Source organism: Chryseobacterium pyrolae, from assembly GCF_025153485.1.
GTDB classification, from domain to species: domain Bacteria; phylum Bacteroidota; class Bacteroidia; order Flavobacteriales; family Weeksellaceae; genus Chryseobacterium; species Chryseobacterium antibioticum.
The window spans coordinates 173014-230041 of record NZ_JANZQH010000006.1 but is presented as its reverse complement, the minus strand read 5'-3'; the positions used below and the strand labels follow the sequence as shown (position 1 = coordinate 230041).

61 protein-coding genes (2 of these 61 running past the window's edge) are annotated in these 57028 nt (G+C 37.9%); 33 read left to right on the top strand and 28 right to left on the bottom strand.

Annotated features, from left to right (window positions below; genetic code table 11):
• The 5 genes in view from NZD88_RS14155 to NZD88_RS14135 are tightly spaced (at most 33 nt apart) and all read left to right on the top strand, a layout consistent with a single transcriptional unit that may run on beyond the window.
• A protein-coding gene (locus NZD88_RS14155; RefSeq protein ID WP_259830002.1) for a TolC family protein crosses the window boundary here: on the top strand, positions 1–922 show its 3' portion. Its footprint begins 425 nt before the window's first position; only the last 922 of its 1347 coding nucleotides appear in the window; its start codon lies off the left edge, out of view; the stop codon is at positions 920–922.
• Position 923: 1 nt separating this feature from the next.
• Positions 924–1523: a SprT-like domain-containing protein gene (locus tag NZD88_RS14150; protein WP_259830001.1), complete on the top strand. Its 600-nt coding sequence runs from the start codon at positions 924–926 to the stop codon at positions 1521–1523.
• On the top strand, positions 1517–2599 hold the full coding sequence (locus tag NZD88_RS14145) for a mannose-1-phosphate guanylyltransferase (protein ID WP_228464602.1): 1083 nt from the start codon (positions 1517–1519) through the stop codon (positions 2597–2599). The genes NZD88_RS14150 and NZD88_RS14145 overlap by 7 nt, the downstream gene beginning before the upstream one ends.
• A 33-nt stretch (positions 2600–2632) precedes the next feature.
• Positions 2633–3295: a hypothetical protein gene (locus NZD88_RS14140; RefSeq protein WP_259829999.1), complete on the top strand. Its 663-nt coding sequence runs from the start codon at positions 2633–2635 to the stop codon at positions 3293–3295.
• Positions 3264–3797, top strand: a complete 534-nt coding sequence (locus NZD88_RS14135; protein WP_259829998.1) for a GNAT family N-acetyltransferase — start codon at positions 3264–3266, stop codon at positions 3795–3797. The genes NZD88_RS14140 and NZD88_RS14135 overlap by 32 nt, the downstream gene beginning before the upstream one ends.
• Before the next feature lie 175 nt (positions 3798–3972).
• Here NZD88_RS14135 and bcp read toward each other — a convergent pair whose 3' ends face one another.
• A complete protein-coding gene (gene bcp, locus NZD88_RS14130; protein ID WP_259829996.1) occupies positions 3973–4422 on the bottom strand; it encodes a thioredoxin-dependent thiol peroxidase in 450 nt (149 codons plus the stop codon).
• Between the two features lie 33 nt (positions 4423–4455).
• Between bcp and nth the strand changes: the two genes are divergently transcribed.
• Complete coding sequence (gene nth / locus NZD88_RS14125) at positions 4456–5076, top strand: endonuclease III (RefSeq protein ID WP_169233495.1); 621 nt, start codon at positions 4456–4458, stop codon at positions 5074–5076.
• 94 nt (positions 5077–5170) lie between these two features.
• On the opposite strand, the gene NZD88_RS14120 is transcribed toward nth, so the two are convergent.
• The 3 genes from NZD88_RS14120 to NZD88_RS14110 all read right to left on the bottom strand — a co-directional run bounded on the left by NZD88_RS14120 (position 5171) and on the right by NZD88_RS14110 (position 8474).
• Positions 5171–5956: a DUF6438 domain-containing protein gene (locus NZD88_RS14120; protein WP_259829994.1), complete on the bottom strand. Its 786-nt coding sequence runs from the start codon at positions 5954–5956 to the stop codon at positions 5171–5173.
• Between the two features lie 142 nt (positions 5957–6098).
• The gene (locus NZD88_RS14115; protein WP_259829992.1) at positions 6099–6545 is read right to left on the bottom strand and encodes a DinB family protein; all 447 of its coding nucleotides are present in this window, start codon (positions 6543–6545) and stop codon (positions 6099–6101) included.
• Between the two features lie 132 nt (positions 6546–6677).
• The gene (locus NZD88_RS14110) at positions 6678–8474 is read right to left on the bottom strand and encodes a DUF885 domain-containing protein (RefSeq protein ID WP_259829990.1); all 1797 of its coding nucleotides are present in this window, start codon (positions 8472–8474) and stop codon (positions 6678–6680) included.
• Positions 8475–8642: 168 nt separating this feature from the next.
• Between NZD88_RS14110 and NZD88_RS14105 the strand changes: the two genes are divergently transcribed.
• From NZD88_RS14105 to NZD88_RS14090, 4 genes are all read left to right on the top strand, one after another.
• On the top strand, positions 8643–9104 hold the full coding sequence (locus tag NZD88_RS14105; protein WP_259829989.1) for a hypothetical protein: 462 nt from the start codon (positions 8643–8645) through the stop codon (positions 9102–9104).
• A 171-nt stretch (positions 9105–9275) separates the two neighbouring features.
• On the top strand, positions 9276–9980 hold the full coding sequence (locus NZD88_RS14100) for a MotA/TolQ/ExbB proton channel family protein (protein ID WP_259829988.1): 705 nt from the start codon (positions 9276–9278) through the stop codon (positions 9978–9980).
• Between the two features lie 5 nt (positions 9981–9985).
• The gene (locus NZD88_RS14095) at positions 9986–10384 is read left to right on the top strand and encodes an ExbD/TolR family protein (protein WP_259829986.1); all 399 of its coding nucleotides are present in this window, start codon (positions 9986–9988) and stop codon (positions 10382–10384) included.
• Between the two features lie 33 nt (positions 10385–10417).
• A complete protein-coding gene (locus NZD88_RS14090; protein WP_259829985.1) occupies positions 10418–11305 on the top strand; it encodes a ferric siderophore ABC transporter substrate-binding protein in 888 nt (295 codons plus the stop codon).
• Positions 11306–11319: 14 nt separating this feature from the next.
• Here NZD88_RS14090 and NZD88_RS14085 read toward each other — a convergent pair whose 3' ends face one another.
• The 9 genes from NZD88_RS14085 to NZD88_RS14045 all read right to left on the bottom strand — a co-directional run bounded on the left by NZD88_RS14085 (position 11320) and on the right by NZD88_RS14045 (position 18984).
• The gene (locus NZD88_RS14085) at positions 11320–11712 is read right to left on the bottom strand and encodes a hypothetical protein (protein WP_259829984.1); all 393 of its coding nucleotides are present in this window, start codon (positions 11710–11712) and stop codon (positions 11320–11322) included.
• 133 nt (positions 11713–11845) lie between these two features.
• Positions 11846–13249, bottom strand: coding sequence for a nucleoside recognition domain-containing protein (locus NZD88_RS14080; RefSeq protein WP_259829983.1), 1404 nt, complete (start codon positions 13247–13249; stop codon positions 11846–11848).
• Between the two features lie 209 nt (positions 13250–13458).
• Complete coding sequence (locus NZD88_RS14075) at positions 13459–13971, bottom strand: DUF6973 domain-containing protein (RefSeq protein ID WP_259829982.1); 513 nt, start codon at positions 13969–13971, stop codon at positions 13459–13461.
• A 54-nt stretch (positions 13972–14025) separates the two neighbouring features.
• Positions 14026–14880 (bottom strand): acetyl-CoA carboxylase, carboxyltransferase subunit beta, encoded by an 855-nt coding sequence (gene accD, locus NZD88_RS14070; protein WP_034739627.1) that lies wholly within the window; start codon positions 14878–14880, stop codon positions 14026–14028.
• A gap of 99 nt (positions 14881–14979) precedes the next feature.
• On the bottom strand, positions 14980–16050 hold the full coding sequence (gene fbaA / locus NZD88_RS14065) for a class II fructose-bisphosphate aldolase (protein WP_169233505.1): 1071 nt from the start codon (positions 16048–16050) through the stop codon (positions 14980–14982).
• A 71-nt stretch (positions 16051–16121) separates the two neighbouring features.
• The gene (locus NZD88_RS14060; protein ID WP_169233506.1) at positions 16122–16988 is read right to left on the bottom strand and encodes an NAD kinase; all 867 of its coding nucleotides are present in this window, start codon (positions 16986–16988) and stop codon (positions 16122–16124) included.
• Between the two features lies 1 nt (position 16989).
• Complete coding sequence (locus NZD88_RS14055; RefSeq protein WP_169233507.1) at positions 16990–17640, bottom strand: CBS domain-containing protein; 651 nt, start codon at positions 17638–17640, stop codon at positions 16990–16992.
• A gap of 187 nt (positions 17641–17827) precedes the next feature.
• A complete protein-coding gene (locus tag NZD88_RS14050) occupies positions 17828–18358 on the bottom strand; it encodes an RNA methyltransferase (RefSeq protein ID WP_259829980.1) in 531 nt (176 codons plus the stop codon).
• A gap of 5 nt (positions 18359–18363) precedes the next feature.
• Positions 18364–18984 carry a toxin-antitoxin system YwqK family antitoxin gene (locus tag NZD88_RS14045; RefSeq protein ID WP_259829979.1) on the bottom strand — a complete coding sequence of 207 codons (621 nt, stop codon included), beginning with the start codon at positions 18982–18984 and terminating at the stop codon, positions 18364–18366.
• 55 nt (positions 18985–19039) lie between these two features.
• Here NZD88_RS14045 and NZD88_RS14040 point away from each other — a divergent pair, with 55 nt between their 5' ends.
• The gene (locus NZD88_RS14040) at positions 19040–19639 is read left to right on the top strand and encodes a hypothetical protein (protein WP_259829978.1); all 600 of its coding nucleotides are present in this window, start codon (positions 19040–19042) and stop codon (positions 19637–19639) included.
• A gap of 10 nt (positions 19640–19649) precedes the next feature.
• Here the strand turns inward: NZD88_RS14040 and NZD88_RS14035 are convergent, their stop codons facing one another.
• Positions 19650–20531: a bestrophin family protein gene (locus tag NZD88_RS14035; protein WP_259829977.1), complete on the bottom strand. Its 882-nt coding sequence runs from the start codon at positions 20529–20531 to the stop codon at positions 19650–19652.
• 540 nt (positions 20532–21071) lie between these two features.
• Here NZD88_RS14035 and NZD88_RS14030 point away from each other — a divergent pair.
• Positions 21072–21941: a cupin-like domain-containing protein gene (locus tag NZD88_RS14030; RefSeq protein WP_259829976.1), complete on the top strand. Its 870-nt coding sequence runs from the start codon at positions 21072–21074 to the stop codon at positions 21939–21941.
• A gap of 150 nt (positions 21942–22091) precedes the next feature.
• On the opposite strand, the gene NZD88_RS14025 is transcribed toward NZD88_RS14030, so the two are convergent.
• Complete coding sequence (locus NZD88_RS14025; protein ID WP_259829974.1) at positions 22092–22622, bottom strand: GNAT family N-acetyltransferase; 531 nt, start codon at positions 22620–22622, stop codon at positions 22092–22094.
• A 143-nt stretch (positions 22623–22765) separates the two neighbouring features.
• Between NZD88_RS14025 and mutS the strand changes: the two genes are divergently transcribed.
• Positions 22766–25354, top strand: a complete 2589-nt coding sequence (mutS, locus tag NZD88_RS14020) for a DNA mismatch repair protein MutS (RefSeq protein ID WP_259829973.1) — start codon at positions 22766–22768, stop codon at positions 25352–25354.
• Positions 25355–25390: 36 nt separating this feature from the next.
• On the opposite strand, the gene NZD88_RS14015 is transcribed toward mutS, so the two are convergent.
• Together NZD88_RS14015 and NZD88_RS14010 are read right to left on the bottom strand one after the other, a co-directional pair.
• Positions 25391–25549: a bacteriocin gene (locus NZD88_RS14015; protein ID WP_259829971.1), complete on the bottom strand. Its 159-nt coding sequence runs from the start codon at positions 25547–25549 to the stop codon at positions 25391–25393.
• 30 nt (positions 25550–25579) lie between these two features.
• Complete coding sequence (locus tag NZD88_RS14010) at positions 25580–25744, bottom strand: bacteriocin (RefSeq protein WP_259829969.1); 165 nt, start codon at positions 25742–25744, stop codon at positions 25580–25582.
• Positions 25745–26157: 413 nt separating this feature from the next.
• On the opposite strand from NZD88_RS14010, the gene NZD88_RS14005 reads away from it, so the two are divergent.
• Positions 26158–26553 carry a ribosomal maturation YjgA family protein gene (locus tag NZD88_RS14005; RefSeq protein ID WP_259829968.1) on the top strand — a complete coding sequence of 132 codons (396 nt, stop codon included), beginning with the start codon at positions 26158–26160 and terminating at the stop codon, positions 26551–26553.
• Between the two features lie 26 nt (positions 26554–26579).
• Here NZD88_RS14005 and NZD88_RS14000 read toward each other — a convergent pair whose 3' ends face one another.
• Genes NZD88_RS14000 through NZD88_RS13985 form a run of 4 tightly spaced genes read right to left on the bottom strand, consistent with a single transcriptional unit; the run spans position 26580 to position 29744 of the window.
• Positions 26580–27497 (bottom strand): YARHG domain-containing protein, encoded by a 918-nt coding sequence (locus tag NZD88_RS14000; RefSeq protein ID WP_259829967.1) that lies wholly within the window; start codon positions 27495–27497, stop codon positions 26580–26582.
• The gene (locus tag NZD88_RS13995) at positions 27494–28132 is read right to left on the bottom strand and encodes a DUF2306 domain-containing protein (protein WP_259829966.1); all 639 of its coding nucleotides are present in this window, start codon (positions 28130–28132) and stop codon (positions 27494–27496) included. The genes NZD88_RS14000 and NZD88_RS13995 overlap by 4 nt, the downstream gene beginning before the upstream one ends.
• A 5-nt stretch (positions 28133–28137) precedes the next feature.
• Positions 28138–28539: an energy transducer TonB gene (locus NZD88_RS13990; RefSeq protein ID WP_259829965.1), complete on the bottom strand. Its 402-nt coding sequence runs from the start codon at positions 28537–28539 to the stop codon at positions 28138–28140.
• A complete protein-coding gene (locus NZD88_RS13985) occupies positions 28536–29744 on the bottom strand; it encodes a BaiN/RdsA family NAD(P)/FAD-dependent oxidoreductase (protein WP_259829964.1) in 1209 nt (402 codons plus the stop codon). Before NZD88_RS13985 ends, NZD88_RS13990 begins: the two co-directional genes overlap by 4 nt.
• A 113-nt stretch (positions 29745–29857) precedes the next feature.
• Between NZD88_RS13985 and NZD88_RS13980 the strand changes: the two genes are divergently transcribed.
• The 8 genes from NZD88_RS13980 to NZD88_RS13945 all read left to right on the top strand — a co-directional run bounded on the left by NZD88_RS13980 (position 29858) and on the right by NZD88_RS13945 (position 37458).
• Entirely contained in the window at positions 29858–30349 is a 492-nt protein-coding gene (locus NZD88_RS13980; RefSeq protein ID WP_169236891.1) for an acyl-CoA thioesterase, read from the top strand.
• A 90-nt stretch (positions 30350–30439) separates the two neighbouring features.
• Entirely contained in the window at positions 30440–31504 is a 1065-nt protein-coding gene (gene thiL / locus NZD88_RS13975; protein WP_259829963.1) for a thiamine-phosphate kinase, read from the top strand.
• Positions 31505–31519: 15 nt separating this feature from the next.
• Positions 31520–32557: an RHS repeat domain-containing protein gene (locus tag NZD88_RS13970; protein ID WP_259829962.1), complete on the top strand. Its 1038-nt coding sequence runs from the start codon at positions 31520–31522 to the stop codon at positions 32555–32557.
• A 34-nt stretch (positions 32558–32591) separates the two neighbouring features.
• A complete protein-coding gene (locus NZD88_RS13965) occupies positions 32592–33272 on the top strand; it encodes a hypothetical protein (RefSeq protein ID WP_259829961.1) in 681 nt (226 codons plus the stop codon).
• 530 nt (positions 33273–33802) lie between these two features.
• Positions 33803–34300 (top strand): hypothetical protein, encoded by a 498-nt coding sequence (locus NZD88_RS13960; protein ID WP_259829959.1) that lies wholly within the window; start codon positions 33803–33805, stop codon positions 34298–34300.
• A 368-nt stretch (positions 34301–34668) separates the two neighbouring features.
• Positions 34669–35223, top strand: a complete 555-nt coding sequence (locus tag NZD88_RS13955; protein ID WP_259829958.1) for a hypothetical protein — start codon at positions 34669–34671, stop codon at positions 35221–35223.
• A 45-nt stretch (positions 35224–35268) separates the two neighbouring features.
• Positions 35269–36087 carry a helix-turn-helix domain-containing protein gene (locus NZD88_RS13950; protein WP_259829957.1) on the top strand — a complete coding sequence of 273 codons (819 nt, stop codon included), beginning with the start codon at positions 35269–35271 and terminating at the stop codon, positions 36085–36087.
• A gap of 180 nt (positions 36088–36267) precedes the next feature.
• Positions 36268–37458, top strand: a complete 1191-nt coding sequence (locus tag NZD88_RS13945; protein WP_259829955.1) for a multidrug effflux MFS transporter — start codon at positions 36268–36270, stop codon at positions 37456–37458.
• 31 nt (positions 37459–37489) lie between these two features.
• On the opposite strand, the gene NZD88_RS13940 is transcribed toward NZD88_RS13945, so the two are convergent.
• Positions 37490–39322: an acyltransferase family protein gene (locus NZD88_RS13940; RefSeq protein WP_259829954.1), complete on the bottom strand. Its 1833-nt coding sequence runs from the start codon at positions 39320–39322 to the stop codon at positions 37490–37492.
• A gap of 235 nt (positions 39323–39557) precedes the next feature.
• Here NZD88_RS13940 and NZD88_RS13935 point away from each other — a divergent pair, with 235 nt between their 5' ends.
• Positions 39558–40460, top strand: coding sequence for a DUF6268 family outer membrane beta-barrel protein (locus NZD88_RS13935; RefSeq protein WP_259829952.1), 903 nt, complete (start codon positions 39558–39560; stop codon positions 40458–40460).
• A 154-nt stretch (positions 40461–40614) separates the two neighbouring features.
• On the opposite strand, the gene NZD88_RS13930 is transcribed toward NZD88_RS13935, so the two are convergent.
• From NZD88_RS13930 to pepT, 6 genes are all read right to left on the bottom strand, one after another.
• Positions 40615–41349 (bottom strand): LytR/AlgR family response regulator transcription factor, encoded by a 735-nt coding sequence (locus tag NZD88_RS13930; protein ID WP_169234330.1) that lies wholly within the window; start codon positions 41347–41349, stop codon positions 40615–40617.
• On the bottom strand, positions 41339–42400 hold the full coding sequence (locus NZD88_RS13925) for a sensor histidine kinase (protein WP_259829951.1): 1062 nt from the start codon (positions 42398–42400) through the stop codon (positions 41339–41341). Before NZD88_RS13925 ends, NZD88_RS13930 begins: the two co-directional genes overlap by 11 nt.
• Before the next feature lie 78 nt (positions 42401–42478).
• The gene (locus tag NZD88_RS13920; RefSeq protein WP_259829950.1) at positions 42479–43075 is read right to left on the bottom strand and encodes a porin family protein; all 597 of its coding nucleotides are present in this window, start codon (positions 43073–43075) and stop codon (positions 42479–42481) included.
• Between the two features lie 148 nt (positions 43076–43223).
• Positions 43224–43457, bottom strand: a complete 234-nt coding sequence (locus NZD88_RS13915; protein WP_169234333.1) for a hypothetical protein — start codon at positions 43455–43457, stop codon at positions 43224–43226.
• Between the two features lie 158 nt (positions 43458–43615).
• Positions 43616–44185 carry a hypothetical protein gene (locus tag NZD88_RS13910; RefSeq protein WP_259829949.1) on the bottom strand — a complete coding sequence of 190 codons (570 nt, stop codon included), beginning with the start codon at positions 44183–44185 and terminating at the stop codon, positions 43616–43618.
• 5 nt (positions 44186–44190) lie between these two features.
• Positions 44191–45438: a peptidase T gene (gene pepT, locus NZD88_RS13905; protein ID WP_259829948.1), complete on the bottom strand. Its 1248-nt coding sequence runs from the start codon at positions 45436–45438 to the stop codon at positions 44191–44193.
• A gap of 146 nt (positions 45439–45584) precedes the next feature.
• Between pepT and NZD88_RS13900 the strand changes: the two genes are divergently transcribed.
• From NZD88_RS13900 to NZD88_RS13855, 10 genes are all read left to right on the top strand, one after another.
• Positions 45585–46001, top strand: a complete 417-nt coding sequence (locus tag NZD88_RS13900; RefSeq protein ID WP_169234336.1) for an RrF2 family transcriptional regulator — start codon at positions 45585–45587, stop codon at positions 45999–46001.
• 84 nt (positions 46002–46085) lie between these two features.
• Positions 46086–46799 carry a phosphoadenylyl-sulfate reductase gene (locus tag NZD88_RS13895; RefSeq protein ID WP_259829947.1) on the top strand — a complete coding sequence of 238 codons (714 nt, stop codon included), beginning with the start codon at positions 46086–46088 and terminating at the stop codon, positions 46797–46799.
• Between the two features lie 11 nt (positions 46800–46810).
• Positions 46811–47719 carry a sulfate adenylyltransferase subunit CysD gene (gene cysD, locus NZD88_RS13890; RefSeq protein WP_259829946.1) on the top strand — a complete coding sequence of 303 codons (909 nt, stop codon included), beginning with the start codon at positions 46811–46813 and terminating at the stop codon, positions 47717–47719.
• Between the two features lie 116 nt (positions 47720–47835).
• On the top strand, positions 47836–49074 hold the full coding sequence (locus NZD88_RS13885) for a sulfate adenylyltransferase subunit 1 (RefSeq protein ID WP_259829945.1): 1239 nt from the start codon (positions 47836–47838) through the stop codon (positions 49072–49074).
• Between the two features lie 3 nt (positions 49075–49077).
• Entirely contained in the window at positions 49078–49908 is an 831-nt protein-coding gene (gene epsC / locus NZD88_RS13880) for a serine O-acetyltransferase EpsC (protein ID WP_259829943.1), read from the top strand.
• 32 nt (positions 49909–49940) lie between these two features.
• A complete protein-coding gene (gene cysK, locus NZD88_RS13875) occupies positions 49941–50852 on the top strand; it encodes a cysteine synthase A (protein WP_259829941.1) in 912 nt (303 codons plus the stop codon).
• A gap of 24 nt (positions 50853–50876) precedes the next feature.
• Positions 50877–51722 carry a uroporphyrinogen-III C-methyltransferase gene (cobA, locus tag NZD88_RS13870; protein WP_259829940.1) on the top strand — a complete coding sequence of 282 codons (846 nt, stop codon included), beginning with the start codon at positions 50877–50879 and terminating at the stop codon, positions 51720–51722.
• A complete protein-coding gene (locus tag NZD88_RS13865) occupies positions 51712–53418 on the top strand; it encodes a diflavin oxidoreductase (protein ID WP_259829939.1) in 1707 nt (568 codons plus the stop codon). Before cobA ends, NZD88_RS13865 begins: the two co-directional genes overlap by 11 nt.
• Positions 53419–53436: 18 nt before the next feature.
• Positions 53437–55110: an NADPH-dependent assimilatory sulfite reductase hemoprotein subunit gene (locus tag NZD88_RS13860; RefSeq protein WP_259829938.1), complete on the top strand. Its 1674-nt coding sequence runs from the start codon at positions 53437–53439 to the stop codon at positions 55108–55110.
• A 125-nt stretch (positions 55111–55235) separates the two neighbouring features.
• Positions 55236–57028, top strand: partial view of a TonB-dependent receptor gene (locus NZD88_RS13855; RefSeq protein ID WP_259829937.1) — the 5' portion only. The gene runs 1081 nt beyond the window's last position; the window shows 1793 of its 2874 coding nt (coding positions 1–1793); it begins with the start codon at positions 55236–55238; its stop codon lies off the right edge, out of view.

The following is a 57028-nucleotide window of genomic DNA, read 5'->3' as shown; positions in this document are numbered from 1 at the left end:
CCTTCTAAATAAAGAAATCGTAAAAATCTCGGAGAGTGCTGTTGAAAATGCCCAAAAGCAATACGACAGGGCTAAAATAACCACCCAGGTTGGGACTACGGCTCAAACTATCTTGGCGGAAGCAGAAGCCGCATTGGCGAGAGAAAAGCAAAACCGTAAGACCGCTGAAATTAACGTTGGCAGAAGTCTTTTTGCCATGGCACAGCTCTTACAGCTTCCCGATTATAAGGATTTTGACGTTGAATATGTAGAGGTTCCTGACCAGCTGGAACAACCATTAAAATCAGTAGATGAAGTTCTTACTACTGCTTTTGAAAATCAGCCTCAGGTAAAAGCTGCAGAAAGCAGAATCAATTCTGCTGTAGCGCAAACAGAAGTGAGTAAAACGGCTTTCTGGCCGACCCTTACAGGAAGTGTGGGAGTAGGAAGTTTTTACAATAATCTTTTAACCACCAATACAACGGGAGTTGATGCGACAGGTAATCTTGTGATGGAAAGGAATTTTTTCGGTCAGTATAAAGATAACTTTGGACAGCAGGCCAGTATTTCACTGAATGTACCAATTTTCAATAAAGGAAACACCAAGTTGCAGGTAGAACAGTCTAAAATCAATGAAAGTGTGGCCAAGATCACTCTGGAACAACAAAAACAGACGGTAAGACAGAACGTACAGAAGGCACAGTTCGATGTAGATGCCAATTATGAGACTTTCCTTTCAGCAGTAGAAACAGAGAAGAGTACCAAACTGGCTTTAGAATTTGCTGATAAAAGTTATGCAGCAGGAAGAACGACGATTTATGACGTGAATGTGGCCAGAAATAATTATGCAAACGCACAGGGATCAGTGGCACAGGCGAAATACAATTATCTTTTCAGTCTTAAATTACTGAATTTCTATGCAGGAATTCCATTAGCTTTGTAAAATGCCTATCCAGTCTTTAGAAAAATATTTACCTCAAAATACACTGAAATACTTAAGAGTTTGGTTTGCAGATCATTTTATTCACATAAAAGTTACACGCAGTCGAAATTCTAAACTGGGAGATTACAGAAAACTACCTGATGGGTCCCATGAAATAACGGTGAATTCAACATTGACACCGCCGCTTTTTTTCTTTGTTCTGACGCATGAACTAGCCCATCTGATCGCTTTTGAAAAATATGGGCGCAGAATATCGCCGCACGGGAATGAATGGAAGGAAACATTTAGAAACATGCTTCTCGAAAGTCTGGAGGTCTACGATGAGGATCTGAAGCCCATTATCATCAGATTTTCAAAATCTCCAAAAGCCAATTTTATGGCAAGTCCGGATCTTGTAAGATATTTTCATACTGAGAAACAAGATGATACGCTGCACTTTATTGAAGAACTAAAAAAAGGAGAATTTTTTATGTATCGGAACGAAAAGTATTTATTAGAAGGTCTGATTAAAAAAAACTATCTTTGTAAGAACCTGGCTACGGGAAGGAAGTATTCTTTCAAGCCTTTGGCAAGGGTTGAAAAATGTAGGCAAGAATGTTAAAATCAGATAGATACTGTGTCATCATGGCGGGAGGAATCGGGAGTCGGTTCTGGCCAATGAGTACACAGAAATTTCCAAAACAGTTTCAGGATATTTTAGGGACAGGGCGTACAATGATTCAGCAGACTTATGACAGAATCAGCCGGATTATTCCTAAAGAACAAATATTCGTGATCACGAATAAAGAATACGTCGCGCTTTCGCACCAGCAGCTTCCGGAAATTCCTGAAGAGAATATTGTGGGGGAACCTCTGATGAAAAATACAGCGGCCTGTAATCTGTACATGGCCAACAAGATTGCTGAAATTAATCCGAATGCAACAATGATCGTCCTTCCGGCAGATCATTTGATACTAAAAGAAGATATTTTCCTTGAAAAAGTAGAGCTGGCTTTTGATCTGGCGGCAAAACATGATTATCTGGTAACTCTGGGAATTACACCTACTAGACCTGATACAGGATACGGATATATCCAGTTTGTAGAAAAGAAAGGTTCAGATTTTTTTAAAGTAAAAACCTTTACGGAAAAACCTATTCTGGAGATTGCCCAGAGCTTTTTGGAAAGTGGGGATTTCCTTTGGAATGCAGGAATATTTATCTGGAATGTGAAAAGCATTCATCACGCATTTGAGCTATATCTTCCCGAGATGATGCAACACTTCATGGCCTGCGAATACAATTCTGAAAAGGAAGATAGCTGTATTGAGACCATTTACCCGAAGGTTCAGAAGATCTCTATTGATAATGGGATTCTTGAAAAAGCAAAAAATGTATATGTAATTCCTTCAGATCTGGGTTGGAGTGACCTGGGAACCTGGACTTCCGTATACGAAAATACAGAAAAAGATAATGACGGAAATGCGGTTAAACTCAAGCATTTCCTAAACTATAATTCTAAAGGAAATATTATCCGCCTGAAGAATAATAATAAAGCGGTGATCATTGACGGGCTTGAAGATTTTATTGTGGTAGATACAGATAAAGCATTGCTGATCTGTCCCAGAAACAATGACCAGCTGATCAAAGACTATGTTCTTGACCTGAAAAGTTTCAAGAAAGGAGATAAATTCATGTAAAATAATTGGTATCTTTCTGCTGATTTTTGAATTATGATAAAAACTGCAATACGATTAACCATTCTTCTGTTTCTGCTTTGGGGATTCCTCGGATATTCTCAGGACAAGAAGAATTTTTCCAATATCCCGAACATTTTACAGCAGATCATCCCAAATGACAGGATAGATTCTTGGGTGCTGGTTTATAACAGCTACGGAAAAAACCAAGAGATCAGAACTTCAGGGGACAAAAAAGACTACACCCCGCAATTTTCCGGCTTTAATTTATTTCCTGACGAGGATAGCTTTTATTATATCGTTTATGCTACCGGAGGGAAGATGAATTATATTACAGATCTTGAAGGTCTGAAGAAATTCGTTGGAAAAATCGACAACGCAGAAGAAGCAGCTATTATTTTGACTACAGATGGATACATGGTCGATGAGGAATTCAAGGATGTTGCTGGCAATTATTATGAAGATTCTGCCAACTATTATCTGGATCTGGGAAAACTCACCTCAAAAGAATGTCCTTACCAGAAAACACATTATACCCTGACGGTAAGCAAGTCTTCAGGGGTTGTTTCCAAGGTGAAAGATAACGGAACTTACATAGAACTTTACAATAAAAAGTGCGCCAATAATCCAAGGCTTTTAAAAATCCAGAAAAAAGTAGAACCCAAAGATGAGCCTAAAAAATCTACCCAACGAAAATAACATTTACGAAACCGAAAGGCTGATTATCCAAAAAATATCAGTGGATGATAAAGAATTTGTATTTGAACTTTACAACAGACCAAAGTTTATTAAATACATAGGCAATCGTGGTGTAAATAATATTTCTGACGCAGAAAACTATATCAAAAACAGGTTTCTTCCCCAATTTGACAGACTAGGTTTTGGAAACTATTTAGTGGTTGCAAAAGATAAAGGTGAAAAAATTGGAGCAGTAGGCATCTTTGAAAGAGAAGGCCTTGATGTAGCGGATATAGGATTTTCCTTGCTGGAAGAATATGAAGGGAAAGGATATGCTTTTGAAGCTGCTCAGAAGGTGAAATCTATCGGGATGGACCTTTTTGGTTTAACAAAGATCTCTGCCATTACTTCAAAAGATAACTTCTCGTCTCAGAATCTTATTGAAAAACTGGGACTTTCATTCAAAAATTATGTGACGCTTCCGGATGATGATGAAGAGCTGATGTACTACGAAACCGAATAGATTTTAATGTCAGGAAGTCTGAAGCTGGAAGAGGGAAGTTATTGAGATCTGAAGCATAACTGCATCACAAGCTTTATTAATTTTTTTAAGTGATGTCATCAAATTCTACGATGACTTTTTAAATAGGGTCCAATAATACTTCCATCATCCCTCTTCCAGCTTCCAAACCCTTCAGCTATTCTTCCAGAATCTGGTCAGCGGCCGTTTTTGAAGTAACTTTCTCTATGACTCTTGTACAGATTCCGTGCTCGTCAAAAATAAACGTGGTCCGTACAATTCCCATATACGTTTTTCCGAATGTTTTCTTTTCCTGCCAAACTCCAAATTTTTCGATGACATCGTGGCTTTCATCAGCAATAAGGTCATACGGAAAAGCAAATTTACTGTGGAAATTTTTCTGCTTCTTTACTCCGTCTCCACTTACGCCAAGCAGCTGAAACCCTTCTTTCTTAAGTTTCGAATAATTATCGCTCAGGTTGCAGGCTTCTACAGTACACGTAGGCGTATTGGCTTGAGGATAAAAGAAAACGACGAGTTTCTTTCCGATCAACTTTGATGAGGCTATTGTTTCGCCGTCCTGATTGGTTCCTTCAAATTCAGGTAATTTATCTCCAACTTTCAGCATAATGAATTAATTTTGTTCAAATTTAATGGTTAAATGACAAAAAAGCAAAGAGCTGAGCTCGTTCAGAAAGAACTGGAGAAATTATACCCTACCACACCTATCCCGTTAGATCATACAGATCCATATACTTTAATGGTTGCAGTAGCCCTTTCTGCCCAGACGACCGACAAAAAAGTGAATCAGGTGACTCCCCATCTTTTTGAGGTGGCCGGAACTCCGCAAAGAATGGCCAGACTGGAGGAGTTTGAAATTAAAGAACTGATCAAAGAAATAGGATTATCCAATACAAAAGCAAAAAACCTTAAAAGAATGGCTGAACTTTTACTGGAAAGGCACAACGGTATTGTTCCCCAAACGTATGAAGAATTGGAAGCACTTCCCGGAGTAGGTCACAAAACCGCTTCTGTGGTGATGAGCCAGGCCTTCGGTTTTCCTGCTTTTCCGGTCGATACACATATTCACAGACTGATGACACAATGGAAGCTTACTTCAGGAAAAAACGTTGTAGAAACAGAAAAAGATGCTAAGGCAATATTTCCTGAAGAGGTATGGAACAAGCTTCACCTTCAGATCATTTTCTACGGAAGAGAATATTCGCCAGCCAGAGGAAAAGGAGAGAAGGATTTTATTACGAAAATGATGTTTGAAAAATAATTGAATTTTAGCGATTCCCATTCCCCCTTAGCTAAAGGGGTGGATTTTTGCGCAGCAAAAAGACGGGGTAGTTAGGTGTAAAATATAGGGAATGTTATTGTTTTCTCCATTCTACGGTACCTCTCAGGCCAAAAAGTATATCATAAAGCTTTCTCAGAGCTCTTGTTCCCATCATGCCATAATCTCTGATGGTTTTGACTTTCATATCATCATAGGTTATTTTCAGATATCCTGTTGTGCTATCTGTATAGGCTACGTCGTACTCTTCATTCAGATTTTCAAAATCAGTATAATTCAGTACTTCTATGAGCTCTTTAAATTGATTTTCAGACAGCTTTGATTCGTATTCGCCCGAATAATCCCGGAAGCCAATGTCATTGTATTGGTCAGCGGTCCATTCAATATTCCGGTTGGAGACGATATTTAATGTAAAAGAGGGACATCTTCCATAACATCCAGTGGCCCGAAATTCTATCTCCAGAATATGATGTCTTTTAGGCTGGACATTCTCTTCTATGAATTCCCCAAATTTATAAACAAGAAGGTCGGTTTCTAATGGATTGTCTGTGTTATATTTCTGTAATTTAATGCTTTTATATTCTATTTTATTGTCTTTTACATTGGCAAAGGCACATATTTCATATAAATTACCCTTGCTTATTTTCTTTGTTTCAAACTCGTTTCCTTTGTCTAGTATACAAATTGTCCCAGGACTTTCTCGTGTATTGCCGGTTATAATGATATCTGTTAGACCGTTTCCATCAAAATCTCCTTTTTCCCAAGGGTTCAACTTAAAACTGTCTGCAATATCTTTACAATAGGAACCATATTTAATGTTTTCAGTGACAGAGACATAATAGGGAATTTGTTTTTCACTCATAAACTCCTGAATTTCCTCTGCAGTTTGTAGAGAATCAATTGTATTTAACCTTTTTAAGTCTTGGGAATGTAGGCTAACCAAGGAAAGGAAAAGAAAAATAAATGTTACCTTTTGACTCATATTGTAGGGGTTAATAAAAAAATTAAATATCCAAAAGCCTTCTATGATAATTGATCTGTCCCAGATGATAATCCAGATGGGTAATCAAATGAATTAAAAAGTATCCCGTGGTCATTTTATCTTCAAAAATAACGAGAGGATATTCTTTTTCAAGATCTTCAGGTGTCAGACGGCTAAGGACATCATCTATCATAGATATTGTTGCCACTACCTTTTCAATAAGTTCAGTTCTTGGAACATCTTTTAATGAAAATTCCAGCTCTCTGTTTCTGATGTAGCCGGTATTACCAAGCTCTGTCCCAAAATAAGTATTGAGATTTCCAACCAGATGCAGACAAAGGTTTCCTGCTGAGTTAGCGATGTTTTTGTCTGTTTTCCAGATAGAACTTTCATTCCTGTAGGATTCTATTTCTGTTTTTAGTTTATTTAAATCTCTGTTGTAGAGAGATCTTAGGCTTTCTATGATCATTTTAATTGGTTTAAATTAATTGGAGCTTCCTTACCCGGTTTTCAAAAAGAGGACGTTCAAAATTAAATAAAAAGATGGGACATTAAAATTAATGATCCCATCTCGTACTGTTTTTTATTTTTTAAAATAATTCTATTTCTGTTTCTTAGCCCACAGATCCATCTTTCTGTTTAAAACATCAAGCGGAAGACATCCCTGGCTTAAGATTTCATCATGGAAGCTTGCTAAATTAAACTTCTTTCCAAGCTCTTTCTGGTACTGTTCTCTAAGCTCACGGATTCTCAGCGATCCGATTTTGTAGCCTAAAGCCTGTCCCGGCATCGCCATATATCTTTCCACCTCTGCAGTTGCGCTGGCTTCATCATAAGAAATATTGCTCAGGAAATATTTGATTGCTTCCTCTCTGGTCATCGTTCCGGTATGAATTCCGGTATCCACAACCAATCTTACCGCTCTCAGCATCTGATCACTCAAATAACCCATCTTCTGATAAGGATCTGTATAAAGTCCAAACTCAGGCCCTAAAGTTTCACAATAGTGCGCCCAACCTTCTCCATAAGCTCCGAACCATCCGAACCTCATGAATTTAGGAAGCTTCGTGTTCTCCTGCTGAAGAGATACCTGATAATGATGTCCCGGAATAGCCTCATGAAGGAAAAGAGACTCCATTCCAGAAGTTACATTGAATTTGGCGGGATCCGGAAGTGGCATATAAAATATTCCCGGCCTTTTTCCGTCAGGAGTTCCCTGAATATATTCTGCGCTGGCGCTCGCTTCCCTAAATTTTTCGGTCTGCCTGATCTCAAATTTGGTCTTTGGAGTGACGCTGAACATTGTCTTCAGCTTAGGTGTAATCTTTGCCAGAATGCTGTTAAATCCATTCAGAACCTCCTTGGAAGTCTTATAAGGCATGGCTTTAGGATCTGTTTTTACAAAATTGATAAACTCTTCAAGTGTTCCCGAAAAGCCTACCTGCTGCTTTACTTTTTCCATTTCTGCACGAAGCATTGCTACTTGCTGCAGACCTATTTTATTGATCTCTTCAGGAGTTTTCTTAGTTGTTGTCCAGCTTTTGGTGTAATATCTGTAGATTTCATTTCCATTGGGAAGGCTATTGTAGCCATCCGTGTCTCTGGCTTTCGGAAGATATTCCTTCTCAAGAAATACTCCCATTTTGGTATAGGCAGGAATGATCTTTTTAGTAATAGCATCTGCGTAAAGAGCTGAATATTTATCTTTTTGAGCTTTTGTAAAGTTTTTAGGGAATTTTTTAATAGGCCCGTAGAAGATATTTTTGTCCATATCTGTAGTCGTGATCTCTTCTGCTTTCATCTGAGGGATCATTTTCACTACCAGTTTCTTGGGAAGAACTACCTTATTATTAATTCCTTCACGGAAGTTTTCTGAGGCCGCATTCATCCATTCCGGGAATTTTTCCATTCTTTTCAGCCAGTCAATGTAGTCCTTTTCTGTTTTGAAAGGCTGGCTTCCTTCTCCGCTTCCATACAAGGGAAAGTTCAGGGGAAGTCCTCCAAACTGAGTAAAAGGAATATATTCCGGATGATAGGCGTAGGCTTCAATTTTATCTTTTAAAGTATAATCAAGTACATCATATACAACTTTGTCATCATCTGAAAGGGCTTTATAATCAACGCTTTCCAGCTGTTTTTGTACAGAATTGTAAAAGGCAACCTCTCCTGAAATAAAATCTTTATCAATATTAATAGGAAGCTGGTCATTATACCTTGTATCTCCCTGAGAAGTAGCTTCTAAAGGATATAGTTTCAGATACTGCTCGTAATAGTTGGATGCAATAGAATCCATATTCGTAGGGGTCACCTTCGTCAGCGGAGAATCAGATTTTTTGCAGGCTGCGAGGCTGATAACCAGTCCCAGTCCTAAAATACCTTTTGATAAAATGTTTTTCATTTTCAGAATCTTTATGTAGCAAAAGTAAGTATTATTGGCTTATACAGAATAATCAATCATAATGATTTAAAAAAATAATTTTCAAAATATTTTCAACTTTGAATCAATTTTTTATCTTTGTCCATAACATTTAACAATCATATTATTACAGCTCTTTTTTAAGAAATAATGAAAGGGATTTTAAAAATTTACCATCCGGAGGAGACCCTAAAATACAATATTAGAAACACTTATTGTAAAGCGGTCTACAGCAATCAACAGCACTTTTTAGAAGTTGAAATAGTAACGGATGACAGCTTGGATCATGTAGATGATGATTCATTACAGTACAACTTTCCGCAGCTTTCACTTGAAATTTTTGATTTCCCTATCGACTCGAAGGATATTGAAGGAAAATTGATTAAGATTGATGACTCTGAGGAAGAAACCTACACCGAAGTTGATTTATTCGATGACGAGGACGCTTTTATCTACGATAATGAGCTGCTGTTTGAGACTAATGAAGAAGGTGAGCTTCAGGTCATCTGGAAAGGGACTATTGACGATTTTTATACAGGATCAGATACACCGATCCCTTTCCGGTTAAAATGCGAATTTAAACAGGATGCTATCAATATAGAGGAGGACTAACCGTTTTCTCATCCTTTTTATATCGAATATCTTTTCAAAATTTCTTTTGGAAGGATATTTGCTGTCTTCTAAATCATAACAAATTTTAAGTTGTTTTTAAGCAATTTTTAAGAGAGCAATTCATAATATTCCACTACATTTGTCGTTAAAATTTTATAAAAATTCACATTAATGCTGTTAACGGAACTTACTCAGATTTTATTTGCACAGATTACTGCTCCTGCAGTTGCAACAGACGATTTAGAATTTTCATTTTGGAAGATCATGTTCCATGGAGGGGCTTTCGCTAAAATAGTGATGTTTGTCGTTCTGGCTTTAGGTGTGTTTTCACTGTACCTGTTTTTCGAACGTTTTTTCTTTATTAAAAGATTGACCTCAAAAACAGACGCCAATTTCATGGAGAATATTGAAGATTTTATCAAAGAAGGAAAGATAGAAGCGGCGGCAGATTATGCTAAGAAACAGAGCTCTCCGGAAGGTAGAATTCTGGAAAAAGGAATTTCAAGACTTGGACGTCCTGTTTCGGATATTGTAAGCGCCATGGAATCCCAGGCTCAGGTAGAAGTAGCCAATATGGAGAAGAATCTTAATCTTTTGGCAGTGGTACCAAGTATTGCTCCGATGCTGGGACTTCTTGGAACGGTTATCGGGATGATCATTGCGTTCTTCAACCTTTCCCATGCAACAGGTTCATTCTCGCCGAAAACACTTTCTGAAGGTATTTATACGGCTTTGGGACAGACTGCGGTAGGTTTGGCTGTAGCTATTCCAGCTAACTTTTTCTACAATATCCTCTTAACCAGAATTGATAGATTTGTATTAAAAGCGCAGAATATGTCTGGAGAATTCTTAGACCTTATCAACAAACCTTTATAAATCTTATGAAAATTCAGAGAAGAAATAAAGCGAACCCCGAATTCAGTTTGGCAGCGATGACAGATGTTATCTTGCTGATGCTGATATTCTTTATGATAACTTCATCAGCCGCCAATCAAAGTGCGATTGATGTAAAGTTACCGAAAGCGGGAGCGGTAGAAGATAATATTCCCAATCCTTTGACGGTGAGTATCAAACCGGACGGATCTTATTTTGTAGATGACACGCCTGTCACAAGAGAACAACTGGAGCCATTGATTGTGAGTAAATTAACAGGTCAAACGAATAGGTCTTTTACCATTCGTGCAGATGAAAATACCATGCATAAAGATGTTGTTTTTGTGATGGAAATCGCAGAAAAGAATAAATTTAATATTGCTATAGCAACGGTTAAAGATAAATAATGACTCCGAAACAGTCGGAAAGAATCATTTAAAATGAAAAGTTACACGATAAACAAAAACGAGCAAAACAGAGACAGGATAAAAAGTGCTATACTTTCGATCCTTATTTGGGCTGGAATATTGCTTTTTGTTTTTCTTTATAAATTAAAACCGGAATTAGATAAGCAGCCTGATGAAGTAGTCACAACAATGCTTGTTAACTACGGGGATAACAGAAACGGGAAGGGGGTTGAAGAACCTGCTGAACAACCGGGGAGCTTAGCGGCTGCAACAGAAGAAGTAACTCCTGAACCTGCTGAAACGCCTGTTCCTGAAACTAAAACAGTCGTAAAGCCTGAACCAACACCAGAGCCGAAGAAAGCGGACGTAAAGGAAAAGGTGATTACAGGAAACAATGCTAAAATAAGCGTTCCTAAAAAAGAAGAGTCAAAAAAGACAAATAATAAAGCGGCAGCAAGTGCCAGTGCCTCTAAGAGTACTAAAAAAGCAGGCGCAACAACAGCCAACTCTAAAACCGGAAACGGCGACGGAAAAGGAACTGCAGCCATCGGAAACCTGATCAGAGGAAGAGGAACAAAAGCCGGGAGCCAGGGAACAGGCGAGGGAATAGGAAATTCAGGAGATCCATTAGGTGGTGACGGAAACGGAGACAGTAAAGTAGGAATTGACCGAAAACTGGTAGGATATATTCCCGGAACAATGGGAAGAGGAGGTGCACAGCCAAGCAATAGTTGTACCGCAAGTGGAACCATTACCATTGCCTATACTGTAGACAAAGCTGGAAATGTAGTCTCCGCAAGAAGATCAGGAGGAACATCAGATCCCTGTATTTCATCTACCGGAGTCTCCTGGGTGAAGAAGTATGTAAAAGCTGAGAAAGCAAGTACATCTTCCACCGGAACGTATAAAATCACATTCTAAAATACAAAAGCACTTTATTCAAGTGCTTTTTTCATTTCATTGATCCTGTTGATCACCGGAAGCGCAAATATACCGCTGGTCTGCAGATAAAGCTCATAGAACGTTTTTGACTTGTCTAAAAAGTCCTTATTACCATCCTGCTTCCCTTGAAAATAGAAAAGGTTTCCCAGCATTTCGTAATAATCTTTGTGGTCTCTTTCCTGTCTTTCATTCACAATGCTGATGATTTCTCCTTTTGATTTTGAAGAAATTTCCGTAAAATCTATTTTGAAAATATCCTTCATCAAAGTGTCAAAATCTAATTCTTTCTGCATTAAACTTTCCTCAGGCTTGTCCAAAATCAGTTTTTCTAATGCTTGAGTTAACTGACGTATTAATCTTAATGTGAATTCTTTATCTGTGATCATAGTTGATTTTATTTTGCTAGTTGCCAGTTTAACTGGACGTATTTTATAAAGTTATTTATTTTTCCTCCTAAGAGTTGATATTGTTCTGTTTTTTCATTTGAATCTGATTATACATTCAGCAACTGATAACAAATTACGCAAAAAACAAATATGCCAACACAATAGAAGTAATAACCCCCACCAAATCTGCCAGAAGCATAGCAACTACCGTATATCTCGTATTCTTAACGGCAATGGCTCCAAAATAAACGGCAATGACGTAAAATGTCGTGTCTGAGCTTCCTTGAAGAACTGCTGCTAGTTTCCCCTGAAAACTGTCTGGTCCAAATGTCGCCATGGTGTCAACCATCATTCCTCTGGCTCCGGAACCGGAAAGAGGCTTTATTAATGCAGTCGGAAGCCCGTCTACAAATCTTGGATCCATACCCGCTGTATTCACTACCCATTTCATTCCGTCAATGATTACATCAAAAACACCTGAAGTCCTCAGTAGTGAAATAGCAATCAGCATCCCTACCAAATAAGGGATGATTTTAACACAAGTTGTAAATCCTTCCTTGGCTCCTTCAATAAAGGCATCAAAAACATTGATTTTTTTATAAACGGCTCCCAGGACTATCGCCAAGAAAATAAAAAGAATAAGCCCGTTACTTAAAACTTGGCTGAAAATATCCAATTCGCCCTTACTAAGACCTGTCAGATACCATACAAGGAGTCCAATCATTACGGAGACTCCGCCTATGTATGCAATGACAGTTGGTTTCAATAAGTTGATTTTCTGATAGATTGAAACGATGATCATAGCCGCTAAAGTTGCTGCAAAAGTGGCAATCATACAATAAAGAAAGATATCCGTAGGGTTTTTGGATCCGGCGGAAGCCCTCAAAGCGATAATAGAGACTGGTATAAGCGTCATTCCGCCTGCATGGAGGCACAAAAACATGATCTGCGAATTGCTTGCGGTATCTTTATTCGGATTTAATGTTTGAAGGCTTTCCATCGCTTTTAAACCAAATGGGGTAGCGGCATTGTCCAGCCCCAGGAGATTCGCGCTGAAATTCATCAGCATATGCCCGAAAGCCGGATGGTTTTTAGGAATATCAGGAAATAGCTTTGAGAAAAAAGGTTGTATAAATCGGCTCAAAAGGTTGATCCCTCCTGCTTTTTCAGCAATACTCATGAATCCCATGAATAAGGTCATGATCCCAATTAGACCGATACAGATCTTAACTGCCGTTTCGGAAGTACCGATCACACCGTCCGATTCCTGAACTCTGTAAACTTTTACATTCTGTTTAAGAGAATCTGTTTTATAATGGATCCTGCTGTCTGCAAAATCATTTTTTTTCTTCAGACTGTCTCGGACAATAGGAGTAAGTGCATTCATCGGCTGTGAAGCGATCTGAACCGTGTCACCACCTTTTCCTACCACCATATCATTGAAGATGGTTTTGTAGTGGCCAGACGAAATGTACTTAATACTGGCAATGCCAATGGCAATGATAATGAAAGCCGACCAAATTCTGCTAAGGACCATTCGATTAAATTAAAATTTTAGAAAAGATAATAAATTAAATGTAAAACTGCTTAAACTTTTATTTTTTTGAACCATTACGGAATAATAAGAAAGTAAGAATAGTAAGAATTCATGTTAGCCAATAGCGTGTTTCTTACCGAATCAGAAGGATTTTTCTTAACTAAACTTAAATACTTAATAAGTCTTAATGGTTTTTTAAGAATCAAAATTTATTTTTCATCCAGATAAACCAGATACCCTTCAAAGTCATCATCTAAACTTTTCAAAACCTTTGCATCATCCATCTTTTTAGCAAGACTGTCAATAAAAAAGTTCTTCTCAAAAAACTGGCGGTGAATTCCCGGAAGCAGTTCCATAAAATAATCCATTCCGATTTTGTTATTGTGAAGATCCATTTTGGTTTCCAAAGGCTCATTAGGAAACAATTCTTCATGCATATCGGTTATTCTTTTGCAGAAATCCAGTGCCTTTTCCGGAGAGGACACCTTACAGCAATACATCATGATGAAACAGCACCACAGCGCATGCCTGAAAGCATTTCCAATACCATCGTTAGAGGCTGTTTTAGGAAACTTTTTCTGAGCAATAGTAAAAGCCTGTACCGTTGCATAAAAGCTTAATAATGCAAAAAGAGGATGGGGGAGAAGAAGCGATAAAAGGCGCATGACCTTTTTCAGGCTCATACTCCGGATGGTATTAAAAAATATCTTGAAAGTCCTCATAAATAAAAATCTCTCCCTAATTAGAGAGAGATTGTATGGTGTTTGTTACAGATCTTAAGCGTTTACAGCCAATAAATTGACTGTTTTAGCTACTGTATCTTTAATTTCAGTTCTTTTTACGATGAAATCTACAAATCCTTTTTCCTGTAGGAATTCAGAAGTCTGGAAGCCTTCCGGAAGATCTCTTCCGATGGTTTCGCGAATTACTCTTGGACCTGCAAAACCGATTAATGCTCCCGGCTCAGCCATGATAATATCTGCTGTCATAGCAAAAGAAGCGGTGATTCCTCCAAAAGTAGGGTCACAAAGGTAAGCGATGTAAAGAAGTCCTGCTTCAGAAAGCTGAGCAAGCTTAGCCTGTACTTTAGCAAGCTGCATCAGAGAGTAAGTTGCTTCCTGCATTCTCGCTCCTCCGGACTGACAGATGATCATGTACGGAAGTTTGTTTGCGATACAGTAATCTACTGCTCTTCTGATTTTTTCTCCCATTACAGAACCTAAAGATCCCCCGATAAAAGCAAAATCCATACATGAAACTACCATTTCAGTTCCTTTTACGGTTCCTACTGCATTTCTGATAGAATCTGTAAGCTTTGTTTTTGCTCTTACTTCTTTTAAACGGTCTTTATAGGGTTTTGTATCCTTGAAGTTTAAGATATCAATACTTTCAACATTGGCATCCAGTTCAGTGAATTTACCTTCGTCAAAAAGGATCTCAAAAAATTCCGCACTTCCTATTCTTACGTGAAATCCGTCTTCAGGAGAAACGTAGCTGTTTCTTCTCAATTCATCATGCTCCACTATTTTTCCTGATGGAGTCTGATGCCAAAGGCCTTTGGGAACATCCTTTTTTTCATCAGTAGAGGTAGTAATGTTTTTTGCTTTTCTTTTAAACCAGTCGAATGCCATTTTTTGTCTGTATTAATGTATCATGTAAAAGGTAAAATGTATAAAGACAAAAGCATTAAATCTACTCTGTACTTTATACATTCTACTTTTTACAAAAAATTATTTTAAAGTATTTACGTTATTTAAGTCTTCAAACGCTTTAACCAGTCTTGTAGAGAAAGTATCTTCCCCTTTTCTTACCCAAACTCTTGGATCGTAGAATTTCTTGTTAGGTTTTTCTTCTCCTTCAGGGTTTCCGATTTGGGCTCTTAAATATTCAATATTGTTAACCATGTAATCTCTAACCCCTTCTGTATAAGCGAACTGAAGGTCTGTGTCGATATTCATTTTGATCACTCCATAGTCGATAGCTTCTCTGATCTCTTCTAAAGTAGATCCAGAACCCCCGTGGAATACGAAGTTAACCGGCTTCGCTGCAGTTCCGAATTTCTCCTGAACATATTTCTGAGAGTTGTCAAGGATTTTTGGAGTAAGAACCACATTTCCTGGCTTGTAAACTCCGTGCACGTTACCGAAAGCAGCAGCAATGGTAAAGTTGTCCGAAATAGCTTTTAATTTTTCGTAAGTATAAGCGATATCTTCAGGCTGAGTGTATAGTTTAGAGTTGTCTACATCAGAATTGTCTACCCCATCTTCTTCACCACCTGTAACTCCGATTTCAACTTCCAAAGTCATCTGCATTTTAGCCATTCTTTCAAAATATTTGGCTGAAATTTCAAGATTTTCTTCTAAAGATTCTTCAGAAAGATCCAGCATATGAGAAGAATAAAGAGACTTTCCAGTTTGTTTGTAATGCTCTTCACTGGCATCTAATAATCCGTCGATCCAAGGAAGTAATTTCTTGGCACAGTGGTCTGTATGTAAAATAACAGTCGCACCGTAAGCTTCTGCAAGAGTATGAATATGTTTGGCTCCGGCAATAGATCCTAAAATAGCTGCCTTCTGACCATCATTGTTTAATCCTTTTCCTGCGTTGAACGCAGCTCCGCCGTTTGAAAACTGAATAATTACAGGAGAGTTTAATTTCGCTGCAGTTTCCATAACAGCATTCACGTTGCTTGAACCAATTACATTGACTGCAGGCAGTGCAAATTTGTTTTCTTTAGCATACTGAAAAATATCGGTAACTAATTGACCTGTGGCAACTCCTGCCGGAAAAATTCTGCTCATGTTTTACTTTTTATTTTAAATTATTAGGCGTTTTTAAAATTCCTGTAAAGGTAATCATTTTTGAGGAATTACTAATTTCTTTTATCCCTTCCCCAAAGCAGCTTCTGACGGATCGTTTCGTAGAAACTTAAATGATTAGGCTGCACCAGAAGGATCTGGAAATCTGCCTTTTTGATGATAATTTCTTTGTCGGTTTCTATATGAACCAATCTCGAGTCCAGCGAAAGAGAATACTGTGGCACTCTGCTTTCTACTTTAAATTTGATTTCCACTCTGTCGTTCACCACCAAAGGCCTCACGTTCAGGTTGTGGGGAGCGATAGGGGTAATGACAAAATTTTCGTTGTTCGGAGAAATAATTGGTCCGCCACAGCTTAACGAATAGGCTGTTGACCCTGTAGGTGTGGAAACAATGACACCATCACCCCAGAAAACATTTAAAAATTCATCATTGATATAGGAATCTACCGTGATCATAGAGGTTGTTTCTTTTCTGGATACGGTAACATCGTTTAATGCATAGGGAAAAAAATCACCGGATTTTGGTGAAACCACCTCAATCACTGCACGGCGGCTTGTTTTCACGTCTCCTTTTAAAATCGCGTCAAGTTCTTTGAAAGCTTCTTCTTTTGTAAAGCTGGCCAGAAATCCTAATCTTCCTGTATTCACCCCTACAATAGGGATCTCAAGGTCTTCAATGAAGGTCAGAGAATTCACAATGGTTCCATCACCTCCAAAAGTAAAGAAAAGGTCTACCTCCTTATCTACAAGGTCCTGTTTGTTGTTGAATGTTTCAAATATCTTTGAGAACTGAAGCGCTTCAGCCATTTCATCGTACAGAACAGATTTTACGCCTCTGGTTTCAAGTTCTGAAATAAACTTGCTTAAATATAAAAAAGTATCGAGGTCTTTTTTCTGAGAATATATGGCTGCCTTCATGTTATATTTCTATGAATTTTTGGAAAAATCCGAACCGGTCCTTAAACAGATCTGATTTCTCATCAGAATAGTATTTCTCAACAATTCTGTAATCATATCGGTCAAGAGTAGCGTCTATCGAGGAGAGATTTTCATTGCTGATCTTGATGGTCACATGAATCACTTCATCTGACATAAAAGAGATAAATCCACCGTAAAATTTCGAGTTATTGCTTTCCACAATATTGGCGATCTCCGTCATCGAATATTTTCTCGCCGGTGTTTCTATCGTAAGGATAGCCCCGGTCTCTGAAAACAGAGGGTAACGGGATAGATTCTGAAAAACATCCTCGCAGGTAATGTACCCCAGATACTTTTCATTCTTGTTGATCACCGGGATCACGTTGGCACTGAAAGTGTAGAACAGGCGGATGCTGTCCATGATATTATTGTCTTCCAGAATAGCGAAACGTTCGATCTGATGTTCAAGATCCTTCAAAGTTCCTTCTCCTTCATAGAGAAAGTCTTCTGCGATAGCTCCGTAGAAGTGGTGGGATTTTTTGATGAAAATATGAGAATATCCAAAATCCTCTAATGTATTTCTCGCTGATTCTATGGAGTCAGTGAGGCTAAAACACGGAAAGTCTTTTGAGATATATTCCTTGATAAACATTGTGCTAATTTATAAAAAATTAAATGAAACTTTTCCCCAGAACATCACTTTTTTTCATGAAAAATAAAAAAAATGATGTTAAAATTTGTTTGTAAATAAAAAAAAAGTATCTTTGTCGCCTTTCATTTTTACTTTTTATTAGATTTATTTCAAACTGCACTGTCTTTTAAGGACATATGCAGTTTTTTTATTTTAGGGCTTTGGCAAACTCCCACATCACAATTCCACCACATACGCTTACATTCAGAGAGTGCTTTGTTCCCAGCTGTGGAATTTCAAGAAATGTGTCAATATTCGGAAGAGCTTCATCACTGATTCCTTCCACTTCATTTCCTAAAATCAACGCATATTTTTTTGAGTGGTCAATGCTGAAATCTGTAATCATCATGCTGTTTGTCGTCTGCTCGATCCCAATGATCTCGTATCCACGGCTTTTATAATCGCTAATTGCCGCATTAATATCACTTTCGTGGCTCCAGTCCACACTTTCTGTAGCCCCAAGTGCGGCTTTATGAATTTCACGGTGTGGAGGCTGAGGAGTGATCCCGCAAAGAATGATCTTTTCGATCAGAAAAGCATCAGCTGTTCTGAAGGAGGCCCCTACATTGTGCATGCTTCTGAGGTTATCTAAAATAATGACCAATGGAATTTTCTCAACCTTCTTAAATGTTTCTACATCAATTCTGTTAAGTTCTTCCAGTTTTAGTTTCTGTACCAATTGTTTTATTTTGTTGAGATTAATTTTCCGTCTTTATAGACCTCAGTCTTTTCAACGCTTCCGTCTTCACGGTAATGAACACGGGTTCCGTTCCATTTGTCGTTGGCAAATTCTGTTTCACGCTGTATTTTCCCCGATGGATAAAGTGATTTCCATTTTCCGACAGCCAACCCGTTCTCATATTGCCCGATCTGCTTTACCGACTTCCCGTTTTCATAAAAGACTTTGCTTTCACCATGTAATTTAGCGAATTTATAATTAGAAATTTCTGATACTACACCGGAAGGGGTATAAAAAGTGGCTGTAAAGCTGTTGTCATAAATATTTTTATCACCATTTCTGAACACTTCTTTGGAGGTAAGAATCCCATTTTTGTCATAATAGACCCATTCATTCACCTTAAAATCTTTCTTATACTCGCCTTTAGCCTGAAGTTTTCCATTTTCGTGATAGTAAACGGCATCGCCGTCTACTTTTCCTTTTCTCCATTCGAGAATCTGTTTGGTCTGTCCGTTATCATAGAAAGCTTTACATGATCCTTCCTGAAGTCCATCTTTAAATCCGCATGGTTTTTGTGCTATTGCCAACGATGATGCAGCGATGAATAGCAGAAAAAAGTATTTCATAGATATTTTTATTTCAAAAATAGCAAAATACTTATATTTGATTAAAAATATTAACATGAAAAAAATATCCACTTTACTGCTGTTGGTATTCGCTTTTATATGGGGACAGGCACAGAATACTTATTATCCGCAGGCTTTTTTTGATAAAAAGATGGCGCGTGAGATGCTTAGTTTCGGGAACTCTACGATTGAAGGAGTGGCTTCCACAAAACAGAAAGGCAAATTCGGAATTAAACCCTTACTTGGCGAAAAACATTATGCTCCCAAAGGGACTGTAGTCATGCTTTTTCCTGTAACCCCTTATTTTGATGAGTTTTACAGTATGAGAAGAAAGTATGAGAACAAAAAAACGACGGTATATATGTCTGAAGATGCTTTTAAATATAAACTGGAAGCGTTAACGGATGATTATGGAAGATTTAAGTTTGAAAAATTGAAACCTGGAAAGTATTATATTGAAACCATCGTCAACTTTACGGCGACAGGCAGTTATCAGGAACAGACCGGAAGATCAGATGCTTATAATGTATATGGAGGTTATCTATATTCTTCCCCGATATACCAGACTTTTTTCTATGGATATTCTGCCGCCAACAGGGAAAGTAAATTTGTCGAAATAAAACAAGACGGAGAAATAAAAGAAATCAGCCTTTAAGGTTGATTTTTTATTTTTTCAACCCCATGATCTGATGAACACTTTTTTCAATACTCTGTGCCAATGCTTCCATAGGAATGTCATTTTCATCATTATTGAAAGGATCTTCAATTTCCTCAGCAATCAGCTCCAGACTCATCAATACATAATATACAAATACGGTAAGCGGAATCATCAGAAGTCCGATTGTGATGACATAGGCCACGGGAAGCGCCAGTACATATAAAATGATAAACTTCTTTACAAATGAAGAATAAGAGTAAGGAATAGGGGTGTTTTTAATTCTTTCGCAGCCTCCGCAAACATCTAAAAATCCTGAAAGCTGAGTATCCAGATACAGCATTTCGATATCTGAAATCTTTCCTTCCTTCTTCAGCTGATTCAGTTTATGGGTCAAAAGAATAACAATTTCGCTGGGACCGTGATGTTTAAGAGATTTTTCAATTTCAGAATAATCCTCATCCAGAGCCAGCCTTGTGGATTCCTTAGACAAATGTTTAGCAAGGAAATGGGGAAAATATTTTAAGTATCTGGAGATCTGTTCTGCATTTTGATGGTCATCACCTAAAATGGCATTGATTTTTACTGCAAAATTTCGGGTGTCATTCACCAGTTTTCCCCAGAGTTTTCTGCCTTCCCACCATCTGTCGTAAGCTGTATTAGTTCTGAAAACAAGCAGTAGCGAAAGTACAAATCCCAAAAGAGAATGAATCATTCCAACATTACTCACTCCGGATTTTGTGGTAAGATGAAGATATTCCACTTCCAGATACTGAATGCCCCATGAATAAAGGCCCACAAGGATCATCGTTGGAAAAAGGATCTTCATGGTATCGCTTTTATGCATGCTGAAAAGTATTTTCAGGAAATGTTTGGTGTTGTAGGCTCTCATAAATTCGCTTAGTCCTACAAATATAATTTTTTCATTTGAGCTCTGCTTTATCTGGAACTTTAAAATAAGTTTAAAAAAGGCAAAAGGCAAAAGGGGTAAAGAGGCTTATGGCAAGATATAGAGTGACTAAATAATTAAGTCTCTTAAAAATCTTTTGCTCTTCTCTGGCTTATCATTTTTTTACCTCAGATTTCCAGATGATTATGAGTAGTTTTGAAACATTAAGAGCATGGAAGGAGGTAAGAAAAGTTAAGAGAAAATCTAAAGATTTTTTAGCTCTGTTTCTTAAAGCGAAGCTCAGCTTAATAATCTTAAAAACTTAATATCGCTTAATGTTTCAAATCTATTCATAAAATCTTTAATTTTTAAACTTATGTGTGCTTCTTATTCTCAATACTTTAAACTTAATAATTAAAGTGTTTAAAATCTTTTGTCTCTTTTGTGGTTTAAATCAGGCTCGCGAAGCTCCAATACTATTTTTTAATTTTCACAGATTTCAAAAAAACACTATTTTTATTTCGTATTAAATAATAAAATAAGATGATCCTCGAAAACGTAGATGTAGTCCACGATATCAGTAAAGAAGATTTTCAACAGAATTATTTCAAAAAACATAAGCCACTTTTGATTAAAAATTTCGCGGCCAGATGGGATGCTTTTGACCAATGGAATCTTGCCTACATCCGGGAAAAAGCAGGTGATCAGGACGTGCCGTTGTATGATAATAAACCTGCCGATGCTTCCAAAAGCTCAGATGCACCGGTGGCCAACATGAAGATGAAGGATTATATTGACAGGATAAAAAGCGGTCCCTCAGATCTGCGTATTTTTTTCTATATCATTACAGACAGGCTACCGGAATTGTTGAAAAATTTCACGTATCCGGATCTGGGGATCAAATTTTTTAAACGACTTCCAACTCTTTTCTTCGGGGGAAGTGAAGCTCATGTTTTAATGCATTACGATGTAGATCTCGGAGATTTTCTTCACATTCATTTCGAAGGGAAAAAGAGAATCCTTTTATTTGATCAGAAACAATCTGCCTTCTTATATAAAGTACCGCTCTCTGTTCATACCGTTTATGATATCGACTATGAAAACCCTGATTATGAAAAGTTTCCGGCATTACAATATGCTAAGGGATACGAGATTTTCATGGAACATGGGGATGCGCTATTTATTCCTGGGGCATTCTGGCATTTCAACCGATATCTGGAACCGGGATTTTCTATGTCGCTAAGGGCGCTTCCTAACAAACCAGGTGTCTTTGCCAATATGATGTACCACGTTTTTATCATGAGGTATACCGATAAGCTTCTGCGTAAGCTATTTAAATCTAAGTGGGTGAATTACAAGCAGAAATGGGCTTATGAAAAAGGGACAGAGGCATTTGAAAAGAAGAGGAAATAGATCTGGATGTCTTAAGCAAGAGGCCGGAAGCTACTGTTGGGATCCGTGTCAAGGTTCTAAACCTTGACACGGATAGTTCGATTGAGACAATCTCATAGGGTTTCCGTTTTCAGCACCAAACTTCCATCTTCCGGCATCCATCTCCCATCTTTATTCATTAATAAGTCCGAAAATTTTAGCATCTACAAATCTTCCTTTCTCAAAAAAATAATCACGGAGAATTCCTTCTTCTTTAAAGTTTAATGAATGTAAAAGCTTTTCAGATGAGATATTTCCGGGGTCAATGAAGGCATCCACACGATGAAGCCTCATGCTTTCGAATCCGAATATCAAAATAGGAAGAAGGGCTTCTTTCATATAGGAATTTCTCCAGAATTGAGGATTCAGTTCGTACCCGATTTCTGCCCGGGAATGGGCGGGATACCAATTGTGATAGCCGCATGTTCCGATGACCTTCTTTTCAGATTTCAGCTCCAGAGCCCAGCGGAACCCTTTTCCTTTCTTGAATTCATCATTAAAATAAGTGATGATATTTTGGGCATCCTTCAGTGTTTTGAAGGTTTCCAGATCATAATATTCCATCACTTCATCCAGAGAAAAATAGGCGAAGAGATCTTCTGCATCATCGGGAGTCAGCTGTCTTAAGAGAAGTCTTTCAGTTTCTAAAACCGGGTAGATCATAGAGTTTATTTTACTGAAAAATACGATAAATATTTTATTCAGAAATAGATAAGGCCCTTTTTTGCTCCCGGAAGCGAGATTAATTGTATCACAAATCCCAACCCTGAATTTATTTTATTTAAATTTGGGGCTCATTTTTTATTATGGCAAAAACGAAGAAGGAAACTCCGCTAATGACGCAGTACAATACCATTAAGGCAAAATACCCTGATGCACTGCTTCTTTTCCGGGTGGGAGACTTTTATGAAACTTTTGGACAGGATGCCGTGAGAACATCCCAGATCCTCGGTATTGTTCTTACTAAAAGAGCCAATGGAGATGGGCATATAGAGCTGGCGGGATTTCCACATCATTCGGTAGATTCTTATTTGCCAAAACTGGTAAGGGCCGGCATGAGAGTAGCGATCTGTGATCAGCTTGAAGATCCAAAAACGGTCAAAGGAATCGTAAAAAGAGGGGTTACAGAACTTGTGACACCTGGAGTTACGTTCAATGATCAGGTATTAAATTCAAAAAAGAACAACTTTCTGCTTTCCCTTCATAAAGAAAAGGAAAAGTACGGAATTGCCATGGTGGATGTTTCCACAGGTGAATTTTTAGTAAGTGAAGGAAATTTAGAAAAGATCCTGCACATCATCAATACTTTTGATCCTAGCGAAATTGTTTATCAAAGAAGCGTTCAGTTGCCGGAACAGTTAAAAAATAAAAGCGCCTTTAAGCTTGAAGACTGGGCTTTCCAGTATAATTTTGCTTACGAAAAACTGACATCTCATTTTAAAACCAATTCTTTAAAAGGTTTCGGGATTGAGAATCTTCCATTGGCGATTACCGCTGCAGGCGCTATTTTCGCTTATCTGGTAGAAGATACTCATCACAATCTGCTTGCTCATATCACGAAACTTCAGATCATTCCGCAGGAAGATTATCTGATGATGGATAATTTTACCTTAAGAAACCTGGAAATTGTGTATCCAAGCAACCCACAGGGAAAATCATTGCTGGATATTATCGACAAAACATCTACCCCGATGGGGGGAAGACTGTTGAGAAGGAGGATTATTCTTCCTTTAAAATCGGTGGAGGAGATTATGAGAAGACTTTCTCTGATTGATTTCCTGAATGAACATGATCATCTGAAATACGAGATCTGCCAGCTGTTGAAATCCATCTCGGATCTTGACCGACTGATGGGAAAACTGGCCGCTGAAAAGATATCTCCAAAAGAATTGGGATATCTCCGTCAGAGTCTGATCAATATCCATCAGATAAAAGCTTTGCTTCATCCGCATGCCGATGTTCTGGCCTGGCTGGAACCGCTTTTTGATATGGAGGAATTGATCAAGTTTTTACAAAATCATCTGAACGAAGAACTTCCTGTGAATATTTCAAAAGGAAACGTCATCAAAGCAAACATATCCGAAGAACTTGACAGGTTGAGAAACCTTCAGAATAAAGGGCGAGGCTTTCTGGATGAAATGTGCCAGAGAGAAATAGAAAGAACGGGGATTTCAAGCCTTAAAATTGATTTTAATAATGTTTTCGGATATTATATAGAAGTAAGGAATGCCCATAAAGATAAAGTTCCGGGTGAGTGGCTAAGAAAGCAGACGCTCGTGAATGCAGAACGCTATATCACCGAAGAGCTGAAAGAATATGAAAGCCAGATCCTCGGTGCCGAAGAAAAAATAGGAGTTCTGGAAAACGAACTATACAGAAATGTATGTGCTGAAACAATGGTCTATATGGATCAGATTCAGGGAAACTCCCATATTATCGCACAGCTTGATGTGGCGGCAGGATTGTCGGAACTTGCTGTTTCTGAAAGCTATACAAAGCCTGTCCTAAACCAGGGCTATGCGATAGACTTAAAAGAAGCCAGACACCCGATTATTGAAAACGCACTTCCTTTAGGCGAAAAATACATTCCGAACGACATCTTTTTAGATAAAGATTCACAGCAAATCATCATGGTAACGGGACCGAACATGGCCGGTAAATCGGCGATCCTTCGCCAGACAGCAATTGTGTGTCTTTTGGCTCAAATCGGAAGTTTTGTTCCTGCAAAATATGCTGAAATTGGGGTTTTAGATAAAATTTTCACAAGGGTAGGGGCTACCGACAATATTTCAGCGGGTGAATCTACTTTCATGGTAGAAATGAACGAAGCAGCCAATATTCTGAATAATATTTCGGAACGCAGCCTGATCCTTCTGGATGAGATCGGTCGTGGAACGTCTACTTATGATGGGGTTTCCATTGCTTGGGCCATCGCAGAATACCTTCATCAGCATCCTACGCAAGCAAAAACATTGTTTGCAACGCATTACCATGAGCTGAATGAAATGACCGTGAATTTTGAAAGGGTGAAAAACTTCCACGTTTCCATCCAGGAAAATAAAGGGAACATCATCTTCTTAAGAAAGCTGGTTCCGGGAGGCAGCGAGCATAGTTTCGGTATCCATGTCGCAAAACTGGCGGGAATGCCTGCAAAGGTAGTCAACAGAGCTAATGAGATTCTGAAAACCCTCGAAGCGAGCCGTTCGCAGACCACCAGCACTTCTGAAAGCATTAAAAGAGTAACGGAAGAAAATATGCAGCTTTCGTTCTTCCAGCTTGATGATCCTGTTTTGGAAAATATCCGTGAAGAATTGACCAAAATAGATATCAATACTTTAACACCTATTGAAGCTTTAATGAAGCTTAATTCGATAAAAAAAATGATTGGAGGATAGTCCAATCATTTTTTTTGTTGACAAAATTGAATACAACTAGCAGCAGTATCCATCGTTACCTCTCGGTCCAATGATCATGAAATGGCTGGGTACTCCTCTGAGTTTACACAGGCCTTCAGCACATGAAGCGCCTCCGTTGATTTCCTTTAGCTCTTTTTTCGTGAGCTTTCTTTTTTGGATGTTTGTATTTTTCATATATTCTGGATTATAGGTTAGTTGAGAGGTTTAACAGCAATATCCATCCTGAACTCCGAATACTCCATATAATTCGTCACCTGTTGCAGGGTCAATGCAGCTTACCACTCTTGGACAGACAGGTCTTGCTCCGCCGCTAATTTTTTTAAGTTCTTTTTTAGTCAGCTTTTTGGGTTGAAAATTTGATTTTTTCATAATAATTTTGATTTGGTTGTATGCTAATTTACATTTAATTTCATATAATTCAATGAGTTGTGATTAAAAAAGAATGTTAAAATTATCAATGGAATTTCGGAATGAAAGAATTAAAATAATCAGAGCAGACCCTGCTGATTCTCTCAAGTTCCCAGTATAGCTACTTTCAGCTTTATTTAAAACCTGCTGATCTCATATTAAAGGCGAACCTGTAAAGATGAACAAAACGGTAGCCATTGGATGTACAATCAAAGTCAAGAAGTAATATATTTGCTTTAGAATTTATACTGATCGGTGTTCTTTGAATGCCGATTTTTTATGCCGGAAAAACTTATTTTTGCGGGACCAATTCAATAGAGGCGGGCTTTAGCCCGCTTAAATAAAATGGCTTTAGCCAAAATAGACATATAGAAATGAAATTACAATTCAACCTGAAATATCTTCTTCTCACCATTTTTCTATTCCTTGTAGAAGTCCTGATTGCTACAAAGCTTGCTGATATTTTCTTTGTAAGAGCTTATCTTGGAGATGTTATCGTCGTGATGCTTCTGTATACATTTGTTAAAAGCTTCGTAAAGATGAATAATGAAAAGCTTATCCTGGGAATTTTTATTTTTTCATGTCTCGTTGAAGTTGCCCAATATTTCACGATTGCAGAAAAACTAGGCTTCCGTCCTGGAAGCCTGATGTATATTGTGATCGGAAATTCTTTTTCATGGGTAGATATCCTTTGCTACGCTGCCGGATGCCTTCTGTTGTTTCTATTTGTAAAAATTAATCCTAAAAAAACAGAAGAATTAAGCCTGTAAAAGGTGCTTTTTCAGAATTTAAAAATTTATCTTCCGAAACTGTCATATTTATCTTCCGCGTATTTGATGAAACGATTAAGTAAGGCCACATTTTCTTTTTCCATAGGAGAAAGTTCCTGGTCTACATTATTGGAAACAGGAATATACCAATCCGTTTGCTCAAAGAAATATCTGTAGGTTTCCTTTTTGAAAGAATAGCCATGCCTTGCGAAAACAGAGTTTTTAATGATTTCCAGATCCAGTTTTCTTAAATTTTTGAGTTCTTTCTCTGTCAGTTTTTGCTTGGAGGCATTTATTTTAAAAATTGCATCAGAGGCGGCTCTGTTTTTCGAAGTAGTATAGCTTTCCGTTTTCCCTGTTTCTTCGTCTTTGTATTTTTCAACAAAACTTTTCGGATTCGACCAGTCTACGAGGTCAGAATCTTCATCCAGCATAAAATTCGGATTGTAAACGAATTCTTTTTTGGATAATTTTATTGTTTTTAAAGGTGATTTTACAGCCGTTTTATTGAAAGCATTCCATTTTCCGGTGATGCTGTCGCCGCTTAGTTTTACTTCAAATCTACCGTCTGTTTTATCATTTCCGGGTTCATCCAGGATAAAAGATTTCGTGCCTTCATTAAAAACACCTCTGAAAGGACGCTGGTTTCCATTGACAATACTTTGTCCGTAGACACTGTCTTTGGTTATCCTATTGATCTTCAGAGAAATTCTCTTATTGACAAAATCCTCATATTGCTCACCGTCTTCTGGGGTAATCATTTCCTTCCCGGCAAAGTCACCCATATAAATTCCGTAATATTCTTTATGAATTTCGGGAATTACCACAGAATCCTTTTTTGCGATTACAGAATCTTTTCCTGTTTCGGTTATTTTTCCGTCTTTCTTACAGCTGAGCAGAGAGACTGCCAGTAGAGAAGCAAGGGTGTAATTTAGAATTTTCATAGATGTTTTTTTGTAATTAAATATTCAATTAAAAGGATATTGGGAATCCAGCCCAGCCATGAAATAATCTGATAGACATCCATAGGATTGGGATGGAATAAATATACAATAATTACTTTCCAGATGCGTAAGGTAAGTGCAGATAAAGTAAGGGCAAAGCTTCGCCACATCCACTGCTTGTGTTCTTTAAATCTTTTCTGTCTTGCAGATTGATAGGCTTTATAAGTGGTGAACCACCACAGGGATCCCAAAATAATGAACGAAATTTTGGAAAGAAAACCTCCGTTGGCAAAATAGCCCATATAGATCCCTGATGGCGCAGCAAGGATGAGAATTAAAAAAATATAGATCTTACCCATATTTCTATGAAAGCTTTTTAAACCGAAATCTTTTCTTAGAATGGCCAGAAATCCGGAAAGCAATACAAAAATACTGGTGTAGACATGCGTATAGAAAAAAGGAAGATATTCTGGTCTGTCCTGAACCTCCGTTTGCTTGATCATCAGGAAGCTTACATTAGGATCAAAGGGAATATATTCCAGGGTAATTTTAAGCATCAACCAAAAAAAATATCCGAATCCTATGATCAAAAGGGTTCTTAAGAAGATTGGAATATGTTTTTTGGACGTAAGCATTTTATTTATTCAAAATTGGCAATGAAAGGCAGCGTAAATAACATTTTTACAGGAGTTCCTTTATATTCTGCAGGTTTCCATTTGGTCTTCATAGATCGGATTGCTCTTTCAACTTCTTTGTTAAATTCTTTATTTTCACCTGCTACAGTCAGGTCTTCTATTTCACCATTAATATTCACCGAAAACTTTGCGAAAGACTCTATTTTTCCTCTTACCCCTTTGATGTGGCTTATTTTTATTTTTTGACCGACTGTTTTTCTAAAGCCGCCGACTCCCCCGGGGTATTCTGCCGTTTGATCGGCTATTTGGGCAGCTTGTTCTTCCACAGAAGCTTTCACAGGACCCTGTGTTTGTGAAAATACGGCTGCTGAGGTTAAAATTAAGATCACTAAAGCTATTTTTTTCATATCTTTAAATTATTTAAATGTTGCGCAATCAGCCATCCCTCACTCCAGCATGCCTGAAAATTAAAACCTCCCGTTACCGCATCAATGTTCAGAACTTCGCCGGCAATATGAAAATTCGGAAGAAGCTTTGATGACATGTTTTTGAAGTTAATTTCCTTTAAATCAACACCTCCTGCGGTCACGAACTCATCTTTAAAAGTAGATTTCCCTGTAACCTTCAGCTTTTTTCTGCAAAGGTTATCAAGGATCTTCTGCATTTCTTTAGCTGAAATATTGGAGATTTGTTTATTCAGATCAATTTTTGAAACAGATAATATTTTCTGCCAGAACCTGTTGGTAATGTCAAAAATCTTTGCCTGCCCAATGGTTTTTTTAGGATTTGACTGTCTGAAATTTTGAAAGCTTTCTTCCGCTTCATCCATAGATTTCGAAATAAAATTTACTTCAATTTCAAATTGATACTTCGATTGGGCAAGACTTATCGCTTCCCAGGCTGATATTTTCAGAATAGCAGGTCCCGATAGCCCCCAATGAGTGATCAGCAAAGGACCGCTTTCTTCAGTTTTTAGAGCAGGAATTGAAATTTCCGCATTTTCAAAGCTGGTTCCGGGAATATCATGTAATAACTCATCTTTAATGTTGAATGTGAAAAGAGAAGGAACAAGGTCAATAATTTTATGACCCAAATTTTCTATGATTTTCAATGATTTTGGAGAACTTCCAGTCGTGTAAACGATATAATCTGCCTCAAAGTCTCCCAAGCTGGTCTTGACAAGATATTTTTCATCCTGTTTTTCGATCTCTTTTACAGAACATTTCGTTTTGACCTCTACTTTCTTATTTTGAACTTCATTCAGGAAAGTATTGATGATGGTCTGTGAAGAATTGCTTTCCGGAAACGTTCTGTTATCATTTTCAATTTTCAGGGGAACATGACGTTGATCAAACCATTCCATGGTGTCACCAGGCTGAAATTTGGTGAAAACACTTAATAATTCCTTGTTGCCCCGCGGATAAAACTGAACCAGTTCTCTGGGATCAAAACAGGCATGGGTTACGTTGCAACGCCCGCCACCTGATATTTTTACTTTCTGAAGTACATCCGAGTTCTGCTCCAGGATGGTGATATTGTATTTTTTTTCGTTGAGATTCGAGGCACAGAAAAAGCCTGCTGCACCGCCTCCGATAATGATGATCTGTTTCATGTATTTGTAATCCTATGCTGAAGATTATTTTTTCAAAAGTACAATTTTTATAAACCATCTTATTTGAGTAATTTTGGAGAATATAATTTGATCATACTAAAAACGATTTTTAAATGATTTTTTACCATAAATTCGAAGTACGCTGGAGTGACCTTGATGCCAACAAGCACTTAGCCAATTCATCATATGTTCAGTATTGTGCCCAGTCCAGAATGGCCTTTATGACCAAAGAAAAGATGGGCGTTACCCAGTTAAGCAGATGGGGAATAGGCCCTGTAATTATGCACGAAAGATATTCCTTCTTCAAAGAGATCTATGCAGACCAAACCGTGATTGTGAGTCTGGAGATCGACGGATGTTCGGAAGACTCTTCGATTTACAGATTTGTCCATAAATTCTACACCCCGGATGGCGTACATTGTGCGACAGCGGAGGCCACAGGCGTATGGATCGATATGATGCTGAGAAAGATGACCACCCCGCCGGATGATGTGGTAGAAGCAATGAACAAATACAAAAGCCCTGAAACCATCGTGATGAGCAGAGAAGATTTCAAAAAACTTCCGTTCCGTCCTGATAATGTTGATCCGGCAGAATTTAACTAATACATGATAAGAGATAAATGATGATTGATAGAATATAAACATCTTCAAAAATCATTTATCATCTATCAATCATCACTTATAAATTAAAATATGTTTGAAGATAAATCACCGGAACTGACTCCCATCTCGAAATTAGGGGAGTTCGGACTTATAAAGCATTTGACACAATATTTCCCCCTGTCCAACGAGTCTTCGGAACTTGGAGTGGGAGATGATGCTGCTGTCATTAACCCTGGAAATAAAAAAGTAGTTCTTACCACGGATGTTCTTGCAGAAGGCGTTCATTTTAACCTGGGCTATGTTCCATTAAAGCATTTAGGGTACAAAGCTGTAGTCGTGAACCTGAGTGATGTTGCGGCCATGAACGCTGTACCTACCCAGATTTTGGTTTCTCTGGCTGTTTCCAGTCGTTTTCCTGTGGAAGCTTTGGAAGAAATTTATTCCGGAATTCAGGCTGCGTGTGCAAGATATAAAGTTGACCTTATTGGAGGAGATACCACAAGCTCAAATTCCGGACTTGTGATGAGTATCACGGCTGTCGGAATTGAAAGTGAAGAGAATATTGTAAAAAGAAGCGGGGCAAAACCCAATGACCTTCTGGTTGTAAGTGGAGATCTTGGCGGTGCCTATATGGGGCTTCAGATTCTTGAAAGAGAACATGCTGTTTTCCTTGCTGATCCTAATATGCAACCGGAAATGGAAGGCTACGATTATATCCTGGAGAGACAGCTTAAACCTGAAGCGAGAACCGATGTTAAAACCATTCTTGAACAACTGGATATTAAACCCACATCGATGATTGACATTTCTGATGGCCTGGCGTCTGAGATTCTGCATCTTTCTGATCAGTCAAAAACAGGTTTCAGACTGTATGAAGAAAAGATCCCGATGGACAATCTTACGATCTCTACAGCGGATGAAATGAATCTTAACCCGGTAATGACTGCATTAAGCGGTGGTGAAGATTATGAACTACTGTTCACCATTTCTCCGGGTGATTTTGATAAAATTAAAAATCATCCTGATTTTACCATCATTGGTCATGCCGTAGAAAATGAAGAAGGGAATTATATGGTGGCAAGAGGATCTAATCAATTGGTTCCTCTTACGGCACAAGGTTGGGATGCTTTTTTAGGCAATCAACAGAATGGATAGATTTATTATTTGATTATGGATATAGTAAAAAAACACTGCATAAAATGCGGTGGTTTTTTAAACTATTATGCAGGAGATAAAGAGAAGGAAATCTATTGGTTTCATCCGGATCATTTAGGTTCTAGCAGTTATATTACAGGTTTAGACGGTGAAGTAACCCAGAATATAGAATACTTCCCAAGTGGTGAAACCTTTGTAGAAAACCACAGAAACAGTAACCAGAGCCCTTATAAGTTTAATGGTGAGGAACTTGATGCTGAAACAGGGTATTACTATTATGGAGCGAGGTATTATAACCCTAGGGTGAGTCTTTGGTTAAATGTGGACCCATTAGCAGAAGACTATCCATCTTTTAGTCCTTATATTTACGCTCTTAATCATCCAATAAATTTCATTGATCCTGATGGAAATTTTAGATTACCAGCAAATGCTACGAGAGAGCAAAAAAGATTATATAAAGAGGCAATAAAAACTATAAAAGCGGTGTTTCGAGATTCAGAATTTCGAGGAGCGTTTAAAGAGAAATTTGGTGTAGATGATAAAATGATACAGACAATGCTCAAAGATGGAGATGGACCCACTGTTATAATGAATGAAAGTTTACTTGATTTGGGGAATTTTGATCAAGATGATCCCAATGTTATTAAAATAGATTCTGGCGTAGTAAACACGGTTTCAAAAAATAAAGGAAATAAAAAGTATATTGATAATTTAGCAGAAATTATAATTCATGAAGGTGGTCATTGGGCAGACTATGCAATTGACCATGTTTCCAAGGAAAAGGACCCACTTTTTAAGAAGAGTCTTAAATCAAAAGGTGTTAAGGGTGATATAGGAGATAATTGGGAAATTATTTATTTTGGAACAGATCTTCAATTTTCTGCTTCTGATCGTGATATAATTAGTGAAAAGTTTGATGGATTTAGGAGGAATAATGCTGCAAAAGATTTTAGGCAACAACGTGAAATCAGGGACTTGAAATCAGAAAAAAAGCCATCTATTTTAGATATTTATAAAAAACCAAAAGATAATTTGCGAACAGGAAATCGTTAAAGAGGATGTTATTAATCTAAAATTTCCAAATAGTATGAATTTTAAAACTAAAATAGTTATGATTTTATTATCCTCTTTATTAATTACGAATTGTAAGGAGGAAATGAAAAAATGTGTAAGTCAATCTACCGATACTAATGTAAAACTATATAATGATTTAACAGATCAGTTGATACCTTATTTTTTTAGAGAAGATTATTTAGGTGAAAAAAGATATTTTGATAGTTTAAGAGTTCATGATGATGATTTATATATCGAAGAGAAGACAAAAGCGCACAACGAACTTTTTAATCATCCTGAAAAATTTTGCAATTTGTATATAGATTCTACTAAAAATAAAAATACATATTTCGGGACAGATAATACCGAGGTTTATTTAAGACGCATAATCAGAACGAAGGATTCTTTTAAAGACTTTTCTAATAGTCCAGATATTAAAAATTTAAGCATACGAAGTTCTATAAAAGCAAATCAATTTAATTTGTGTACCGCAAAAGTTCTAGATCTGGCAGAGTATGATAAACATACAAATGAATGTGAGATAGGTGTTGTCTATTTTTCAGAGATTGTATTTGATCCTTCTAAAAGAAGTGCATTAGTTTTTGTTGACCATCGTATAAAAAAAGATTATTACGGTAGAAATGCTATATTTAAACTAAGATTGCATGATAATTATTGGGAAATAGAAGATGCTATGTTAGTGTCAACTTCCTAATTTTCGGCTCTTTTCTTTTTTCTCATGAAATTTAGAAGAAGAACCCCCGCTGCGCAAAGTCTGTGACTTTGAGCTATAGTAAAACAAAAGCCACTGCAATAGCGGTGGTTTTGTGTTTTATAAAGCAGCTACATTTTCATTAAAGAAGTCTTTAAATTTTTTCTTTGTAAGGTAAGTTTTTGGTAGCTTCTTGAGAATCCTTTATGCGAAGTATGCTCTCGTAGGCAGGGACGGGTAAAATGGTCGAAATTTAAAAGGTGCTGATCTTTTCATAAAGCAAATAAATTTTCTACATTTATAAAAAACAATCAAACAGCTAATCAGCAGATATCCCAGCATTTTTTTGCCAAGGTTTTTGTTGAAGATATCGGTGTGCTAGAGTTTTTACAGCTAATGGATTAGAGGCTAAACTTCAAGAACTTTACATTAGTGCCGCTAAATATTATTCACGTCAAAAAAAGATCGTTGGAAAGATCGTAAGTAATATAGGGGAACAAGAATTGATAACTTAGAGTATAAAAAACAAAATAATGATTAAATACATCTTACTAATTTTTGTCTGTCTTATGTCTTGTAAAGATGTAAAAGAGAATAGCTTCCAAAAAGTAGAGTATAAAGATTTTAGTCTTAACATTTATAAAAAATATTATAATAATTACTCCGTTGATTCAAGCAATGTAGACCCTTTAAATTTTGTTAAAATATATACAGAACGGTGTAAAATCGATTGTAAAGAAAATGATTACTATTTGGAGAAGGCGATCAGTTTATTCAACGATAAAAAGGATAATATTTTTTACTGTGAATTGGTACGGTTCGACAATTCTATAAAAATGAATAGTGTAATAGAACAAATTAAAATTAAAAACTGTATTGATCCTTATAATATTAAAATTAATAAAATATATAGGCTAGATCTTAAATCTGCAATTTTTGTAAATTATTCTGATTTTAATATTGATGATTTTCAAACGTCCATTTTATCAAAATACGGAAAATACAACATAGTTGATGTTAATGAGCTTTGATATGTTAGAGGAATATTTTTAACATACGAAGTCTATAATTTTAAGTCAATAATAAGAATCACCACAATATTGTAGTTTTTTAAGTTGCACTCAAAAATTTAGACATAATAATATTTTTGATAAGAAATGAATTAGGTATTATGCTGGATTCGTTTCTTTTAAATTAAATCTGATTCTTTTATTGTTGTAATCACGGATGTGTTGCTTATTTCTTGTGCCAGTTCTTGAACTTTTTGGTGAAAACTGCTCATATTTTAGCGTTTATAAAGAAAGTTCAGTATTGTGCAAAATTAGGAACGAAAATTACTATTCCCTTAGGGAGATGGCTTAAAATTGTAGATAAAATTAAATTCAAAAATTAATCTAAGATGTTTAAAGTTAAAATTAATAACATTGATGTTTTGCCCTATATTATAATCTTTTTGATTCTTTTGTGTTTTTCACTATTTCAGTTGAGTACTAGAAATATACTAAAGATTAAGTATGAATGGGAGCTGGGTTGTTTATCACTTGTATTATTTACTTTGGGTGTTATGAATTATATAAAAAAAATACATGATCCTGAAGGAGTAAATCTTTCGAGCTTAGTATCTACAGAAGATTTAAGAACCCCAACATATAATTATACAGGATTTTTAGATCAGGGTACAAATATTTCGTTTGTTAAATTTTATTTTTCGAAAGACGAAGTTTATATGTATTATAGGAACTTTTTTCCAATAAAAATTTATTATGGACCATTCAATATAAGTAAAAAAGAAGGTTTTTCCTCTAATAAATTTACCTTGAGAGAATTTAAAAAAATAAATACTACAGAGGCTAAGTTGAGCATAGAATCCCAGAATGGAACTACATCTTATACACTTTATATGAGAAATATTAGTAATAAAGACTTCGATTTATTAAATAATTATTTTAAATAGTATTTCTTTGCTGAGGTTTTTGTTTACCCTATAAAAAGCTGACCGATGAATTCATCAGAAAAAAACATTCCCGTTCACCATCTCAGCTCTGAACAATTTCAGCTGATGACTCTTGATACAGGACATCCGGAAAATTTTAATGATGTTCACAGGCATAATTTCTTTGAAATCATTTGGTTCAGCCATGTCAGGGAAAACAGCAGTTTGGAACTGGATTTTGAAAGTCACTCCCTTAAAAATAACCAGATTTGTATCATTGCACCTGGACAGGTATTCAATATGAAACTGAGAGGTGAAAAAGGCTATGTACTTGCCGTGAGCAGGGAGATATTTAAAGAAGCCTGCGATATCGAAACAATTCTCACAGGCGGAACGTGTCCCTTTTCTTTAGGTCCCCAAAGCGCAGAAACATGCAATACTATTATCTCGCTTATGGAAGAGGAATATATTGGTGCATCAAGAGTCGATTTATTAAAAACCTATTTGAAGGCATTCTGCATCATTATCACAGAACAAATCGGACGGCAGGATCCTTCAATTAATGACAGACAGCGCATTCAGAAGTTGGTAAGCTTAATAGAAGAGCATTATATTGTCCAGAGAGAGACCCGTTTCTATGCGGATCAAATAAAAGTAAGCACCCATCACCTCAATGATATTGTACGCCTTTCCAGAGGAACGACAGTGAAAAAAATGATTGCTCAGAGACTTATTTTGGAAGCTAAGAGAGAACTTAGTTTTGGTGCGTTAACCGTTAAAGAAATTGCTTTTAAACTGGGATTCAGCGACGCGTCTTATTTCTCACGTTTCTTCAAAAAACATACCGGCCGGAATCCGGAGGGATTTAAAGAAGGAAAAGCTTAATCTTCAGAAAGTTCTTTTAAATTCATTTTAAAATAATAAGTTTTCATAAAAATCATAAAATATAATCCTCAGTTTGTGCTGGTGTTCCTTCAGTTCTTATATTGAAAAGCTTTGTTTTTTACCGGAATTTTGCCGGGAGAAAAAACGATCTGTGTGGTCGTTTAATGATTAAGCCCCTTTATGAGAAACTTAAGTATTGTAGTGTTTATTCTGGCACTACTCAACACCCTGGAATCACTGAGTATAGACCTTTATCTGCCCGCCTTTCCAAGCATGGCCCAGATTTTCCAAACCGATATCGGACATATTCAGATTTCAATTTCTGTGTTTTTTGCAGGATTTGCATTCGGACAGTTACTTTGGGGACCTTTGTCTGACAGGACAGGACGTAAACCCATGCTGTATTGTGGGCTTTTCCTCTTCATTGTAGGCGCTACAGCGATATTTTTTACAGAAAATATTTACGTGCTGTGGGCGATGCGTTTTCTTCAGGCATTTGGCGGAAGTGCGGGCATTGTAATCGGAAGGGCCATCGTTATTGATCTTTACGACAGACAAAAATCTGTAGCTATTTTTTCCCAGCAGTCCCAGATCAGTGGAATAGCCCCGATTGTTGCTCCACTATTGGGAAGTGTATTTCTCAAATTCTGGGGATGGAACAGCTCATTTGCTTTTTTGAGCATAATGGGCATTTTAACCCTGTTAATGGTATATAAATATGTTCCCGAAACCAATGCAAGAACAACGCTTTCTGATCATGCTGAAGATGAAAAAGGATTAAAGGATCATCTAAAAACAATACTTTCCAATAAAGAGTTTATCAACAGCACGATGATTGGAAGTATTGCCTTCGCTTCCCTGATCATTTATATTTCTAATGCCCCGTTTTTATTTATGAAGCTTCACGGGTTCTCCAGTGGGACTTTCAGTTTGATATTTGGCTTTAATTCATTAGCCTTAATAACCGCAGCATATATTACACCTAAATTAATAAAGAGAATAAGCGATACAAAGCTTTTATTGGCAGCGACTCTTATATTGTTGATCGTATGCAGTCTGCATATCCTTATTGCTGCAGGAAATCTTTCAGTAGCACTGGAAATTATGATGCTGTATCTGTCATTGCTGGCTATAGGAATTTTATTCCCTATTACTTCCGCTCATGCTTTGTCGCCTTTTAAAGAAGGACGTGGTACGGCCGCCGCTGTGATGGGATTTATGCAGTTGATGGTTACTTTTTTACTTTCAGGACTGGCGGGATTTTTAGAAGCAGACTCCATCATGCCGATGGTTATTTTACGTGCAGGCATTGCATTAATTGCCGTTTGGTTTGCTTACCGTTCATTTAAGAATAAAAAAGCTTCTGTATAATATCTATTGTTTAACCATCTTTTGATGATGCTTATTGTCGCTCTTTTGCAAGTATAGGCGAAAAGAAAGACATAAAATCTTTTTCCAGATCTTTAGCTAAAGAAACAGAACCATAATCATTAATATGGGTACGATTGTAATACATTAAAGTATCCCTGTAAAACGGGGCATTTTTAAAGACCTTGCTTTTGGAGAGATCATAGAAATAAACATTTTTATGTGCCGCTGCAAGTTTTTTAAGAGCTGCTCTGTTGTCTTCACGGATTTTAACTTTGAACGTTCTTGATGTTCGTTTGATATAATCTCTGTTAATCTTTACAGGATCGAGATCAACCGAAGGAAATGTCGAGAATACAATTAATTTCTGATCCGGTTTTAAAGAGGTTGCGATTTTTTCCACAGACTGATAAGTGGACATCGGGCTTATAAAAGAAGAGCAGTTGATCAGAATGATTTTATTTTTATGAATATTTTGCTCCGTAAATTCTGCAAACTGTTGGGACGAGTCATAAAATTTCATTCCATAAGATGCAATTTCGCTTCTCTTGATTCCCTTCAAAGCAGGTAATCCCTCAGTGGTAACAGTTGAAAAAGAAAAATGGTTTCGCTGTCCTATGTAATTTAAAAACGCTTTAATGGCAAGAGCATGGCTGTCGCCAATAAGAAGGATCTTGTCATTCTTAAAATCTTTGTTTCCAAAAACTTCAGTTTTCTTCTGATTACTAGAGCCTAATCCGAAAGATGGAGAAGTGTATATTTCCGGAATTTTATTTATTTCAGCTACTTTTGGAAGAAGGAAAGTAAGAAGAACTAATAGCACACCACCTGAAATGGAGTAGCGATAAAAGGTAGAATTATCCTTTTTTCTAAAATAATTTTCAATAAGACGATATGAAAGCCATGCTAAAGTAAACGTAAGAATACAGGTGAAAATAATTTCTTGTGTATTCAGATGGTAATCGTCATTATAGTATCTTATAAAAGCAATAATAGGCCAATGCCACAGATAAAGAGAATAAGACAGTTCTCCGATAAATAAAGGCCCTTTTTTAGCAAAGAAATCGGATATAAAATTATTGTTGGCAACCAATAAATTGGCGGTGGCAATTGTTGGTATCAAAGCTAAAGATCCGGGGAAAAAAGAATTTTTATCAATTAAAAATGCAGATAACAATAATATAGCTAGACTTAAAAAAGCAAAAATATGGTTACCCATCTTTCCAAAATTTACTTTATTTCTCAAAACAAGACTGTAAAAAGCTCCAACCATGAACTCCGGGATTCTGGCTGGAAGGGAAAAATATTTTGATGACGTTTCATTCCTTACATACATTGAAATGTCAGTATACGCTGTTAAAACAGCAATAATCAGAAGGATTACAGCAGGGAGATATTTCTTCTTTATAAAAATAAGAATCAATGGAAGCAAAAGATAGAACTGCATTTCAATAGAAAGAGACCATGTGTGGAGAAAAGGGTTATCATCCAGTCGGCTTCCAAAATAAGAATCTCCCCTGGAAAACAGTATATTAGAGATAAATAAAACAGAGGTGCCCACAGATTTTTGGAACATCCAGAAATCCCGGTCCAGATAAATAAAAAAACCGACAGAGGCTACTGCAATGATAAAAATAAGATAGGCAGGAAGTATTCTTTTCAGTCGCTTTACGTAAAAATCATAGAAGCTGAAAACAGCATTGTCTTTTTGTCCGATGATGATAGAGGTCATTAGAAAGCCTGAGATAACAAAGAAAATATCCACTCCAATGAAACCTCCCGGAAGCCAGTTATAATTTAAATGAAAAATAAAAACCAATAAGAAAGCCAGGCCCCGTATTCCCTGTATGTCATTTCTAAACTGCATCCGGTAATTTTAATTTAATTAACAAATATAGCAGAATAAATCGTATTGACCGGAGAGGCTTGATTTTCAGTCCATAGCGGAGGGTGAGAAAAAATCTTGACATTAGGAAGCTATTTACGATTAATAATTTTCCTTGATCCTGTCATTTCCCCGTTTGGTCATACCATCCCAACACTTAATCAAGTAATTTTTGTAAACGACCTCCAAAGGTATCTCTTTGCATAAAATTTAAATTATGAAGAGAAATCTTTTGGCAGCCGTTTGCGGATTGTTTGGATGTTATGTCAGTGCGCAGTCCGGAATATCCGGAGAGCTTAAAACAGAGTATATTCCTTTCTCCAGTTACATCCGTCCCGAAGACAGTGCAAAAACAAATTCTAAGAGCAATTTTAAAAGAGCCGATCTTAATCTCAGCATTCCGTTATCAATGAAAAAAGACAGTAGTGGAAGAATAAAAGCCTGGTCACTTCTGTTGAGTGGATCTTATGCAAAAATGGCGCATAAAGACTACGAAAGACCGCTATTTCCTGATCAGATGCTGAATGCCCAGGTCGGAATCCAGCACATGAGACCTTTGGGAAAAAAATGGAGCATGATGATGACCGCAGCAGTAGGCGTTTACACAGATCTTGAGCAAATAAGTTCTGACGATATTCTGGGACAGGGTGGAGTCTTGTTTATCAGACATTTTAATCCTAATCTGGCCCTTGGAGGAGGTCCTGTACTGACGACTGCTTTTGGGGTTCCTATGATCTTACCGTGGATTTATTTCGATTGGAAAACCAACGGAAAAATTAAATTGAACATCAATTTCCCGGAAGGAATGGAAGCCGGCTACCTGTTTTCAGATAAATTTGCGCTGAAAGCGGTGGTAAACCTCAGCGGGATGACGGTAGAAAGAAATAAAGACGGAAAATCTATGTTATTGGGGTACCAGCAGATTACAGCAGGAATAAGACCGGAATTAAAGCTAAATGATAAGCTGAGCCTTCGGCTTACTGGTGGAACCGCTCTCCTGAGAAGTTTTAATGAAAACGACAGAAAGATCAACAGTATTTTCAAAGACAAAAAAATAGCAGACCCCAAATTTGCCAGCACATTTTATGTAGCCGTATCATTGAGGTGGAACTTGCCTTAAAAGCATAGATGGAAGATGGGAGTAGGAAGATAGAAGTGACTATCCAAAATTATTTGCTTTTAGTCTGTTGATTATTAGTATCCTTATAGATTCAAATGAAAAAGGCAATCATTTAATTTTCGACAGCAATAACTCCCAGCTTCCCTCTTCCTTTCTATTTGCTAATAAGCTTCTTGTACACCACCTGATTGAGCAGCTCCTCCTTTCGGGTACGGGAAATCGGAAGCTCTGTTTTATTGATAAACAGACGTCCGCCTGAGATCATATCGATGTGGGTGATATTGATCAGGAAAGATTTATGGATCCTGAAAAAATGCTCAGAAGGCAGGGATTCTTCAATAGCCTTCATCGTCTGATGGATCACCAGAGCCTTATCTTTAAAGTGAATTTTTGTGTAGTTCTGCATACTTTCGATATACAGAATGTCTACCCAGGAAACCTTGATAAAGCTATCCGATTGCCTCACGTAGAGAAAAGGATCATCAAAAGGAGAATTTTTCCTCATCTTTTCAGACACGATAAACTGCTGCTGCGCCTTATTGACCGCCTGGTAAAAACGGTTAAAAGCAATGGGTTTCAGAAGATAATCTACAACCTGAAGCCTGTATCCTTCCAAAGCGTATTCAGAATAGGCAGTGGTGAGGATACATAAAGGTGGATTTTCAAGCTGTTCCAGAAATTCAAGACCCGTTAAATAAGGCATGTTGATATCCAGAAAAAGAAGATCAATTTCCTTTTCCTTGACTATAGTATCGGCTTCCAATGCCGTCGCACAAGTACCTTCAACCAATAAAAAATCGATCTGATCTGCTAATTCTTTGAGGTGAAACCTTGCCAATGGCTCATCATCTACGATCAGACATTTCATTTTGGGGATATTACTGCTCATTGTTGTCGGATAATTGTAGGGTTAAAGTGATTTTGTATACATTATCAGCAGCCATAATGGTAAGGTCATGAGCATCCAGATACTGTAATTTTAAACGTTTTTGTACATTTTGAAGCCCGATTCCGCCAGATCCTTCCTTCTTTTTGTAGGTGGCCAGTTCGGAATAACAGTTTTCGACATTAAAGACAAGAAAATGGTCTTTTTCCATACATGAAATTTTCACATAACCCTTATGGCCAGGGAGCCTGCAGACATATTTGAATGCATTTTCGATGAAGGGAACCAACAGGAGAGGAGCAATAAATGATCTCTTATTTCCGATGTTCCAATCAGCATTCACCTCCAGTTCATTGCCCCATCTTAATTTCTCCACTTCTACCAGATTTTGAAGATGTTCAATATCCTGAGCCAGAGGCACCACATTTTGGCTGCAGTGATACAACTGATAACGTAGAATATCAGAAAATTTAAGCAATAAATAATCCGCAAGCTGAGTATCCGTTTTCATCAGAATATGAATGTGGTTCAGAATATTGAAGACCACATGAGGATTGATCTGATCCTGTAATAACTTAAGTTGATTTTCCAGATGAGCCTGTTGCAGCAAAATGTGATCCCGTTCTATCCTTCCGTGTTCCTGATAAAATTTGATGCCGCAAGCAGATCCGTTGATCAAAAAAGAAGCAGGAAGTGCAAGATAAAACCCTTTCCATAAAAAAGGAAAATGATCAGTAAAATTAGGAGGAAGCTGGTTTTTTGAGCTCACTTCAATATAAGTGAAAATCAAAGAATAAATAAAGCTCAATAAAAGAATAACGCCTGTTGCCTGAATCAGAAATAATTTCATCTTTTTTGCTCGTAAAGCTTTAGGAAGGAGTCTTGTCGTAAGAAAATGAGTGAAAATAAAAGAAGTAATGACAAGAGCGATCGTTTGAAATACAGCAGATGGTTTGTCAGAAGTAGCTTGAAAGTTGATGTACACAGCCGCTGCAAAAACGAGCCAGAAAAGACTAACAAAAATATATTCTCTTAAAATAAAAGGTTTTGTCATGGAGAAGGGTAAAGCAGATTGATAAAAAATTAGAAACTGCAGGGCGCAGTTTCTAATAGGTAAAGATAATTTAAGTTTTTAGAATAAGAAATATCCTATTCCCAGTGTCAAACTGTGAGGCTTAGACTTAAACTCTTTGCTGATGCTTGAAAGTCCCGTTTCATATCTGAGGTCTGCCGTGAAATTTTTATAATCTACACCCACACCTCCTGTGATTCCAATATTCGATTTATCAAAGCTTTTAAAGCCTTCCTGCAGGGCTTTTGAGGTGGAAAGATTGTTCTTAAAAGCATAGCTGTAAACGCCTCCCGCAAATGCTCTTACATTAAAATCTTTCGTATTGACGAGTTTATAACCGATCACGATCGGAATATCAACAGAATTCCAGCTTAGTTTTGCTGAAGTTCCATCCTTAGTGTCAAACGATGTTTTTCTTTTGTTGAATAACGCCTCTCCCTGTACATAAAGACTTCCGATATCCATTCTGGTCATAATTCCTCCCTGATAGCCGAAGCCGTATTTCCCTTCCAGTGCTGAGGATTCCGTTGAGGTTTTTGTAAAACTGGCGCCACCTTTGATCCCGATATGGAAAGCCGGGTTCTGCTGGGCCTTGGTTTCTACCGAACAGGTAATACATAATAAAAGTGAGCTTAATGCTAAAAACTGCTGTTTCATAAATTGCTGTTAATAATGTGATGCAAAACAACAACTATCACAAGCCGGATAAAACTTTATTTGATGAATGGCAGAAATGCATTGACAAGGATCTGTTTTTAGCTGAAAAGCAAAAAAAATCGGAAGAGGGTACTTCCGATGGTGTTTGTTAAAAAGGCTGTTCTTCACAATTAGATGGGGGATTACACCCTCCGCCGCCGCCACCTCCAGGATTTCCTACAGAGATGCATCTTCCCGGATTTCCATCATCATCCATTTCACAGGCTCTTCCAAAAGCACAGTCACAGTCCGTCCAGCAATAGGCAGATTCACCGTTCATATGACAGCCATTGATACCTGCACCAAGAATCGTCGACAGGTCCTTTCTTAATAGTTTTTTCATTTTTCTCATACTCAATTGATTTTGTAAGTTAATAGTCTGATGTATAAGTAAATATAATCAAAAAATTAAATACTTTTCATCAACAGGAGAAATAAGGGTAAAAATTTCACAGAACACAAAAGAAACAACCCACTGCATCTGCAATGGGTTGATCTGTTTTATTTACTGAAATTCAATTGTAAAGGAAGGTTGACAACAGAAAGGACAGGTCGTCCATTTGATTCTGCAGGTTTCCATTTGCCCTTATCCCTTATCCGGTAAAAAGCGGCTTCTATAAATGCATTCACATCTTCATTATTCCCTTTTACTTTCACATGGGAGGCATTCCCTTTAGAGTCTAAAGTAAATTTTAAATTTATTTTATAAGGATTGACTGAAAAATTCAGGAAAGTAAGATCGATCGCTTCATTTAAAAGCTTTTGAAAAGAGGCTTTTCCCGCTTCATATTCTGCTTCCTTGGTGATCTTAGGCGCCATAGGAGGTGGAACATCCGCTGTCATTTTCTTTTCTTCCTCAGAAATCTTCTCTAAAGCATTTTTGTATGCCGAGATTTTTTCTTCGGTAAGAAGCCACTCCTGCTTAGTCCTTTCATCATTAGGCTTCGGATATTTCTTGTACAGAGACTTTATTTTTCTTTCATACCGTGAGTCTGCCTTCTGAAACTCAGAGACCTGGGCACTGCTGAAAGAAAAAATCAAAATAAGGGCTAATGCTGAAAGGTTTTTCATCAGAATTAAGCTTTTACAATATTAATGATGACTTCCACTGCTTTTTCCATGCTTTCCAGCGCGACATATTCGTAAGGTCCGTGGAAGTTCATTCCTCCTGCAAAAATATTAGGACAAGGCAGTCCCATATAAGATAGCTGAGCTCCGTCTGTTCCTCCTCTGATTGCCTTAATTTTAGGCTCAATATCCGCTTCCTTCATCGCTTTTGCAGCAAGGTCAATGATGTGCATTTTTCCTTCAAACTGCTGCTTCATATTTCGGTACTGCTCTTTGATTTCCACTTCAGCAGTTCCTTCACCATGTTTTTGGTTGAATTCGGCTACTTTTTCCTCCATGAATTTTTTTCTGGCTTCATACTTTTCTTCATCATGATCACGAATGATATATTGAAGTTTTGCCTCAGAAATATCAGCCGTAATATCCATTAAATGATAAAAGCCGTCAAAACCTTTAGTTGTAGCCGGAGTTTCATTCGGTGGAAGCATCTGTATAAATTCAGCAGCTAAAAGTCCAGCATTAACCATTTTTCCGTAAGCATAACCAGGGTGAACGCTCAATCCGTGGATTTTTACTACAGCTCCTGCAGCATTAAAGTTTTCATATTCCAATTCTCCCACTTCACTGCCGTCCATGGTATAAGCCCACTCAGCACCGAATTTAGCCACATCAAATTTATGTGCGCCTCTTCCGATCTCTTCATCAGGAGTAAATCCTACAGCAATTCTCCCGTGCTTAATTTCTGGGTGGGCGATAAGATATTCCGCAGCTGTTACAATTTCTGCACATCCTGCCTTATCATCAGCTCCAAGAAGAGTATTCCCGTCTGTCGTGATCAGTGTTTGTCCGATGTATTGTTTTAAACTTTCAAATTTAGAAGGAGACAGGGTAAATCCTGTAGCCTGGTTTAAAAGAAGATCACCTCCGTCATAGTTTTCCCAAATCTGCGGTTTTACATTTTCCCCGCTAAAATCAGGAGAAGTATCATAATGTGAAATAAAACCTATTGTTGGCCTTTTATCATTTTCTACATTAGAAGGAACATAGCCCATAATATAACCATGTTCATCAATGGAGACCTCTTCTAAACCAATTGTTTTCAGTTCCTCAGCAATATGATTGGCAATGTCCCACTGTCGTGGAGTAGAAGGTGTTGCTTCGCTTTCAGCATCACTGGTTGAATATATTTTTACATAGGTAAGAAAACGGTTTAATAATTTCTCTTTCCACAATGGGTTGAATTCTATTATACTCATCGATCATAAATTTCCAACAAATATACAATGTAAATTTTTCAAATTTGGACTTTAGGGGATATTTTCAGAGGGTAATTAAGATTCATTTTTTTAATCTGGAGTTCCAATTTCGTTAATCAAATAAATTATCATAACTTGCATCTATTATGATGTCCAAACGTTGCAAATATGCTTTGAAAGCAATGGTTAGATTGGCAAGAAACTACAATCAGGGATTTTTGTCAACCGCTATTATTGCACAGGATGAGAATATTTCCAAAAAATTTTTAGAACAGATTCTTCTTGAACTGAAAAGAGCCAAGCTGGTCAACAGTAAACAGGGAACCGCCGGAGGATACTATCTCCTGAAGTCACCTGATGAGGTTTCACTGGCCGACATCTACCGTATTTTTGAAGGGCCTATCGCTTTAACTCCCTGTATTTCATTGAATTTCTACGAACCGTGTGATGACTGTGTCGATGAGGCCACATGCTATCTAAGAAATGAACTCATGATCGTCAGAGAAAAAACAAGAAAAAGCATGATGGAAGCCACACTTACTTCCTTTATAAAAAACAGCTGAAAATTTTTTTAATTTTTATATCCTACTAATTTGGTAGGATAAGTGGGATTTATATATATTTGCAGGAGTTAATTTCAATTAAAAATGGAAAATACCCTGAAAATAGAATTCGATAAATTGCTGGAAAAGGCCTCTGCAGGTGCTTTCATTGATGATTTTTTGGAAGTTATTTCCAACAGGTTCCCCGGTGAGGTCATCTTTTCTACAAGCTTCAGTTATGAAGATCAGGTCGTCACTCATCTGATAAAAAACCTGAATATTGATATTTTCACCCTCGATACGGGAAGACTTTTTGAGCAGACCTATGAAACATGGACTTCCTCCAGAGCATTTTTCAAAAAGACCATTAAAGCTTATTATCCGGATCCGGAATCGCTGCAGCAATTTGTTTCAGACAACGGACCTGATTCCTTCTATCAATCCGTAGAACAGAGAAAAGCCTGCTGCAATATCCGAAAGGTTATTCCTTTGAAAAAAGCACTTCACGGATATAAGGTCTGGATCACAGGCTTAAGGTCTGAACATTCCGCAGGTAGAAAAGAAATGCCGCAGCTGGAGTGGGACCCAGATCATCAGATTATCAAATTTCATCCCATCCTTCACTGGACTACAGAACAGGTTACAGACTATGTTAAAGCACATCATCTTCCCTATAATCATCTTCACAAAAAAGGATTTGTAAGCATAGGATGTGAACCCTGTACAAGAGCAATCAAAGAAGGAGAAGATTTCAGAGCCGGCCGCTGGTGGTGGGAAGATGCCGATAAGAAAGAATGCGGCTTGCATGTTCATCAATAAAAAAATAAAATATGTCATTATATCATTTCAATTATTTAGATCAGTTAGAATCTGAATCCATCTATATTTTAAGAGAAGTAGCAGGGCAGTTTGAGCGTCCGGCTTTACTGTTCAGCGGAGGAAAAGACAGTATTGTCCTGGCGCATCTGGCCGCAAAAGCATTTCCTTATGGCAAGATTCCTTTCAAATTTGTCCATGTTGATACCGGGCACAACTTTCCGGAGGTGTTAAGCTTCAGAGATCAGCTGGTTGCAGAATTGGATGTGGATCTGGTGGTAAGAAAAGTAGAAGACACCATTAGCAAAAGAAAACTGACAGAACCTAAAGGGAAATTTCCAAGCCGAAACTGGCTGCAGACCTTTACACTTCTAGACACAATTGAAGAATTTGAATTTGATGCGTGCATCGGTGGAGCGCGAAGAGACGAAGAAAAAGCCCGAGCGAAGGAAAGAATATTCTCTGTTCGAGATGAATTCGGACAATGGGATCCAAAACTTCAGCGCCCCGAGCTGTGGAATATCTTTAATGGCAAAATTCATAAAGGAGAAAATGTGAGGGTGTTTCCAATCAGCAACTGGACAGAACTTGATATCTGGAACTATATCCGGAGAGAAAATATAGCACTGCCTTCTATTTATTTTTCGCACGAAAGAGAAGTGGTAGACCTTAATGGACAGTGGATTGCAAATTCCAAGCATGCAGTTCTGGAGGAAGAAGATACTGTTATCATAAAAAGAATACGCTACCGCACCGTGGGTGATATGACCTGTACGGCGGCAGTAGAATCGGAAGCAGCGACAGTAGATAGGGTAATTGAAGAGATCGTGGCTACCCGCATATCAGAAAGAGGTGAAACCAGAATTGATGACAGGGTAACCGAAGCGGCCATGGAAGACCGTAAAAAAGGAGGCTACTTTTAATAGGTAATGAGCAATGAGTAATAAGACAATTTGGAAAATATGATCAGAGTACATATTTCTCATTACTTATGCTCATCATTAATCAATCATCATTAATCATTTATAACAAAAAACTCGTGGATATATTAAGATTTATAACAGCAGGAAGCGTAGATGACGGGAAAAGCACCCTCATCGGAAGACTGCTTTACGATAGCAAAAGCATTTTACAGGACCAATTGGAAGTTCTGGAAAAACACTCTAAAAACAAAAATGATGATGGGGTAGACCTGGCTCTTTTAACGGATGGGCTCCGTGCAGAAAGAGAGCAGGGAATCACGATTGATGTCGCTTACAGATACTTTTCGACATCAAAAAGAAAATTTATTATTGCAGATGCTCCGGGGCATGTTCAGTACACCCGAAACATGATTACCGGAGCTTCTAATTCAGATCTTATGGTTATTCTCATTGATGCCCGTAAAGGAGTAATTGAGCAAACGAGAAGACATTCCATTATTGCTTCACTGCTTAAACTGAAAAAAGTAGCCGTTGCGATTAACAAAATGGATATGGTAGACTATTCAGAAGATGTTTTTGAAACCATAAAAGCAGATTATGCTAAAATGGCAGAAGGCCTGGGCTTAAACGATGTTACCTATTTCCCCATTTCCGCATTGAAAGGAGATAATATTGTTTCCTTATCGTCCACTACAGAATGGTATCAGGGAAGTTCACTTCTTGAATATTTGGAAGAAGTACAGCTTGATCAGGAGCAAAACAGAGGCAGTCGTTTTCAGGTACAATACGTCATCCGCCCTCAGACTGAAGAGCTACATGATTACAGGGGTTATGCAGGGCAGATCATCAGTGGAAGTTTTCAGAAAGGGGATAAAATAGCCATACTTCCTGCGGGAATTGTTACTGAAATTGCATCCATAGAAGTGAATGGAGCTGAGGTTCAGGAAGCTTTTGAAGGACAGCCTGCCTTAATTCAAATAACTGAGGACATCGATATCAGCAGGGGAGATCTATTTGCGGCGGCAGAAGAACTTCCTACCGTTGAAAAAGAAGTGGAAGTATTACTTTGCTGGCTTGATCACAAAGCCCTGTTACCGGGAAACAAATACCTGCTGCAACATCACAGCAGACAACTGAAAGCCGTGGTAAAACAGGTCGATTATAAGATCAATGTCAATACACTGGAAAAGGAAACTGCAGAAGGAGAAGTAAAGCTTAACGAGATTGCAAAAGTAACGATACGAACTGCGCAGCCTTTGGTATTTGATGATTTTATAAGTAATAAAAAAACAGGATCAGCGATTCTGGTTGATGAAACCTCTAATGCCACCGTTGCAGCCTGTATAATTCAGTAGTCGATGAAAGTGCCGGATCATTTTATAAAGAAAATTCTTGAAAAAAAGAAGACCAGTTCCCGGGGATTTTTTGATAAGAGGAAGATGGAAGGTTTTGTAAATCAACTGTATCATATTTTGTTTCTTTCACAGGGTTTAAATACTGAAAATCAGGTTGATATAGAGTTCGGTGAATTGCACAAAATTCTTTTTGATTTGGTTAAAAATACATCAGAGGATGGGGTGTTTGCTGAAAAGCAGACCGATGATTTCTTTCTTGCATTGCCGGATCTTTACAATACACTGATCCTGGATGCTGAATCTATTTTAGAATTTGATCCGGCGACAGAATCTCTGGAAGAAATACTCCTCGCATATCCGGGCTTTTTTGCGACGTATGTGTATAGGATCTCCCATCAGCTTTGGATTCAAAATATAAAAATCCTGCCTCGTGTGATCTCAGAATATGCACACAGCAGAACAGGAATAGACATTCATCCCGGGGCAGTCATTGGAGAACATTTCTTTATTGATCATGGAACAGGAATTGTCATCGGAGAAACGACTGTCATTGGGAATCATGTGAAACTGTATCAGGGCGTAACCCTTGGAGCGTTACATGTTTCAAAGGATAAAGCCAATGAAAAAAGACATCCGAATATTGAAGACCATGTTATTATCTATTCCGGAGCCACCATTCTGGGAGGGAATACAACTATAGGCAGAGACAGCATCATCGGTGGGAATGTATGGATCACCCAGGATGTTCCTTCCGGTTCTCTGGTCTATCATAAAAGTGAAATAAAAATAAAAGATAACGGAACCCTTCCCGAATCTTTAACATTTGTGATTTAAAAGCAACAAAAACAACATAAAATTGAGTCGGTATGAAGTTCCAAAACACACTAGAAACCATCGGAAATACCCCGGTCGTAAAAATTAATAAACTCTTCGGTACAGAAAATGAAATCTGGATCAAACTTGAGAAAGCCAATCCCGGGGGAAGCATCAAAGACAGAATTGCTTTAAGCATGATTGAAGATGCTGAAGGTAAAGGATTATTGAACAAAGACAGCGTTATTATAGAACCTACCAGCGGAAATACAGGTATTGGACTTGCCCTGGTAGCGGCTGTAAAAAACTATAAGCTGATTCTCGTGATGCCGGAAAGTATGAGTTTGGAACGCCGGAAAATTATGGAATCTTATGGAGCAGAGTTCGTCCTCACCCCAAGGGAAAAAGGAATGAAAGGAGCGATTGAAAAAGCGGAAGAGCTGGCAAAGGATACCCCCAATTCATGGATTCCAAGACAGTTCGACAATCCCGCAAATGTGAAAGTGCACATTGAAACCACCGCTCAGGAAATCCTGAAAGACTTTCCCGAAGGATTAGACTACCTCATTACAGGCGTAGGAACCGGAGGTCATATCACAGGAATTGCACAGGTGCTGAAACAGAAATTTCCCAATATCAAAGTGATTGCGGTAGAGCCGGAATTATCTCCCGTACTGAGTGGTGGATCTCCAGCTCCGCATCCTCTCCAAGGTCTGGGAGCCGGATTTGTCCCTTCGATACTTGATACCGGAATCCTTGATGAAATTGTACAGATCAATAAAGAAGAAGCTTATGAATTGACTAAGGAAGCCGCAAAAAAAGAAGGACTTTTCGTGGGAATTTCTACCGGAGCGGCTTTGGCTGCAGTCGCTAAAAAACTTCCTGAAATTCCCGCCGGATCTACCATTCTGACTATAAATTACGACACAGGCGAAAGATACCTGTCCATCGAAGGACTGTTCTAGAGACCACTAATAAGAAGATTTAAAATGAAAGAATTAAATAATACACCAAAGGTTTACCTTGTCGGTGCAGGACCTGGCGACCCTGATCTGATCACTGTAAAAGCTGTAAAAGCCATTGCCGCTGCCGATATCATCTTATGTGACCGTCTCGTAAGTCCTGAAATAATAGACCGTTACGCGAACAAAAAGACCGAAATCATATACGTAGGAAAAGAATGCAGTAAAAATGCCTCTACGCCTCAGTCCCATATCAATACCCTGATTGTAGATTACGCTTCTCAGGGAAAAACAGTGGTAAGACTTAAAGGTGGAGATATCTCCTTTTTTTCCAATGTCTTAGACGAATTGAAAGCTTTGAAAGAGCATCATATACCATTCGAAATCATCCCTGGAATTACAGCGGCCTCAGGAGCGGCGGCATACGCCGGAATACCACTAACAGCCAGAGGATATGCTACCTCCGTGCGCTTTCTGACGTATTACAAAAAAGAAATTCTCAGTGATGCCTATTGGAAAGAGCTTGGAACATCCGATGACACCCTTGTTTTTTATATGTCTAAAGGAAACCTCAATGGTCTGGTAGAGAAATTTTTAGCATTGGGTACATCTGACGATAAAAAAATTGCGGTTATAGAACAGGCGACCACACCTTATCAGAAAGTGTACACGTCTTCTTTGGAAGATTTCCATCGAGACTTTGGAAACAAAGACTTTGTATCTCCGTCACTAGTTGTGATAGGAAAAGTAGTTAACCTGCACGATGAGTTTTCCTGGTTGGAAACACCTATACAGGAAGGGATTTATTTCAAATCTGTAACGAACGGAACCTTAGTCTCCAACCCTCAAAATATATTAGAATATGCTGTCTGAAATTAAATTAAAAGCCCTCAAAGAAATATCAGGTGGTTTTTCAAGAGATGAAGCCGTCTGGGCCAGTGGCTTTCTTGCGGGTCTTGCAGAGCACTCTTCTTCGGCAGAGGCTTTTCCCCCGGAAATCAATACCCAAAGTATTTCTCCAAAGAAAATGACTCTGGCCTATGGTACCGAAACCGGAAACAGCAAGAAACTCGCGGTAGAACTTGCCGGAATCATCAAGAAAAAAGGAGTTCAGGTAAAGCTGGCAGATCTTTCCCAATACAAACCGAAAGATCTCTCTAAAGAAGATTTGTTCTTCATCATTATCAGTACTCAGGGAGAAGGTGATCCACCCATTCTTGCGAAGAAATTTTATGATCACATTCACGAAAATGATTTGAACATTAGTAATTTGAAATTTGGAGTCTTAGCTCTCGGAGATAGCAGCTATCCCTTATTTTGCAAAACAGGTGAAGACATCGATTTCCGTTTTGAAGTGCTTGGTGCACAACGAATCCTTCCTCTGAAAAAATGTGATATCGATTATGAACAGGAAGCTCACACCTGGGCAGAACATATCCTGGATGTCGTTAATAAAACCAAAGAAAGCAGCCAGAAAAGTACGGCAGCTCCAAAAATATCGACAGGAAGAAAAAAATACCTGGGAAAGATTTCAACAATCATCAACCTCAACGATATAGGTTCCGACAAAGAAACATACCACATAGAAATAGAAACGGAAAAACCTCTTGTTTACAATCCAGGCGATGCATTGGGCGTTATAGCCTTCAATTCAAAAGATGACGTGGAGGAAATAATTAAATTGACCGGAATTGACCGTGAAAAGCAGATTAAAACAACAAAAATTACAGCCAGCGCACAGGACTTGCTGTATAAACATCTTAACATCAGTTATCTGCTTAAAACAACAGTCGCTCAGTACGCTCAGATTACAGGGCATCCTATTCCTGAGGTAAGATTAAGCCTTCTGGATTTGTTAAGAATCTATCCGGTAAAAAATGCGGATGAATTTGAACAGGTTATTACCATTTTAACAGGCCAGTCGCCACGTTTATACTCTGTTTCTTCATCCCTGGAAGCTCATGGCGATACCGAAATTCATATCACAGTGGCCAAATCTGAGTTTTTCATTCATGATAAAAAACAAAACGGATTGTGCAGCGGTTTTCTGGCAGAATTTAAGGAAGGAGAAACCCTTGAGTTTTATATTCAGGAAGCTAAACATTTCAGACTTCCCAAGCCGGAAAAAGATATCATTATGATTGGCCCCGGAACCGGGATTGCGCCTTTCAGGTCTTTTCTTTATGAAAGAGATGCTGTAGGAGCAGAGGGCAGAAACTGGCTCTTTTTCGGAGACCGGACTTTCGTTTCAGATTTCCTTTACCAAGCCGAACTTCAGGATTTTCTGAAAACAGGGACTTTGACCCATCTGGATCTTGCCTTTTCCAGAGATACCGAGGAAAAAATATATGTACAGCACAGACTGGAGCAAAAAGCCCAGGAAGTCTATCACTGGCTGGAAAGCGGAGCATCACTTTACGTTTGCGGAGCCAGAGAACCCATGAGTAAAGATGTGGAGAAAACCATTCTGAACATTATTCAGGATAAAGGGAAACACAGCCTGGAGGAAGCTCAGGGATATCTCGAAGAACTGGAGCTCAGTGGCAGATACGTAAAAGACGTGTATTAAATTGTAAATGAACAGAATATGACAGATAAGAATAACCTTTCGCCGGTAGAAAAAATAAAAACAAATAGTAATGGACTTCGGGGAACTTTAAAAGAAAGCCTTTTAGACAATTTTACAGGAGCCATCAGAGAAGATGACCAAACCCTCATCAAGTTCCATGGAATGTACCAGCAGGACGACAGGGACAGACGGGAAGAAAGAGTGTCCAAAAAACTGGAATGGCTGTATTCCTATATGATCCGGTTGAGACTTCCGGGAGGATTTTTAACTTCTGAACAATGGGCGGGGCTTCATGAAATTGCAGAAAACCATTCCACAGGAGTGATCAAAATTACCACCCGACAGACCATTCAGCTGCATGGAATTTTGAAATCTCATGTAAAACCTACCATTCGGGACTTCAATCTTCAGCACCTGGATTCTATTGCGGCATGTGGTGATGTGAACAGAAATGTAACCTGTACCTCAAATCCTTCCGAATCACCATTGCATCAGGAGATCCATGAATTGGCAGGAAAGATCAGTGAAATGTGTCTTCCGAAAACAAAATCTTATTATGATCTGTGGATCGATGATGAATTGGCTATTGACAGAAAAACAGAAGAAGATCCCCTGTATCAGGACCGATATCTCCCAAGAAAACTGAAAATTGGAATTGCTATTCCTCCCAATAATGATGTGGATGTTTTTATTAATGATATCGCTCTGATTGCCATCATTGAAAATAATAAAATTGTCGGCTATAATATTGCAGCAGGAGGAGGACTGGGCGCCACTCATGGAAATGATGCAACGTATGCGAGGCTGGCTTCTCTTTTAGGTTTCGTAGACACAGAAGAAAAAGTGTTGAAAGCTGTGTATGAAATTATTACGGTACAGCGGGATTTTGGAAACAGAAGCGACAGAAAATTATCAAGATTAAAATACACAATCGATAAGCTCGGTATCGAAGGATACAGAAGTGAAGTTGAAAAAAGATGTGGATTTACCCTTGAACCAGCCAGAGAGTTTAAGTTTGAACAGAGAAAAGACCGCTACGGTTGGGTGCAGAATCATGAAGGGAAGTGGTTTTATACCGTGTTTGTAGAGCATGGAAGAATCCTTTATACAGAAGGCTATCCTTTAAAATCTGGATTGTTAAAAATAGCAGAAACAGGAAAAGTGAATTTCCGGTTCACCTGCAATCAGAATCTTATTCTTTCCGATATTCTGGAAAGAGATAAAGCTGAAATTGAGAATCTCCTTAAAGAGCATGGAATTTCAAAATATACGGATGAGGTCAGCGCACTACGTAAAAACTCTGTGGCCTGTGTCGCATTAAATACATGTTCACTGGCTTTAGCAGAAGGCCAACGTTATTTACCTGTTTTAGTCACGAAAATAGAACCTGTTCTTGAAAAATACGGACTTCAGAACGAAGATATTACCATTAGAATGACCGGCTGTCCGAACGGCTGCGGAAGATCACCGAACGCAGAGATCGGTCTGGTAGGAACTGCTTACGGGAAATATAACCTTCATATCGGAGGCGATCGATTGGGAATGCGGCTCAATACAAAATTTAAGGAAAACATTGGAGAAGAAGAAATCCTCGAAACCCTGGATGAACTTTTTGGAATCTATTTGGAAGGCAGGCATTCAGAAGAAACCTTCGGTGATTTCTCCTATCGATATCTACAAACCATAAAATAAAGATCATGATTAATTCTCTTTACCGAAACAAAAAAGCTGCTCAATTTTTAGGAATGCGAATGTGTATGTGCTGTTCATTAGTAGACGACGCATAAATCATTTTTCAACCCTAAAATTTTAATCAAGTGAAATCCATACACCATACCTATTTTAAGCAGAGAATATATTTTATAGTATTTACTCTTTTCTTCACTGGCCTTGTACAGGCACAACAGCTTATTGAAGTAAGCGGAATCATTAAACATACCGATACGCATAAAGGAATTGCCGGAGTTCAGATTCAGGTAGAACATACTCAGGATACCGCAATAACCGATCAGGAGGGAAATTTTAACCTGAGAACAAGGGTGAAAATACCTTTCAGAATTGTGATTGCTAAAGAAGGTTTTGCCAGCCAGACTTCCGAAATATTGTCGCTGTCCAGTAAAATCGCAGTAGAATTAAATCCTCAGAACACCATCATCAATGAAGTCGTAATTTCAGCTTCCCGCGTTCCCGAAAAAATAATGAAATCTCCCATCGCGATTGAAAAAATTGACATCAAAACCATCCGGGAAAGTCCTGCTGCCTCGTTCTATGAAACATTGGAAAATGTAAAAGGGCTACAGCTTTTAACGTCAAGCCTTACTTTAAAAGTTCCCAATTCCAGAGGTTTCAATTCGCCGAATAACTTCCGCTTTATGCAGCTGGTAGACGGTGTAGATGTACAGTCCGCCACGCTTGGCGTTCCATTGGGAAATGCCATAGGTCCAACAGAACTGGACATCCAGTCCATGGAAATTACGCCCGGAGCAGCTTCCGCGCTGTATGGAATGAATGCCGTTAACGGATTGGCGAGCTTACAGACCAAAGATCCGTTTACTTCGGAAGGAGTCAGTCTTTATTTCAGAGGTGGAGTGAATCATGTGGATCATATCAGTCACAAAACAGCTGCTCTGGGAGAAAGTGCAGTCAGAATTGCAAAAGTTCTTAATAAAAACTTTGCTGTAAAGATTAATGCTTCCTATTTCAGTGGCGTAGACTGGATCTCTGACAACCGTACAGATCAGAATCCCAATTCACTGATCACTGCCAATCCCAACTTTTCTCTGACGAATAACCCGGCCGAAGATCTCTGGAACAAATATGGAGATGAAAGAAACAACCGGACATCGGTAAAAGTAAATTATAACGGAAAGCCAACCACTTTTAATGTATCAAGGACAGGATATTATGAGAAAGATCTGATAAGTCCTGAAGTGAAGAATGTAAAATTCGATGCCGGATTATACTATCGTTTTGGGGATCAGTGGAGAACTTCTTATGTATACCGTTACGGATTACTTGATGGCACTTTTCAGAGAGGAAACAAGATCCGTCTTCAGAATGCAACGGTTCAAAACCATAAAGTAGAACTGACGGGTAAAGAATTGACATTCAGAGCGTATATGTCCATAGAAAATACCGGAGATTCTTATAATCTGAAGCCTTTGTCTGATAATCTGGATCTTACGAATCTTTCCAATACCAACTGGAAAAATATCTTTCAGACGACTTTGCAGGACAGGCTTAATTCAGGAGTGAATCTGAATGATGCTTTTATTCTGGCACGCCAGGAAGTAGATAAGAACAGGGCACTTCCAGGAACACCCGCTTTTGAACAGCTAAAAAATACAATTATCGGGATTAATAACTGGGATTCTGCCAATTCCGGAATTGCAGGAGCACCTGCCACCGGTGGAGCAAAGCTTGAACAGAAGTCCCGTTTTTATCAGACAGAAATGACTTATGACTTCACAAGATTTGTGAAGGTTTTTAATCTTCTTGTCGGGGCAGATTACCGCCTTTACAGTATCACACCCGACGGAAATAATTTTGTTGATTTTGACAGGCCGGTCAGCGAGAGAAATATTCCGTTATCAGATGATACTTTCGGGAA

Excerpts from the sequence above, each read along its gene's own strand:
- pepT (WP_259829948.1), bottom strand. The coding sequence starts at position 45,438 with ATGAGTATAATAGAATTCAACCCATTGTGGAAAGAGAAATTATTAAAC.
- NZD88_RS13910 (WP_259829949.1), bottom strand. The coding sequence starts at position 44,185 with ATGAAAAACCTTTCAGCATTAGCCCTTATTTTGATTTTTTCTTTCAGC.
- NZD88_RS14135 (WP_259829998.1), top strand. The coding sequence starts at position 3,264 with ATGAGCCTAAAAAATCTACCCAACGAAAATAACATTTACGAAACCGAA.
- NZD88_RS13980 (WP_169236891.1), top strand. The coding sequence starts at position 29,858 with ATGATTTTTTACCATAAATTCGAAGTACGCTGGAGTGACCTTGATGCC.
- NZD88_RS14080 (WP_259829983.1), bottom strand. The coding sequence starts at position 13,249 with ATGGTCCTTAGCAGAATTTGGTCGGCTTTCATTATCATTGCCATTGGC.
- NZD88_RS13860 (WP_259829938.1), top strand. The coding sequence starts at position 53,437 with ATGACAGATAAGAATAACCTTTCGCCGGTAGAAAAAATAAAAACAAAT.
- NZD88_RS13995 (WP_259829966.1), bottom strand. The coding sequence starts at position 28,132 with ATGCTTACGTCCAAAAAACATATTCCAATCTTCTTAAGAACCCTTTTG.
- NZD88_RS13955 (WP_259829958.1), top strand. The coding sequence starts at position 34,669 with ATGTTTAAAGTTAAAATTAATAACATTGATGTTTTGCCCTATATTATA.
- NZD88_RS13920 (WP_259829950.1), bottom strand. The coding sequence starts at position 43,075 with ATGAAACAGCAGTTTTTAGCATTAAGCTCACTTTTATTATGTATTACC.
- NZD88_RS13965 (WP_259829961.1), top strand. The coding sequence starts at position 32,592 with ATGAATTTTAAAACTAAAATAGTTATGATTTTATTATCCTCTTTATTA.
- NZD88_RS13990 (WP_259829965.1), bottom strand. The coding sequence starts at position 28,539 with ATGAAAAAAATAGCTTTAGTGATCTTAATTTTAACCTCAGCAGCCGTA.
- NZD88_RS13950 (WP_259829957.1), top strand. The coding sequence starts at position 35,269 with ATGAATTCATCAGAAAAAAACATTCCCGTTCACCATCTCAGCTCTGAA.
- NZD88_RS14120 (WP_259829994.1), bottom strand. The coding sequence starts at position 5,956 with ATGAGTGAAAAACAAATTCCCTATTATGTCTCTGTCACTGAAAACATT.
- NZD88_RS13985 (WP_259829964.1), bottom strand. The coding sequence starts at position 29,744 with ATGAAACAGATCATCATTATCGGAGGCGGTGCAGCAGGCTTTTTCTGT.
- cysD (WP_259829946.1), top strand. The coding sequence starts at position 46,811 with ATGTCATTATATCATTTCAATTATTTAGATCAGTTAGAATCTGAATCC.
- NZD88_RS14085 (WP_259829984.1), bottom strand. The coding sequence starts at position 11,712 with ATGATCACAGATAAAGAATTCACATTAAGATTAATACGTCAGTTAACT.
- accD (WP_034739627.1), bottom strand. The coding sequence starts at position 14,880 with ATGGCATTCGACTGGTTTAAAAGAAAAGCAAAAAACATTACTACCTCT.
- NZD88_RS14105 (WP_259829989.1), top strand. The coding sequence starts at position 8,643 with ATGAAAGGGATTTTAAAAATTTACCATCCGGAGGAGACCCTAAAATAC.
- NZD88_RS14075 (WP_259829982.1), bottom strand. The coding sequence starts at position 13,971 with ATGAGGACTTTCAAGATATTTTTTAATACCATCCGGAGTATGAGCCTG.
- NZD88_RS13925 (WP_259829951.1), bottom strand. The coding sequence starts at position 42,400 with ATGACAAAACCTTTTATTTTAAGAGAATATATTTTTGTTAGTCTTTTC.
- NZD88_RS14045 (WP_259829979.1), bottom strand. The coding sequence starts at position 18,984 with ATGAAATACTTTTTTCTGCTATTCATCGCTGCATCATCGTTGGCAATA.
- fbaA (WP_169233505.1), bottom strand. The coding sequence starts at position 16,050 with ATGAGCAGAATTTTTCCGGCAGGAGTTGCCACAGGTCAATTAGTTACC.
- NZD88_RS14145 (WP_228464602.1), top strand. The coding sequence starts at position 1,517 with ATGTTAAAATCAGATAGATACTGTGTCATCATGGCGGGAGGAATCGGG.
- bcp (WP_259829996.1), bottom strand. The coding sequence starts at position 4,422 with ATGCTGAAAGTTGGAGATAAATTACCTGAATTTGAAGGAACCAATCAG.
- nth (WP_169233495.1), top strand. The coding sequence starts at position 4,456 with ATGACAAAAAAGCAAAGAGCTGAGCTCGTTCAGAAAGAACTGGAGAAA.
- NZD88_RS14055 (WP_169233507.1), bottom strand. The coding sequence starts at position 17,640 with ATGTTTATCAAGGAATATATCTCAAAAGACTTTCCGTGTTTTAGCCTC.
- cobA (WP_259829940.1), top strand. The coding sequence starts at position 50,877 with ATGAAAGAATTAAATAATACACCAAAGGTTTACCTTGTCGGTGCAGGA.
- NZD88_RS14095 (WP_259829986.1), top strand. The coding sequence starts at position 9,986 with ATGAAAATTCAGAGAAGAAATAAAGCGAACCCCGAATTCAGTTTGGCA.
- thiL (WP_259829963.1), top strand. The coding sequence starts at position 30,440 with ATGTTTGAAGATAAATCACCGGAACTGACTCCCATCTCGAAATTAGGG.
- mutS (WP_259829973.1), top strand. The coding sequence starts at position 22,766 with ATGGCAAAAACGAAGAAGGAAACTCCGCTAATGACGCAGTACAATACC.
- epsC (WP_259829943.1), top strand. The coding sequence starts at position 49,078 with ATGAAAGTGCCGGATCATTTTATAAAGAAAATTCTTGAAAAAAAGAAG.
- NZD88_RS13930 (WP_169234330.1), bottom strand. The coding sequence starts at position 41,349 with ATGAGCAGTAATATCCCCAAAATGAAATGTCTGATCGTAGATGATGAG.
- NZD88_RS14005 (WP_259829968.1), top strand. The coding sequence starts at position 26,158 with ATGAAATTACAATTCAACCTGAAATATCTTCTTCTCACCATTTTTCTA.
- NZD88_RS14010 (WP_259829969.1), bottom strand. The coding sequence starts at position 25,744 with ATGAAAAAATCAAATTTTCAACCCAAAAAGCTGACTAAAAAAGAACTT.
- NZD88_RS14150 (WP_259830001.1), top strand. The coding sequence starts at position 924 with ATGCCTATCCAGTCTTTAGAAAAATATTTACCTCAAAATACACTGAAA.
- cysK (WP_259829941.1), top strand. The coding sequence starts at position 49,941 with ATGAAGTTCCAAAACACACTAGAAACCATCGGAAATACCCCGGTCGTA.
- NZD88_RS13960 (WP_259829959.1), top strand. The coding sequence starts at position 33,803 with ATGATTAAATACATCTTACTAATTTTTGTCTGTCTTATGTCTTGTAAA.
- NZD88_RS14060 (WP_169233506.1), bottom strand. The coding sequence starts at position 16,988 with ATGAAGGCAGCCATATATTCTCAGAAAAAAGACCTCGATACTTTTTTA.
- NZD88_RS14025 (WP_259829974.1), bottom strand. The coding sequence starts at position 22,622 with ATGATCTACCCGGTTTTAGAAACTGAAAGACTTCTCTTAAGACAGCTG.
- NZD88_RS14040 (WP_259829978.1), top strand. The coding sequence starts at position 19,040 with ATGAAAAAAATATCCACTTTACTGCTGTTGGTATTCGCTTTTATATGG.
- NZD88_RS14115 (WP_259829992.1), bottom strand. The coding sequence starts at position 6,545 with ATGATCATAGAAAGCCTAAGATCTCTCTACAACAGAGATTTAAATAAA.
- NZD88_RS13945 (WP_259829955.1), top strand. The coding sequence starts at position 36,268 with ATGAGAAACTTAAGTATTGTAGTGTTTATTCTGGCACTACTCAACACC.
- NZD88_RS14035 (WP_259829977.1), bottom strand. The coding sequence starts at position 20,531 with ATGAGAGCCTACAACACCAAACATTTCCTGAAAATACTTTTCAGCATG.
- NZD88_RS14000 (WP_259829967.1), bottom strand. The coding sequence starts at position 27,497 with ATGAAAATTCTAAATTACACCCTTGCTTCTCTACTGGCAGTCTCTCTG.
- NZD88_RS13970 (WP_259829962.1), top strand. The coding sequence starts at position 31,520 with ATGGATATAGTAAAAAAACACTGCATAAAATGCGGTGGTTTTTTAAAC.
- NZD88_RS13935 (WP_259829952.1), top strand. The coding sequence starts at position 39,558 with ATGAAGAGAAATCTTTTGGCAGCCGTTTGCGGATTGTTTGGATGTTAT.
- NZD88_RS14140 (WP_259829999.1), top strand. The coding sequence starts at position 2,633 with ATGATAAAAACTGCAATACGATTAACCATTCTTCTGTTTCTGCTTTGG.
- NZD88_RS14090 (WP_259829985.1), top strand. The coding sequence starts at position 10,418 with ATGAAAAGTTACACGATAAACAAAAACGAGCAAAACAGAGACAGGATA.
- NZD88_RS14100 (WP_259829988.1), top strand. The coding sequence starts at position 9,276 with ATGCTGTTAACGGAACTTACTCAGATTTTATTTGCACAGATTACTGCT.
- NZD88_RS14110 (WP_259829990.1), bottom strand. The coding sequence starts at position 8,474 with ATGAAAAACATTTTATCAAAAGGTATTTTAGGACTGGGACTGGTTATC.
- NZD88_RS13895 (WP_259829947.1), top strand. The coding sequence starts at position 46,086 with ATGGAAAATACCCTGAAAATAGAATTCGATAAATTGCTGGAAAAGGCC.
- NZD88_RS14030 (WP_259829976.1), top strand. The coding sequence starts at position 21,072 with ATGATCCTCGAAAACGTAGATGTAGTCCACGATATCAGTAAAGAAGAT.
- NZD88_RS13915 (WP_169234333.1), bottom strand. The coding sequence starts at position 43,457 with ATGAAAAAACTATTAAGAAAGGACCTGTCGACGATTCTTGGTGCAGGT.
- NZD88_RS13865 (WP_259829939.1), top strand. The coding sequence starts at position 51,712 with ATGCTGTCTGAAATTAAATTAAAAGCCCTCAAAGAAATATCAGGTGGT.
- NZD88_RS13900 (WP_169234336.1), top strand. The coding sequence starts at position 45,585 with ATGATGTCCAAACGTTGCAAATATGCTTTGAAAGCAATGGTTAGATTG.
- NZD88_RS14015 (WP_259829971.1), bottom strand. The coding sequence starts at position 25,549 with ATGAAAAATACAAACATCCAAAAAAGAAAGCTCACGAAAAAAGAGCTA.
- NZD88_RS13940 (WP_259829954.1), bottom strand. The coding sequence starts at position 39,322 with ATGCAGTTTAGAAATGACATACAGGGAATACGGGGCCTGGCTTTCTTA.